Source organism: Candidatus Ozemobacteraceae bacterium, assembly GCA_035373905.1.
Lineage (GTDB): Bacteria > Muiribacteriota > Ozemobacteria > Ozemobacterales > Ozemobacteraceae > MWAR01.
In genome coordinates, this window is the sequence record DAOSOK010000007.1 from 1 (window position 1) to 57671 (window position 57671).

General features: G+C 60.9%; 44 protein-coding genes (1 of these 44 running past the window's edge). 27 read left to right on the forward strand and 17 right to left on the reverse strand.

Translation table 11 applies throughout. From position 1 onward, the window contains the following. Window positions 1-216 precede the first annotated feature (216 nt). Entirely contained in the window at window positions 217-894 is a 678-nt protein-coding gene (locus PLU72_04705; protein HOT27467.1) for a hypothetical protein, read from the forward strand. Continuing rightward, complete coding sequence (locus PLU72_04710; protein ID HOT27468.1) at window positions 891-2738, forward strand: hypothetical protein; 1848 nt, start codon at window positions 891-893, stop codon at window positions 2736-2738. The genes PLU72_04705 and PLU72_04710 overlap by 4 nt, the downstream gene beginning before the upstream one ends. A 181-nt stretch (window positions 2739-2919) precedes the next feature. Here the strand turns inward: PLU72_04710 and PLU72_04715 are convergent, their stop codons facing one another. Then, window positions 2920-5262: a PEP/pyruvate-binding domain-containing protein gene (locus PLU72_04715; protein ID HOT27469.1), complete on the reverse strand. Its 2343-nt coding sequence runs from the start codon at window positions 5260-5262 to the stop codon at window positions 2920-2922. Between the two features lie 32 nt (window positions 5263-5294). Further along, the gene (locus tag PLU72_04720; protein HOT27470.1) at window positions 5295-6269 is read right to left on the reverse strand and encodes a bile acid:sodium symporter family protein; all 975 of its coding nucleotides are present in this window, start codon (window positions 6267-6269) and stop codon (window positions 5295-5297) included. Between the two features lie 262 nt (window positions 6270-6531). Here PLU72_04720 and PLU72_04725 point away from each other — a divergent pair, with 262 nt between their 5' ends. Next, window positions 6532-7131 carry a DedA family protein gene (locus tag PLU72_04725; protein HOT27471.1) on the forward strand — a complete coding sequence of 200 codons (600 nt, stop codon included), beginning with the start codon at window positions 6532-6534 and terminating at the stop codon, window positions 7129-7131. A 15-nt stretch (window positions 7132-7146) separates the two neighbouring features. Here PLU72_04725 and PLU72_04730 read toward each other — a convergent pair whose 3' ends face one another. Both PLU72_04730 and PLU72_04735 read right to left on the reverse strand, forming a co-directional pair. Then, window positions 7147-7713 carry a hypothetical protein gene (locus PLU72_04730; GenBank protein HOT27472.1) on the reverse strand — a complete coding sequence of 189 codons (567 nt, stop codon included), beginning with the start codon at window positions 7711-7713 and terminating at the stop codon, window positions 7147-7149. A 75-nt stretch (window positions 7714-7788) separates the two neighbouring features. Beyond that, a complete protein-coding gene (locus PLU72_04735) occupies window positions 7789-8760 on the reverse strand; it encodes a phosphatidylglycerol lysyltransferase domain-containing protein (GenBank protein HOT27473.1) in 972 nt (323 codons plus the stop codon). A 148-nt stretch (window positions 8761-8908) separates the two neighbouring features. On the opposite strand from PLU72_04735, the gene PLU72_04740 reads away from it, so the two are divergent. Further along, complete coding sequence (locus PLU72_04740; GenBank protein HOT27474.1) at window positions 8909-10009, forward strand: NADH:flavin oxidoreductase; 1101 nt, start codon at window positions 8909-8911, stop codon at window positions 10007-10009. Between the two features lie 34 nt (window positions 10010-10043). Further along, window positions 10044-11048, forward strand: a complete 1005-nt coding sequence (gene sppA, locus PLU72_04745) for a signal peptide peptidase SppA (protein ID HOT27475.1) — start codon at window positions 10044-10046, stop codon at window positions 11046-11048. 37 nt (window positions 11049-11085) lie between these two features. Here the strand turns inward: sppA and PLU72_04750 are convergent, their stop codons facing one another. Both PLU72_04750 and hydE read right to left on the reverse strand, forming a co-directional pair. Next, window positions 11086-11292, reverse strand: a complete 207-nt coding sequence (locus tag PLU72_04750; GenBank protein ID HOT27476.1) for a hypothetical protein — start codon at window positions 11290-11292, stop codon at window positions 11086-11088. Between the two features lie 82 nt (window positions 11293-11374). Next, complete coding sequence (gene hydE / locus PLU72_04755; protein ID HOT27477.1) at window positions 11375-12436, reverse strand: [FeFe] hydrogenase H-cluster radical SAM maturase HydE; 1062 nt, start codon at window positions 12434-12436, stop codon at window positions 11375-11377. Between the two features lie 441 nt (window positions 12437-12877). Here hydE and PLU72_04760 point away from each other — a divergent pair, with 441 nt between their 5' ends. Beyond that, a complete protein-coding gene (locus tag PLU72_04760) occupies window positions 12878-14932 on the forward strand; it encodes a hypothetical protein (GenBank protein ID HOT27478.1) in 2055 nt (684 codons plus the stop codon). An 81-nt stretch (window positions 14933-15013) separates the two neighbouring features. Then, window positions 15014-15553 (forward strand): GNAT family N-acetyltransferase, encoded by a 540-nt coding sequence (locus PLU72_04765; protein ID HOT27479.1) that lies wholly within the window; start codon window positions 15014-15016, stop codon window positions 15551-15553. On the opposite strand, the gene PLU72_04770 is transcribed toward PLU72_04765, so the two are convergent. From PLU72_04770 to PLU72_04785, 4 genes are read right to left on the reverse strand one after another with little or no spacing between them, the layout of a single operon-like run. After that, window positions 15547-16134 (reverse strand): prepilin-type N-terminal cleavage/methylation domain-containing protein, encoded by a 588-nt coding sequence (locus PLU72_04770; GenBank protein HOT27480.1) that lies wholly within the window; start codon window positions 16132-16134, stop codon window positions 15547-15549. The two genes, PLU72_04765 and PLU72_04770, sit on opposite strands and share 7 nt — an antisense overlap. Further along, a complete protein-coding gene (locus PLU72_04775; protein HOT27481.1) occupies window positions 16131-16592 on the reverse strand; it encodes a hypothetical protein in 462 nt (153 codons plus the stop codon). Before PLU72_04775 ends, PLU72_04770 begins: the two co-directional genes overlap by 4 nt. Next, entirely contained in the window at window positions 16576-19062 is a 2487-nt protein-coding gene (locus tag PLU72_04780; protein ID HOT27482.1) for a hypothetical protein, read from the reverse strand. Before PLU72_04780 ends, PLU72_04775 begins: the two co-directional genes overlap by 17 nt. Window position 19063: 1 nt before the next feature. Continuing rightward, window positions 19064-20011, reverse strand: coding sequence for a hypothetical protein (locus tag PLU72_04785; protein ID HOT27483.1), 948 nt, complete (start codon window positions 20009-20011; stop codon window positions 19064-19066). Between the two features lie 205 nt (window positions 20012-20216). On the opposite strand from PLU72_04785, the gene PLU72_04790 reads away from it, so the two are divergent. The 15 genes from PLU72_04790 (at window position 20217) to PLU72_04860 (ending at window position 39635) form a co-directional block, all read left to right on the forward strand. Further along, window positions 20217-20741 (forward strand): ferritin, encoded by a 525-nt coding sequence (locus PLU72_04790; GenBank protein ID HOT27484.1) that lies wholly within the window; start codon window positions 20217-20219, stop codon window positions 20739-20741. A gap of 184 nt (window positions 20742-20925) precedes the next feature. Continuing rightward, entirely contained in the window at window positions 20926-22611 is a 1686-nt protein-coding gene (locus tag PLU72_04795) for an amino acid permease (GenBank protein HOT27485.1), read from the forward strand. A 23-nt stretch (window positions 22612-22634) separates the two neighbouring features. Beyond that, complete coding sequence (locus PLU72_04800; protein HOT27486.1) at window positions 22635-25049, forward strand: GAF domain-containing protein; 2415 nt, start codon at window positions 22635-22637, stop codon at window positions 25047-25049. 269 nt (window positions 25050-25318) lie between these two features. Beyond that, on the forward strand, window positions 25319-25891 hold the full coding sequence (gene infC / locus PLU72_04805) for a translation initiation factor IF-3 (protein HOT27487.1): 573 nt from the start codon (window positions 25319-25321) through the stop codon (window positions 25889-25891). A gap of 23 nt (window positions 25892-25914) precedes the next feature. Then, window positions 25915-26112, forward strand: a complete 198-nt coding sequence (gene rpmI / locus PLU72_04810) for a 50S ribosomal protein L35 (protein ID HOT27488.1) — start codon at window positions 25915-25917, stop codon at window positions 26110-26112. A gap of 42 nt (window positions 26113-26154) precedes the next feature. Beyond that, window positions 26155-26511 (forward strand): 50S ribosomal protein L20, encoded by a 357-nt coding sequence (gene rplT / locus PLU72_04815; GenBank protein ID HOT27489.1) that lies wholly within the window; start codon window positions 26155-26157, stop codon window positions 26509-26511. 129 nt (window positions 26512-26640) lie between these two features. Next, complete coding sequence (locus PLU72_04820) at window positions 26641-27462, forward strand: RNA methyltransferase (protein ID HOT27490.1); 822 nt, start codon at window positions 26641-26643, stop codon at window positions 27460-27462. After that, window positions 27459-28472, forward strand: coding sequence for a phenylalanine--tRNA ligase subunit alpha (gene pheS, locus PLU72_04825; GenBank protein ID HOT27491.1), 1014 nt, complete (start codon window positions 27459-27461; stop codon window positions 28470-28472). The genes PLU72_04820 and pheS overlap by 4 nt, the downstream gene beginning before the upstream one ends. Before the next feature lie 12 nt (window positions 28473-28484). Further along, window positions 28485-30869, forward strand: a complete 2385-nt coding sequence (pheT, locus tag PLU72_04830) for a phenylalanine--tRNA ligase subunit beta (protein ID HOT27492.1) — start codon at window positions 28485-28487, stop codon at window positions 30867-30869. A 34-nt stretch (window positions 30870-30903) separates the two neighbouring features. After that, window positions 30904-31230 carry a hypothetical protein gene (locus PLU72_04835; GenBank protein ID HOT27493.1) on the forward strand — a complete coding sequence of 109 codons (327 nt, stop codon included), beginning with the start codon at window positions 30904-30906 and terminating at the stop codon, window positions 31228-31230. A gap of 94 nt (window positions 31231-31324) precedes the next feature. After that, complete coding sequence (locus tag PLU72_04840) at window positions 31325-33610, forward strand: VWA domain-containing protein (protein ID HOT27494.1); 2286 nt, start codon at window positions 31325-31327, stop codon at window positions 33608-33610. A gap of 137 nt (window positions 33611-33747) precedes the next feature. Beyond that, complete coding sequence (locus tag PLU72_04845) at window positions 33748-35037, forward strand: nucleoside transporter C-terminal domain-containing protein (protein ID HOT27495.1); 1290 nt, start codon at window positions 33748-33750, stop codon at window positions 35035-35037. Window positions 35038-35153: 116 nt separating this feature from the next. Continuing rightward, window positions 35154-36239: a redox-regulated ATPase YchF gene (ychF, locus tag PLU72_04850; GenBank protein ID HOT27496.1), complete on the forward strand. Its 1086-nt coding sequence runs from the start codon at window positions 35154-35156 to the stop codon at window positions 36237-36239. Continuing rightward, window positions 36208-38982, forward strand: coding sequence for a SpoIIE family protein phosphatase (locus PLU72_04855; protein HOT27497.1), 2775 nt, complete (start codon window positions 36208-36210; stop codon window positions 38980-38982). The genes ychF and PLU72_04855 overlap by 32 nt, the downstream gene beginning before the upstream one ends. Beyond that, window positions 38979-39635, forward strand: coding sequence for a class I SAM-dependent methyltransferase (locus PLU72_04860; GenBank protein HOT27498.1), 657 nt, complete (start codon window positions 38979-38981; stop codon window positions 39633-39635). Before PLU72_04855 ends, PLU72_04860 begins: the two co-directional genes overlap by 4 nt. 16 nt (window positions 39636-39651) lie before the next feature. On the opposite strand, the gene PLU72_04865 is transcribed toward PLU72_04860, so the two are convergent. Then, a complete protein-coding gene (locus PLU72_04865) occupies window positions 39652-41301 on the reverse strand; it encodes a diguanylate cyclase (protein HOT27499.1) in 1650 nt (549 codons plus the stop codon). Next, window positions 41261-41614, reverse strand: coding sequence for an STAS domain-containing protein (locus PLU72_04870; protein ID HOT27500.1), 354 nt, complete (start codon window positions 41612-41614; stop codon window positions 41261-41263). Before PLU72_04870 ends, PLU72_04865 begins: the two co-directional genes overlap by 41 nt. 190 nt (window positions 41615-41804) lie before the next feature. Between PLU72_04870 and PLU72_04875 the strand changes: the two genes are divergently transcribed. The 3 genes from PLU72_04875 (at window position 41805) to udk (ending at window position 45516) form a co-directional block, all read left to right on the forward strand. After that, window positions 41805-42629, forward strand: coding sequence for a hypothetical protein (locus PLU72_04875; GenBank protein ID HOT27501.1), 825 nt, complete (start codon window positions 41805-41807; stop codon window positions 42627-42629). Window positions 42630-42704: 75 nt separating this feature from the next. Next, window positions 42705-44570, forward strand: coding sequence for a transketolase (locus PLU72_04880; protein HOT27502.1), 1866 nt, complete (start codon window positions 42705-42707; stop codon window positions 44568-44570). Window positions 44571-44856: 286 nt separating this feature from the next. Beyond that, a complete protein-coding gene (udk, locus tag PLU72_04885) occupies window positions 44857-45516 on the forward strand; it encodes a uridine kinase (GenBank protein HOT27503.1) in 660 nt (219 codons plus the stop codon). 2 nt (window positions 45517-45518) lie between these two features. On the opposite strand, the gene PLU72_04890 is transcribed toward udk, so the two are convergent. From PLU72_04890 to PLU72_04905, 4 genes are all read right to left on the reverse strand, one after another. Continuing rightward, complete coding sequence (locus PLU72_04890) at window positions 45519-46349, reverse strand: hypothetical protein (protein HOT27504.1); 831 nt, start codon at window positions 46347-46349, stop codon at window positions 45519-45521. A gap of 1 nt (window position 46350) precedes the next feature. Continuing rightward, entirely contained in the window at window positions 46351-47487 is a 1137-nt protein-coding gene (locus PLU72_04895) for a SpoIIE family protein phosphatase (protein HOT27505.1), read from the reverse strand. Continuing rightward, entirely contained in the window at window positions 47484-48188 is a 705-nt protein-coding gene (gene radC, locus PLU72_04900) for a DNA repair protein RadC (protein ID HOT27506.1), read from the reverse strand. The genes PLU72_04895 and radC overlap by 4 nt, the downstream gene beginning before the upstream one ends. 68 nt (window positions 48189-48256) lie before the next feature. Then, window positions 48257-49144 carry a metal-dependent phosphohydrolase gene (locus PLU72_04905; protein ID HOT27507.1) on the reverse strand — a complete coding sequence of 296 codons (888 nt, stop codon included), beginning with the start codon at window positions 49142-49144 and terminating at the stop codon, window positions 48257-48259. A gap of 191 nt (window positions 49145-49335) precedes the next feature. On the opposite strand from PLU72_04905, the gene PLU72_04910 reads away from it, so the two are divergent. Next, complete coding sequence (locus PLU72_04910; GenBank protein HOT27508.1) at window positions 49336-54606, forward strand: hypothetical protein; 5271 nt, start codon at window positions 49336-49338, stop codon at window positions 54604-54606. A gap of 159 nt (window positions 54607-54765) precedes the next feature. Beyond that, on the forward strand, window positions 54766-56376 hold the full coding sequence (pckA, locus tag PLU72_04915; protein HOT27509.1) for a phosphoenolpyruvate carboxykinase (ATP): 1611 nt from the start codon (window positions 54766-54768) through the stop codon (window positions 56374-56376). A gap of 82 nt (window positions 56377-56458) precedes the next feature. Here the strand turns inward: pckA and clpX are convergent, their stop codons facing one another. After that, window positions 56459-57671, reverse strand: the 3' portion of a protein-coding gene (gene clpX, locus PLU72_04920) for an ATP-dependent Clp protease ATP-binding subunit ClpX (GenBank protein HOT27510.1). The gene runs 113 nt beyond the window's last position; 1213 of the gene's 1326 nt are visible here — the last part of the coding sequence; the start codon falls outside the window, past its right edge; the stop codon is at window positions 56459-56461.

Genomic DNA, 57671 nt, shown 5'->3' on the forward strand with positions numbered 1-57671 from the left:
TCTTTTTAGGGCTGTATTTCAGAAGCCCTCATACACCACATCCATGGACTCTAACTCAGATTTTGTTCACCCCGGCAACGCCGCCCAGAATGAGATCACATGCATGCATCCCGAAGACTTCTTTTGACAGCGGTTGGGGGTATTGATAAGATGACCGACGGAATCGCCGCGCGAAATTTGCGGCCCAGCGCCCACCAGGATCTGAAAGGAGTCGTCATGAGCCAGTCGCCATCGCCCGCAGGCGGCGAAAAACCCGGTTTCGGGGGATTTTTCCAGGTCTATCTCCTGGCCGCAGTCATTCTCATGATCTATTATACGATCGATTTCCAGGTCACCGTCTCGCCGGCCCTTCCCGCACTGACGGCCCGGCCGTCCGCATCCCGGCCCCATCCTCCCCGCTTCCCCCAAGCCGGGCAAGAGTTACCCGTAGCCTCTTCATCCGTCGCCGGTTCCGTTCCCACGGCAGTATCGACGCCGGCTAGCGTCCTGCCTCAGGACCCTGCGTCGCCCGCGCAGCCGCACGAACCGCCAACGCCGTCACCAGCGCCGGCGTCCTCCCCGGCTCCGGAACCGGAACCCGCTCCCCCGGCCCCTCCTTCCAATTCTGAGCATCAGGCGCCATCCGCCACTTCCGAACCGACGGCTCCCGCCGGGCCGGAACGCACCGATGCCGCTTCCGGCGGTCTTCTGATCATCGACAATACGCTTCCGCTGGCAGAACCGGTGATTCCCGACGGAACGCCGGAACCGTCACCCGCGTCCCCGGAACCACCTTCGACTCCGGATGCACTCCCGGTCGCACATTTGGATGGCGCATCCCCGACACAACTTTCGCCGGCAAAGGACACCGAAGAACCGGCAACCTCGAGCAGCCTTCCGGAGGTCGGACAATGAACATCGTTACGGTTTTTTTCGGCGGCATGCCCGGCCTGATTCTCGCCCTGTCCACCCTCATCATTGCTCTCGCGCGACCGGGTGTCCAGAGTTGTTCCATCGCCCTGATTCTGAACGTTCTCGTGGCAAGGCTCGTTCACAAAAATACGCTGCAGGATGGCCAACCGGCTGGCCCCTTTCGGCCGATGTTCGCCGCAGCCGGATATACCGCCATCGCCGGAGCCCAGTATTTCAAGCTTTTTTCCCTCCCGTTCGGCAGCCCGTTTTTTCCGTTCAACTACCTGACGATCCCATTCATCTTCATCGCCGTGATCGGCGTCCATTGGGTGAATCGCCAGCGGCATGACGCCCAACTCAACGGGTATGCCCTGAAAACGGCGCAATGGCTGAGGGAAGATCTGCACGTCGCCGAAGTCGAACGCGGCTTCATCTGCCTCGGTGTGACCGGAACCATGTGGACCATGATCCTGGCTTCATGGGCGCAGGTATTCAAAAACCCCGCGCAGGGCTGTTCCATGTGCTTTGAAATCTCGTCGCTTCATATCATCGTTTTCATGGCCCTCTATCTCCTGCCCTGGCTCTGTTTTGCCTGGTGGGTCGACGAGAAGGCGGTCAAGCGCGGCATTTACACCGGCGTCGGCATTTCCATCACCGCAGCGCCGCTGGCATATACCTGTTACTTTCATTCGCTGAAAGCCCATGACTGGTGGCGTATTCTGCTTCCTCCGGGAGCCAACATCACCGCCATGACGGTATTCGTCCTGCTCTGCTTCGGCATCTGGTGGATACGCCAATCCGCCGCAACGACGGGCCGCGGCCTGCTCAGCGGCTTCTTCGCATCGGTGATTCCGACGATCCTGCTGGCGACCGGCGCGTTTTTGACGCTGGCCTGGCATCCAGCCCTCCGGAGCATGTCTCCCCAGGCGATCACACCTGAAATCCGCACGATCGCAACGTATCTGCTGTCCACACGGCTCTTCATCTTCAGCGCCGTACCGTTGGTCATCGTTCTCTTCTTCGCCACCCTCGGCGGTCTCCGTGCCGGCGTCTCCTCGCGGGAGATCGAAGACGATCCGAGCCGTGAAAACGATGCCGTGGCCGCCTCCAGTTCGCAGACCCTGACAGTCCTGCTAGGGTCCCTTCTTCTTGCGGCTCTCGTCACACCGGTTCTGGGCCAGTTGACACTGACGGGGCAGGATGGCAGCATTCCGCGCCCCCTCCCAGGTACCCTCCTGTCCTGGCTCGGCTATCTGCCCTTGATGCTCACCAACGTCTTCATCTTCAGCGGTCTCTGGACCAACGGGCGATTCATCGCCCAGGCCGCCCGGCTGCCCCATCCCCGGATGGCAGGCGCCATGCTGTTCATCCTGCAGGCGATCCTGATCTGGGGATTCGACCCGAGCCGGCAGCTGATCGCCATTTTCGTTCTTGCGATGGCAGGTCTCCTCCTGCTGAAGAAGCTGTTCGGCAAACCCCTGCCCGAAGTCAGGCGTTCCGTGCTCGATTACCAGCGCTTCGTCCTCTGGAGCTGCTTCCTTGGCATCCCCGTCGTTTACCTCGCGGGAATCGCCCTCTTCACGATCCCGATCGAACACAATCAACTCGATTTCATCCTGCGAACCCTCTCCTCCGGGCCTCTCGCCACTGCATTCCCGACCTTCTGCGACCAACTCAGACCCGAAATATTCTGGACAGCCCCCATGGCCCTTACCGCAGGAATGGGCCTCATCGGACTTCTCGGCATGCCGTTGCTGACCCTGCCCCTGTATCTCTACCCGATCTTCAAGGATCGCAAGGCCGCCGAAGCGGCCCGGCAGGAGCAAGAGGCCGCGGCGGCAAGCTGATTTCTTCCCCGTTCACGCACGTTCGGCCGGTAACATTCCGGCCGAACGTCGTCTTATCGGGGTCTGAAGAACGCTCCCCCTCCCTTTCGATCTGAACATGCCGGGAGCGAGAGCCTCGCGAGCTTCGACGGGCTCAGCGCGAAGTGGGCTTTTGTCAGCCAGGTCTCAATCTTCCATTGTCTCAGACATGAACGGTGTTCTGCCTGTTGAAATAGGCCATCGCACGGTCATGGTCGCCGTCCATGACGACCGACATCGTAGCCCCGTTCGCCACCGCCGGAACATGAATCACGCGCACGACGGAGTCGAGCACTTTCGTCACGGTCTTGCTCACGAACCGCTTCAAGGCGTTCGGCGAGTTTCGGAAAAACTCCTCGTTGAAGAGATTGCCGCTTTCGTCTGGATATAGCGGGAGATATCGGATATTCGCCTCGACGAGATCCTGGAAGAAATGCGTTCCGAAGGAGAGGTCAGGTGTGTAACCGTGCTTGCGCCGGGCGATTTCGATCATCATGGCGGCGTTGTTGATGTCGCTGTATCCGACCTTGACGCCAAGTTTCACGTCGCCCCTGCTGCCCCAGCGGCCAGGCCCCATCAGGATGAATTTCCGCTCGGGCAGCCGCTGGTTCAGCTCGCTGACCAGGTGCCCGACGTCGAGCATCTCGTCGAGCGTCGCGAGGCCGTCGTAGCCGGTGGGGTCGACGTACACGACATACTCTATGCCGTGCAGAACGGCGGACGTGACATGCCTGGTCGCCGTGAACAGCCTGTCTTCATGCAAGACATCGTTCGGCATCTGGATCGAGACGTTTCCGTCGGCCTGGCACTGAGGTCGGCACTGGAGCAGATACAGGGTGTGCTGATCCTCACCGGCGGCGAATTCGATATCGACCGGCCAGCCGAGAGCCTCCTTCAGGATCCGGAGGATGTCTTTGATCTCCTGGAGGAACGGGGTGTTCCGGAGCAGGTTTTCGAACGTCAGAACCGGCGTGCCGGTCTTGAGATTCGTCAGGTTTCCGATCGGCGGGTACAACTGCCCCTCTTCGTACATCGAGATCAGATACGGCAGCATCGGGACATCCGACCCGAAATCGCGGACGACCTGCTCGAAACTGATGGTCTCGAACCGGCTCGTCTCGAGATTCAGCACATCGATGTTCTTCTGCGCGTAGCGTAACATAGCATCAGGTGTAATATTCACGCGCAACCCCGGCTGGCCCGGACAGATCAGCATCGGGAAATCCTCGCCCATGCGATCGACCGCGCGGGTGCCGAGGCCCGCGACGAGCCGCACGATCCCGTCCTCGCGCCTGATGCGGGGCGACCAGCGGAACTCGTTGTAACTGAACGCGACACCGGCGAAGGCAGGGAACCAGTAGTTGCCGACCCGCCGGCCGACGACCTGCTGGATCATGATCCCCATTTCCTCGTTGAAGTCGAGCAGACCTCGCTCGCGCCGATACTCGATCGGGTCAGGACCGAAGGTGCTGGCGTATACCTCTACGATCGCGTCCATCAGCGCTTCGAGGCGTTCCTTCTTCGTTCCCTGGTTCGCGACGAACAGGCTCTTGTATTTTCCTGCGAATGCGGAGCCCTTGGTGTCCTCGAGCAGACTTGAAGAGCGAACGATCAGCGGTGTTTCCCCGAAATCCTCGAGCGCCATCGTCAACCCAGAAATGATTTCCGGAGGCAGACTTGAGTTTTTGAAAATCTGGCCGACGTAGGCGTATTCCTGCCGAATTTCGGCCGGGTCGCGGTATTTGATCGTCGGCATTTCCTCGAGCGCGTTGTAATGCAGGAAATCGAGCACGCCGTCCGAGGTGATATACCACGTCTTCGGAACGGACAGGTTGCGGAGACCGATATTGTGCGCCTTCGCCGCCATGAGGATCTTCGCCGCCCGGAACAGGCCGGCGGCCTTTCCGCCCAGTTTTCCGTTACCCTGCGAAGGCCCGATCACGCGCGTCATCAGGTGCGCGAAATCGTTGACCGAGACGTAGTGCTTCAGCGTGTTGATGTATTCGAGATCCTCGCTGAAGAAGCGCCTCACGAGCGCAACCCGGATCCCGATGCGCTCCTCTCGCGAGAGATGCTTCTGCGCGCCAGGCTTGAGACAGTACCGGTGAAGCGCCTCGCTGATCTCCGCCAGCGAAACGTCGCGTTTTTCGGCGGCCATCGACAGGAAGCGGAACTGTTCCTGCTTCATCCAGAGGCTCATCATGCGCGAAATGTCCTGCGCGGAGAGCTCCTGCTCGGCGATGATAAACGTCTCGTCGATCAGCTCGTCCAGCAGCGACGAGTTCAGGCGGGGCATGGGCTGGTTGTCGAACGTGCCCGTCGCCGCCTGATAATCGCTCTGAGTTACGTTGAGCCGCTGCAGCAACTGTTCGACCTTCGTAACGTTCCGCTTGAACAGGTAGTTCATCATCTTCCGGCCAAGCCGGTTCAGCAGGGAGGGATTCGTCTCTCGAAGCAGATCCACGATGACCTTCCATTCGGGTTTCTGTTCTTTCACCGTATTCATGTTCGACTCCTGGAAAGATGAATGATGCGCCTTCATTCAGTCGGCCCACCCGTTTTTTCTGCGATATGCGGCCTGACGAGCGCCGCGAGCGGTTGCTGGAACAGCATCGAAACGACGACCGGCACGATCGTCAGCGTCGGGAAATGGCCGAGCGCGATGACGAGGCCGGCGCTGAGATTGCGGATGCCGACCGAGTAGGCGACGGCGGCCGCCGTTTTCCCGTCGTAGCCGAGTTTACGCGGAACGAAGGCACCGGCCCAGTATCCAAACGAGACGACGAGAAGGATCACCACGAGCAGGAAGCCCAGGCTGATGTCCAGGGTCACGATGGTCTGGCGGGTCGTGGCAACGTTGATGGCGACGACCAGGCCCAGGGCGACATTCGCAAACGGGCCCAAGAAGGGTTTGACGCGGGGATACAGGGAACCGCCCGAAAGGTCGTGCATCGTAAGCCCGATGAGGGAGGGAACCACGATCATCTTCAGCAGGTCGACCATGATGGCCGTCAGATTCAGCTCGATACTCTGCCCGAGAAACAGCAGAATGACCGCCGGAACGACGATGGGGCTCAGGAGGGTATCGAACGTGACCGCCGCCAGGGCTAACGCGACATTTCCGCCCGCCAGGCCCGTCCAGATCGCCGATGTCACGCCGATGGGGATGGCACCGCACAGAACGAAGCCGGCAATGACGTCGGCATGGCCGGGATACAGCAGGCGGCCGATTCCCCAGCCGAAAAACGTCACGCCGAGATGAAGCAGGGTGAGAATAACCAGAACCGGTCCCGGATGCGCCGCGATACGCGCCATTTCGCGCCAACTGCATTTCAGGGATGTCAGCCAGGTCATGAAGGCGAACAGCAGGGGCACCATCGTGCGCCCGGCCGCAAGACTGGAATGCGGGGCGAGATACCATCCGGCGATCATGAACAGGAAAACGCAGGCGAACAGCCATTCTTCGAAGAGGCCGTTGAAACCATCTCCCCATCGGCGCAGGGTTTGCAGCATATCTTGAAGGTGTCTCCCCATCCGCGCGTGCGTCTTCATCCGCAACCGTCGGCCGGCCGTTGTGCCGACAATTTGGCGGCGTTCAGACGCATCCGGTGCGGCCATCATCCTACCGCAGTCGGATTCCCGGCGCCAGAGGAGCGGATGATTTTTCCGCCGATTCCCGGCAACCCTTTTCAGAAAGGTGCCGGCCGGGTGGTTGGACGCAGAGATCATTTTGGGGTATAGTCGAATCACTCCAGCACAAGCCGAGGTATGTTCCTTGGACTGGTTCGCCCAGCTTGAACCGTTTTTTGCCGCCTGGTCTTATCTGGCTGTTTTTCTGGTCCTCATTCTCTGCGGGGTCGGTCTCCCCGTCCCGGAAGAGATCACCTTCATTACCGCCGGATACGTCGTCAGCCAAACCGGAGCGGATTTGAATCTGATGATCCTCGTCAGCCTCGTAGGCCTGATGATGGGAGATTCGCTGATCTACTTCTTCGGAAGTCATTTCGGGGTGGCAATCCTGAGTCGATGGCCGTTCAGAATTCTTTTCTCGGAAAAGATGCTGATCAAGTCCCGGACCTTCTTCGACAAATACGGTTCCAGGGCCGTTTTTTTTGCCGGCTTTTTCGCCGGGGTTCGCGCCACGACGTATTTCATGACCGGATCGATGAAGTTCAGTTACTGGAAATTCCTGTTCTGGGACTTCATCCGCGCCATTCTGACCTGCCCGATATCGATCTGGGCGGGATACAAGTTCGGCCCCTACGCCGAGCAGTGGCTCGGATCCAACGTGCGGTATCTGCTGGCCGGACTGCTCGTTGCCGGCATCCTGCTGATCGTCCGAAACAACCTCAACCACGGGAACGACAAAGCCTGAAACGGCCTGTTCGCGTCAGGGATACAGCAGCAGATACCCGCTGATCACGACCGTGCCGGTGGAAAGCACCATGCTGACCGTCGCAAGTCCGGTCTTTCCCGTCATGACCTGGCAGTGGTTGATGCCGCCTTCGTCGACGGGGCCGGTTTTCAGATCGAACTCGCCGGAAGGAGCGCCGTCGACTTCGAACCGGACCTTTCCGGGATTCGAATAAAACTCGTTGTCCCAGAACTCGAACACGGCGCGGGTGCAAGAGGCGGTGATGTCGACCCTCGCACCGGGCGTGCTCGAACGGATGATGTAGTATCCCCCGACGTTGTCGTTCTTGATCATGTGCCAGTCGCCGGTGTATTTCACGGGATAGTTGATCGCATCGATTGCGATGTCCGACCCCGGATGGAATACGCCGTTGATGAACCCGCGGGCGTCAAGATCCATCATGATCCTCTCCTCGGTTGCCGGCGTTCCTCCGAATGTTTCCACGGCAATCGGGTTGTTCTTCTCACCGGAGCAGCCGGAAAACAGAAGCGCAACGACGGCCAGGAAGAAAAGACCGGCCGTCGTTCTCATGTATCTGCGCATGCGAGCCTCCCTTCCGATTCGGAAAAACGATCCCTTACTCGGAATATCGGCACGTTGCTCTCGTTCCCGAAGACCTTACGCGTGTTTTCCGCAGCGGATGGTGAACTTCTCTTCGAAGCCGATCGGATGATAACTCAGCTTCGCCGTGCGCAGTCCCTCGATGCCAAGGTCCGTCTCGCGATTGATCACGGTCACCTCGGCCGGAAGCCTGTTCGCAAGAGCCCAGTTCAGATACTGGTAGAGCCCCTTCACATGCCGGTCCGCCTTCTCAAGCGTGACGACCCAGCAGTTGCGGTGGATGGGAGATGCGACGGTGAACCCGGCCAACCGCCCGCCGACCCTGGCCACGAGAGCGATCGCGCAGATTTTTTCGAGCTGCGGAAGCATTCTTCGGATGGCGGAGGCTTCGATTCTGACGTTTTCGTCATCCACCTGGAACCCTTTGTACCATTCGTCGAGAAACGCCGTCACTTCCGCGGCGCAGGAAGGCGTGAAGATCTCTACCTGCGGCTTTTCCTCTTCCTCGAGCCGGTTCACGAAGTTCTTCTTCTGATGGAACCGGCGCCCCGAGAGTTCGGCCAGTTCCTTCCGGTCGTAGAGGTAATCGAAGTCGTCACGCTGCGCCTCGACGCGGGCGTCGGGAAACTCCGCGGCGATTTCCTTCGCAATGGACTTCGGAACGTATCGCAACTCGCACGGAAGGCCGGCGCCGCTCATATATTCCATGAGCCGGTCGACCGCCGGGCGAAGCGGCCCCTTTCCGACCGGCGCCAGGAAGAGATACCGGTCTCGAGGTCCTTCGACCGCAAGACTGAGGAGACTTCCGATCCGGCTGGCCATCGGCGGCAGGGTTTTATACCAGCCGAGGAGGTTGTAGAGCGCATAATCGGACGACGAGACACCGGCATCCTCGAGAAGGCGCCTGACGAGAAACTTATGGGAAAACGTCAGAGGCGTCTGGTGCGGAAATTCCGGGAGCGCACTCAGGTCGGGAGTCGGAGAATCGCCCGCGCAAGCCGCTTCCGATGGCAGCGATTGAAAGTCCATAGATATTGAAGTATACCACAGAATACGGTGTTTCGAAACACCATCCGACGGTCCGCGTCGTTCCGTCGAGCTCCAGGAATCACACTCGGACGGGGTTCGTTTCGATATCTGTTGTGAGTTCGGTGTTCGGCGGGGTATAGTAGGGATCATGGCATTCGATGCATTTGAACCTGCCCAGTTGCGGCACCTCAAACTCAGCAACCGCTTCCTTGTAGCCCCGATGGCGACGCAATATGCCGACAAGGAAGGCCGCGTCACCGACACGCTTCTCAAATACTACACCCACATCGCCAGAACCGGCGCGGGCGCAGTCATCGTCGAAGCCGCTGCGATTTTCCCCTTCGGGCGTGGCTGGTCGCGCGAACTGGCTGCCTGGCCGTCCGACTGCGTCGCCGGGTTTGCGAAGATCGCCGATGCCATCCGAAGCCGCGGCGCTGCGGCGTTTCTCCAGCTCCATCATGCCGGCCGACAGTCGCTGACGCCCCCGGCGGGCCAATATGTCGTCGGACCGTCGGCCGTCTCATGCCCCGTGCTGAACAACCCGACGCGAGCGCTGTCGGGCGAGGAGATCAAGCGCCTCGTCGTCGCCTTCACCGAAGCCGCCGGCAAGGCGAGCGAGGCGGGGTTCGACGGAATCGAACTCCACGGCGCTCACGGCTATCTCCTTCATCAATTCTGCTCCCCCCTGACGAACCGGCGCCGCGACGAGTATCGTCTCGAAGCCGACGGCCTCAGCAGGTTTCCGCTCGAGGTCGTACGCTCGATCCGCGCGGCGTATCCTGACTTGATCATCTCCTACCGCATGTCGGCCCGCGATTACCTGCCTGGTGGGCTCACGCTGAAACAATCGACCGTCTTCGCCCGCGCCCTTCAAAGCTCCGGCGCCGACCTGATCCATGTTTCCGGCGGCATGTATGCGTCCCTTCACGGTCCCGAAGCCATCGTCGGCCCGTCGACGCCTCCCGGCGTTTTCGTTTCTGATGCCCGCGAGATCAGAGGCGCGGTCGACATTCCCGTCGCGGTCGTCGGCAAGATCGGCGATCCGGCCCTGGCTCTCAAGATTTTCGCGAACGAAGATGCCGACTTCGTCGCCCTCGGGCGTCCCCTCCTTCGCGATCCGAAGTGGCTGTACAAAGCGCAGAAAGTCTCTCTCGATCCGATCCGGCCTTGCCTGCTCTGCATGCGTTGCCGATATCACCACCGCGGTTGCCCCGACGGGAACGGCGAGCCGGATTGGCAGCGCACCTGACTCTTCTCCTAGAAACACACTCCTGGAGGCTACGATGAAACGTTCGTTTTCCGTTTTTCTGATCGTTCTGCTGATGAGCGGCACCGCATCGGCTCAAGGGCTGTTCGACCTTTTCGGAACCATGGCGGGCGGCGGCAAGGAGAAAAAGCCCAAGGTGACCTACGTCGAGGGTGACGAAACGGCAAGCGACGAAGTGCTTCTCATCACGATTAAAGGCGTCATCCGCGACGGTGAAGAAGACGAGAAATTCCCCTTCGAGATCAAACAGAACATGGTTGAAAAGCTGAAAAAGGACGTCAAGGCGGCGGTCGACCGCGACGAGGTCAAGGCCGTCCTTCTCGAGATCGATTCCCCCGGGGGAGAAGTCACGGCGGCGGACGTCATCCATCATCATCTCGGCAAAATCCGGAATGCGAAAAAGCCCGTCGTGGCGCTGATCGGCATGATGGGAGCATCGGGCGGCTACTACGTCGCCTGCGCGGCCGACCAGATCTGGGCGCACCCGACCTCGATCGTCGGGAGTATCGGCGTCATCATGCAGGCAGCCAATCTCGAAAAACTGGCCCAGATGGTCGGATACCGGCATATTCCGCTCAAATCCGACCGGACCCCGAAAAAGGACGTTCTCAGCCCCTTCCGCGAAATGACCGAAGAAGAGCGGGCGATGCTGCTGTCGCTCGTCGACAGTCTCTACGACCGCTTTCTCGATATCGTCTGCGCCGCACGCAAGAAGCCCCGCGAGGAAATTGCGAAACTGGCCGACGGAAGCATTTTCACGGCCCCGCAGGCTCTCAAGAACGGTCTGCTGGACGGCATCGGATACAGGGACGACGCCTATGCGAAGGCGATGGAGCTCGCCGGTTTGAAAACGGCCAAGCTCGTGAAACGCAAAACGAAGAAAAGCTTCCCCGAACTCCTGTCGGAACTCGCCGACGCCGGCTCGGGCGTGCCCGGCCTACTGATGCGTCTCCGCGCGATGATCGACGCCGACTCGACCCCCTCCGTGGAGTACAGGCTGAAACTCCCCGGTGCCAACTGACGCTCCGGAACGGGGCTCTTCGAACCCGCCGATTCTCTCAGGCCCGGACGTCGATACGGCGTCCGAGGTCTGACGGGATGGCGGGTTTTGGCCGTTCGGGCGGCCGCGGCTTGCGCTGACGAACCTCCTGCTGGGCCTGCGTTGCGAGCTTCGCAGCCTGGGCAGGGCGTTGCTTCACGCCGACCGGGCGCGAGGCCGACGGTGCCGGCGTGGGATCATATCCCGGGGAGTTCACTCCAATCATACGAAGGATCCTCCAAGAAAGATATAACCCGGTGCCCGGCCATTGGCAAGGAATCTCTCCGCAAGGCAGGGACGCAGCTCGGTCAATAGATCGTGCGTTTGATATGCCCGAAACCAAGGTTCGGCGTGCGGCCGAGGGCGAGAACAAGATCCTCGATGCATCTCTGGCAGGTTTCCGCATCGTCATGCTGGCCGATCTTGTCAGGGTATATCTGGTATCCCGGCCTGTTCGAGACCGGAGAGACGTTTGGCATGATGACGTTGGCGCCGGCCCGAAGCGCCTTCTGGCGGCCTTCCGGTTCGAGCGTGCCCATGGCGGTCGTCGCCGGCAGGAAGGAGTCGGGGAGATACAGGCGCAGGAGGGCAAGGAACGTGAGACACCGTCTCATCTCGCCCGCGGGGGCAATTCCGAGAGGCGTTTTCGGGTGCGGCAGAAACGGGCCGATTCCGACCATTTCAGGCTGGAGTCGCTCGAGATACGCAAGGTCCCGCGCGAGACCGGGGCCATTCTGCCCGGGGAGGCCGATGAGAACGCCGGAACCAACCTGGTAGCCGAGTTCTTTCAGGTTCATCAGCGCCCTGTGCCGGTCCTCCCATTTCGAATCCTTGTGATACCGTTCGAAGAGGGCCGGATCGCTCGTTTCGATCCGGAGGAGAAACCGGTCGGCGCCGGCGGTCCTGAACGCGGCGTAATCCTCTTTCGGCCACTCGCCGATCGACAGGGTCACGGCCATGCCGAGTTCCGTCTTGATAGATTCTATAATATTACATATATCTTTTGAAGTATATTTCTTGTCTTCGCCGGACTGAAGGACCAGCGAGCGGAAGCCGAGCTGGTGAGCTGCACGGGCCGTCGCGAGAATGTCATCCCGGGTCATGCGGTATCTGAAGATGTCGCGGTTGTGAGCCGATATGCCGCAGTAGTCGCACCGACAGCCGCAGTGGTTGCTGAACTCGATGATTCCGCGGATGTAGACGTCGTCTCCGACGGTTTCGTGCCGTACCCTGTCGGCGGCGGCGAACAGACGCCCGCGCGCCTCGTCGAAGGCCGGCGAAAAGATGAGTTCCGCAGTTTCGTCGGAGATGCGCTCCCGGGCGACGAGACCTTCGATCACCGCATCATGCGTCCGTGTTTCCACTTTCATCTTGGGTTTCCTTTCCCTGTGCGGATCGATCGCCCCGGCATCTCGAGCGCATCGCCTTGAGATTGTGAAATTATACACATACCATGCAGGAAAAGTCCAGCACCCCGAAGCAGAGGCATGCAGGCGGCCTTTTTCGCAGATGCGTTCGGCCAGGGAAACAATTTCAGGGGAAATGGATTCTGGATCGTGGTATGTAGATTTATGAGTACGTTTTCAAGAGTTCTTTCGATGCCGGCAGCGGGAATCCGCGATTTTTTTATCCGGAATCATTGCGGTTTTTCAAATGGCTGTTATAATTAATCGCAAGGGGTGAAGGGTACACCCCGGGTTCTCAAGGTTCTATGGCCTTTCGGGTATGGGTTACACGGTAGTAGTAAGGGTTAAGGGTTTGTTCGGGTAAGTCCTCAAGGGTATCGGGAATCTATTTTCAGGAGTCAGTCTATGAGGAACAGTACTCTCAGATTGCTGAGCAAGGTCATGTGCCTTGTTCTCATCGCCAGCTTCGCCCTTGAAGCGCCTCTCCTCGCGGCCTTCGACGCCATCAAGGTGAACGTCGGCGGTCAGCAGGTCTCCGTCACCCCCGGCCAGTGGGTATCGGTGCGCCAGGGGACCCAGGTCGTCAACTATAACGTCCGCTATGTCAATGGCCAGCCCGTCGCTCTCGACATGAGCCAGTACGTCCGCCTGATCTTCGGCGGTGAAGGCGCTGCCGCCGCCACCTCGGCCGGCCAGTCCGCCACTGCGGGCAGTGCGGCTCAGGCCGCCAAGGCGGGTGCTGCGGCTCAGTCCGCCACCGCAGGTGCCTCGGCCCAGACCGCCGGCTCGGTCGCTCAGAACGCCGGCTCGGCCGCCCAGAACGCCGGTTCGGCCGCCCAGGCTCCCGCTGCCGGAACCGTCCAGGCCGACACGTCCTCCGTCGCCGCGGCCCAGAGCGGAACCAAGACCAGCGGCAGCTGGATCAAGAACGAGCTCAACGACTACGGTTCCAAGATCAAGGACAGCTTCAACTCCGGCAAGACCAGCGGCCAGGAGTTCGGCACCAAGACCGTCGACACCGTCAAGACCGGCGCCGAGAAGGTCGGCACGGGCGTGAAGGGCGTCGGTTCCAAGATCGGCGACCTCCTCAAGGGTGCCAAGGAACGCATCTCCAAGATTTTCCACAAGAATCCCCCGGCCAAGGGCAATGCTGACTCCGCGCAGAGCGGTCAGAGCAGCCAGAGCGGCCAGTCCGGCCAAGCCTCCGAACAGTCCGGTCAGTCCGGTCAGTCTGGTCAGTCCGGTCAGTCTGGTCAGTCCGGTCAGAGCGGCCAGGCTTCTGAGCAGTCCGGCCAGAGCGGTCAGTCCGGTCAGTCCGGCCAGGCTTCTGAGCAGTCCGGTCAGAGCGGCCAGAGCGGTCAGTCCGGCCAGGCTTCCGAGCAGTCCGGTCAGAGTGGCCAGTCCGGTCAGTCCGGTCAGGCTTCCGAACAGTCCGGCCAGAGCGGTCAGTCCGGTCAGTCCGGCCAGTCCGGCCAGTCCGGCCAGTCCGGTCAGGCCGGCCAGAGCCCCAAGGCTGACAAGCCCGGCTTCAAGGAAGTCACCTCCAGCAAGTTCAAGGCCGGCTACGAAACCGGTAAGGCCATGGTCGGTCAGGGCGTCCAGAACGTGAAGGACAGCCTCAAGTCCGGCTTCAGCGCCAAGAACCTCCTCGTCACCGCCGGTATCACCGTCGGCGTCGACCTGGCGACCCAGATCGTGAAGGGTGAAAAGCCCAGCCTGAAGAAGGCCCTCAAGACCGTCGTCTCCGCCGAATTCGCCGGCTCCGTCGTCGGCTCCGTCACTGGTGCCGCGGCCGGCTCCTTCTTCGTGCCCTTCCTCTCCGCCGTTCCGGTTGTCGGCGGCTTCCTCTCGGCTCTCGCCCCGACCTTCGGCTCCGTGGTCGGCAGTTCCGTCGGTTCCTACCTCGCCGGCGATCTGAAGAACGGCCGCTTCTCGCTCAAGCAGGCGTTCAAGCAGATCGACTGGATCGGCGTGGCCGGTCAGTCCGTCGGTTCGACCCTCGGCGCCATGCTGGGCTCCGCGATCTTCCCGCCCTTCGGAACGATCATAGGCGGTATGGTTGGCGGCTTCGTCGGGAACTGGGCCGCCCACAAGATCGCCGGGCTGTTCGGCCACAAGACCGACCAGGGTGGCTCCATCGCCCTGCCCGTCGGCTCCAACCCGATCGGCGACACCGCCGTCACCGGTAGCGTGACTATCGGCAGCGGCGTCACCGGCGGTCCCGAGATCCCGGTCAGCGGCGACCAGAGCACGGCGCAGGTCACGATCTCCGGCGATGCCGAGAGCGTCGGAACCTATGCCTCCGAAGTCCAGCTCGCGTATGCCAAGTATCAGGAACTCTATCGCCTCTATAGCGAGATGCTCGCCCAGGGCCGCCAGGAGGATGCCGCCAAGGTGGCTTCCGAAATGAACAAGGCCAAGGGTGAATACGAAGCTCTCAAGGCCAACGCCAACAAGTAATCCCGTTCTGAAGACCCCCGGGGGCAACCCCGGGGGTTTTTCTTTCCGGTTTCTCCGGGCACCGCATGAAAGGATTCAGCCATGCTTCTCCGGCTTTCGCACGCAACGATCCGCCCATGGCGCCCCCAGGACGCCCCATCGCTCGCCAGATACGCGAATAATCGCCGCATATGGGCCAAGCTTCGTGACAGCTTCCCACATCCGTACACGCACGACCATGCCGTTTCCTATATCGAAATGGCGATGAGCAAAAAGCCCGAAACGCTCTTCGCAATCTGCGTCGAGGACGAGGCCGTCGGCGGCATCGGGGTCATCATTCGTACCGATATCGAGCGCCTGTCGGCCGAACTCGGCTACTGGTTGGGAGAGCCATTCTGGGGAAAGGGCATCGTGACGGAGGCCGTTTCCGCGATCACCGGGTATGCGATGCGGCAGTTCGGACTCGTTCGCATCTATGCCATGCCTTTTGCAACGAATCCCGCTTCCGCACGAGTCCTCGAAAAAGCGGGCTATCTTCTGGAAGGCAGGATGCGAAGAGCCGTCATCAAGGACGGAACGGTCATCGATCAGCTTCTCTACGCGTTCGTCGGAGATGAGCCGCGAGGAAGACCCCGTCAGTAATGGTTCAGAACGTCGTTCGTGTTCCGCCAGCGGGGGTCGAGAGCGGCTTCGACGGCTTCGCGAATGGTGATGAGCAGGCGCTGATGGTGGATGACGGGCACCTTCATGCCATCGGGAATCAACCCGATCTTCAGTTCGACGGCAACCTGGCCTTCGCTCAGATCGGCGATGCGCAGGTCTTCGACCGACTCGCAGAGAAGCCTGGTCGTTCCGCTCGCATCGGCGCGGGAGAGCTTTTTCCCGTCCAGAGCGTAGGTGATCCGTTTCGATGAGGCGCCTTCCGGCACGAGCATCGTCCAGCCACTGCCAGACTGTTTGAATGAACGGACGACCACGGGTTTCTGGGTTCCGCCCGAGCCGGCCATGATCGCCGTCGCGCGGGAGTTTGAAATATCACGCTCGAGCGCTTTGAGGATCACTTCCGCCATGTCCTTGGCCGCCCCCTTGGCTGCAGCGAGACCGGCCGCGTGGCGGGAGGCGAGAAGAACCTTGAACACGCCGAATATCAGCAGTCCCGTGATGAGCGCGGCGATGAGAAGTTCGATGAAGGTGAACCCGCGGGCGCGTCGAAACCTCGTCATGGCTTCACGGCCAGGAAAATGATTTCCTCTTGGCGGGCGATTCCTTCAGAATTCGTCCACTTCACGACCCCGCGGAACTCGAGAATCGTTTTGTTCGGTGTTGTGAAGCGAATTTCGGGTTCGAGCTTGAAATCCTTGTATTTCGTCTGGATTTCCATGACCTTGTCGATCGTTTCCGGGTATCCGCCCTCCATTTTCACGAACGTCTCGCTATTGGAGGGATTCTGTTCTGAGAGTTCCTTGAAAGGCCTGCTCATTACCTCGGACCGGAAGGAATCGAGAATTTTGCGTGCCATCGAGAGTTTCGTCGAGTCGATTTCCTTCGTGGCGCCGATCGTGATCGCGCGGTAGATCGGAATGGCGGCAAGCATGAAGACGAGCGTAGCGATGAGAACCTCGAGCAGAGAAAGCCCGTTCCGGCCTCTTCCTGATGATGTCCCGTCAGTTTCGTTTCGCATATTCGAACCTTGCCCAGCGTTTTCCAAGGCTGACAATATACCGCTCCGGGTCGTATTTGCCAATATCGCGCTGAACGGACAACGGGGAAACGCGGCAGGCGGCGCTGTTGTAGACCACCTCGATACTGTTGAGGTCCTGGCGCTTGAATTCGTTGGTAACGAGATTTCCGTCGATCACGAGAGGATTCCCGGCCGCGTTCTGCGGGGAATAATTCGAATAGCAGGCGGCCTGGATCAGGGTGCAGGGAGCATCGACCAGGAACGCCCCCCGTCTGGCGATCAGGGAGAACACGGCGTTTCCGACCCGTTCGACATTCGCGGAAAGGGAGATGTTATCTCTCGCGACGACGATCCCCTTGCCCGAAACTTTCAGGGGCGACGAGATCGTCAGGTCACCGATGATGTACGTGACGCCGGAGCAGTCGAAGCTTCCGTCGGGAGCCAACCGCCCGCCGTCCGCGACCGGAACGCTCAGATCGGCCCAGAATTGCGCCTCGTTCTCGTAGAAATGCGTTGCCTTTTTCGCATACTGGAGCAGGCTGAACAGGTTGGGGGGCATGCACTCCCACTTTCCCGGATCCCAGTCGGTGACGCTCGTGTATGCCGGCTTCCCCGGAAGGCCGAAATCCGACGTCTTGTTTCTGTAAAAAATCTCGATTTTCGTGATGTCTTTCGGGTTTCCCGCCTGGCCATGGGGTTGGACGTTGATCAGTATGTTCGCGTATTTCGATTCGAGGGGAGCCTCGGCCCGCAGTCCGAGCGGGTATTCAAAGTGCCCTTTCCCGTACAACAGGGTCGGAGCGCTCAGGGCGTCACAGAACGAGAGGATCGTGAGCATGGATTTGACTCCCGACCGGAGGAGGGGCGGATTGTAAAAATCCGTGTTGCGAAGAACCGGGAAATCGATTTCATGGGGCCTGTCGGGATTCGTCGCCCGCGACTTCCATTGAAGCGTCGGGATCAGGTTGAACCTCGGATGCGTCGATGCGTATTTATCCATGGCGAGGGCGTTGAATTCCGTCAGCGTCGGTTCATCGGTGGTTCCCAGGAAGGTATTGGCGTACATCTTCGCATTCGCATTGATACGGATCTGGCCCGGCACCTGGCACAGGGAATCGGCGGCGGGATCGTCGCCCGGCGTGCCCGTCAGTCCGGAGCAGGATTTATACTCGCCATTATACAAATTGTGGATGCAGATCGTCGCCACGCCGCCGCTCCAGTCGATCGGATTCTCGATCCCGCTCCCCTCGCCCGGGTATTTGTCGGACGCCTGCTCGAACAGCAGGTTGGAGTTTGCGACGAAGAAGGAATACTCGGGGGCCGGAGGCTGAACGTCGGATACCTTGAATTCCCTGTCGGCGACAAGCGTTCGCCTGATCACAGGCCCACCCTGGCCTTGCGGCCGGTACTCGACGTCGGCGGTGAATCTGAGAACGCCGCCCTTCTCCACAACTTTCGGGATTTTCGAGGGGCCGAACGCCGTCTTGTCGATCATGCCTTTCAGAACTCCGGGAACGGCATCGTATCCTTTCCGGATGCTTTCCCGCAGGAGCGAGGCCTCCCAGCTGATCGCGTGAAGATCGGCATCCGAGGTTTCCTCCATCATCCGGCGCCGGATGGCCTCCAGGTTGAATTCGGGTTCATCCCCGATATCGATGTACGATTTCATGATCCCGTTGATGTCCACGTAACTCGCCACGTCGTAATCAAGGCCAATGATGGGGATTTTCACCTTGATCCGGTAAGCGATGGTCGAGTCGTTCGATTTGTTGACCCTGACGTAGCGGTCGGTAGCAAGGGATTCCCCGATCGAGGGGCTGAGCTTGATCTCCTCCTCGTCCTGGTTCTGGAAGTTCGGCAGGTTCACCTTCACGCCCAGCGATCCGATGAGATCCTCGATCCGACCAGCGCTGTCCGGTTCGTCATCGAAGTTGTCGAGAAACGCGGCGGTCTCACCGTTCGTCTGCCGCGGCCTGATCGAGATTCCCGGAACCGAATACCCTGCTTTTTTCGAGGTGAACGCGGCCGCGGATAAGACTTCGCACTTCAACCCGAGCGAGACGTGGTCGGGACCTCCCAGTTCGGTGAGCATGCTCCTGATCGGCGCGAGGGCGGGAGTCGTCAGATCGAACGACGGCAGAGGCTTCGCGGCGTACGGTGCGAGACTCAGCGGGGAATTCTGTCCCGACGGGTCGCTCAGCTTCCCGTTGGAGATCTCGGCGGGATAACGGAAATATTGATATATATTCGGATCATTTTTATCATTCATCAGATCCTTCACATATCTGAGAAGCAGTTCGACGGATGATTCGGCCAGAGCCTCGGCCTTCTTCTCGTTGCTCGCGAAGCGGGTGAGATACTGTCTCGAGGTGTTCGACTTGAAGAAGGTGATGACGATGACGAGCAGAACGCTGATCACGCCTATCACGACGAGATAGGCGGAACCGCCCTTCCCGGTCGAGACGCTCATCTCAGTTTCTCCTGTCATCGAAATACCCCTCGAATTCCCTGATCCGCTTTTTCGCATCGGCGACGCACGCATCGCGATCGGCCGGAGTGGCGCCGATTTCCTTCATGTCACGCTCGACGATCCTGTTGAAGGTCGCCTCGTCGTTCGCCGCGACCAGGTGCTCGTTCATGTATTCGGCATACGCATACGCATCGCCGGACTTGTCGAGGCCGAGCACTCCGAGATCGTTGTCCCGCTGGAGCATCGCCTGTTGTTTGAAAAGATTCGCGAATAACAGCTTGTTCTGCAGTTTAGCGGAGGCCTGGAGCATATAATCGTAGATGAGGTGCTTCGAAACGGGCGTGGCATCGGGGTCGTTGAGAGCTTTTTCGAACGATCGCAATGCCCCCTGGTAATCTTTCGATTCGAGGAGGGCGAGGCCTTCCTTCATGTCGGGTAGCAGCCGAAGACGGTAGACTTCCTTGGTCTTCTCGGTCATCGACTCGTCCTCGAGTTTTTCACGAAGCCATTTTTCGGAAGCCTCCGCCATCTTTCTGCGGTGGGAACGGATTCTGCCGGCTTTTTCCTCGAGCTGGGCCATCGTGTCGGGAGTAAGCGTGACCGGCGGAACCGCGGGCTGAGCCGAAGTCGTTTCGAGAGGAGGCAGGCCACCGTTGCCATGCGATGTTCCCGTCGTCGGGCCGCCAAGAGGGACGAGCTCGCGGCCCGGAAGTGCGTCCTGGTCAGGGTCGCGGGGGGAAGCGTCCGGACGAGAGGCCGTTCCGAGGGCCCCGGGCTTTCCAGTTCCGGTGCGGGGGGGACTTTTTCTGCCTGTCTCGCGCGTCAGTTTTTTATCCGTATCGGTACCTCGGTGGGTCCTCGATGGGTGGGATCTGAAAAAGAGGAACAGCAACGTGCAGAGGCAGATCGATACGACCAAAGCCAGGATCGCGACCCGCTGATTATCCAATCTTCATTCCTCGCTGTAACGGATCTGTTGTGAAGGTTGAAGCCACTTTTCAGACGAACGGCAGAGGCCTTTGGTTCATCCCTGTCTTCTCCTCTGATAATACCATGAGTCGAAATTGCGCTCCATTGCCAGTCTGTTTTATCATGACCGCGTGCCCGTACCCGCGGCAGACCTTCCGCGAGATTTCGTTGAAAGGACACCACACATGATCAGCAAAAAAATGGCAAAAATCATGAACGAGCAGATCACCAAGGAGCTGTTTTCCGGGTATCTGTATCTTTCCATGGCCTCGTATTTCGAGGTCGAGAACCTTCCCGGTATCGCCAACTGGATGCGCGTCCAAGCCCAGGAAGAAACATCCCACGCGATGATCTTCTTCAACTACATGGCCGACCAGGGCGAGCGAGCCCTGATGGGAGCGATTGCCGCCCCCGAATCATCCTTCAAATCAGTCCTGGACGTCTTTGAAAAGACGCTCGCCCATGAGAAGACCGTCACCGCCTCAATCTACAAACTGCTCGACCAGGCCGTCGCCGATCACGACTACGCAACCCAGAATTTCCTCCAGTGGTTCGTGAAGGAACAGGTCGAGGAAGAGAAGAATGCCGACACGATCATCGGCAAACTCAAGCGCATCGGGAAAAGCGAAGACGGCCTGTTCATGCTCGACAAGGAACTGGCCGCCCGCGTGTTCGTCCTGCCCGCCCCCCTCGCCGGCGGAGCGGCATGAATCGGACACAGACACTCACCCAAGCTTCTCAACGGGCGGTGCAGCGAACGCTGCACCGTTTTTTCGAGGCCTGTGATTCGTCCTTTCCTGAGGACCCCGGTATTGCATTCTGAAGAGGGTGAATGATATTCTCCCCCATTCCCGTTCGCGTTTTTGCGGATGAACCAGACGAAAGAGGTACGGCATGCGACAGAAAGAGGATGGGCTGAATCTCGCCCCGCCTTCGGCAGGAGAGAAGCCCCGGGGTTTTTTCGATCACATTTTCGCGACCAAGTCCGTCACCGAGATATCGGCGACGCTCGATGAAAATCCCCATGGCACCGGACTTCGCCGCGCCCTCACCTCCTGGGACCTCACGCTCCTCGGGGTCGGGGCCATCATCGGGGCCGGAATTCTTTCAACGCTCGGAACTGGCCTCGCCGGTGGTTTCGACTCGGCCTACGGAATCACCCGGCCAGCCGCCGGCCCGGCCCTCGTCATCAGTTTCATCCTGACGGCCGTCGCCTGTGGTTTCACCGCCCTCTGCTACGCGGAGATGGCGTCGATGATTCCGGTCTCGGGGTCGGCATATACCTATGCCTATGCAACGATGGGCGAGTTGTGCGCCTGGATCATCGGCTGGGACCTCCTGCTGGAGTATGCCGTTTCGAACGTCGCCGTCGCGATCTCATGGGGGGGGTATGCGAACAACCTGCTCCAGGGGTTCGGGTTGCATCTTCCGGCCTGGCTAACAATCGACCTGAGATCCATGCTGTTGCCCACCAAGGAGTGGATAGCGGCCCATCCCGGCTTTTCCTTCACCGACAAACTCTCCCTTCTGCCCCAATGCCTGAGCGGCGCCGTCAACGGCGCGGATGTGTTCGCCAACTGGGCGGTCCTCAAGACCGCCCCGGTCATCGCGGGCATCCCGATCGGCATCAACCTTCTGCCGATGTGCATCACGTTCTTCATCACCCTGCTGTGCGTATGGGGCATCAAGGAATCGGTTCGCCTGAACAACATCATGGTGGCGATCAAGGTCGGTCTTCTGCTCCTCGTCATCGCCGTCGGCGCGTTTTACGTGAATCCGACCAACTACATCCCCTTCGCACCGAACGGCTGGAGCGGGATCCAGGCGGGCGCGGCAATCATCTTCTTCGCATTCATCGGGTTCGACTCGGTCAGCACGACCGCCGAGGAGTGCAAGGATCCGGGGCGAGACCTCCCCCGGGGCATCATAGGGTCGTTAATTATATCAACATTAATATATGTTGGAGTCTGCATCGTCATCAGCGGCATGATGCCCTTCACGGCGTATCACGGCGTCAGCGACCCCGTCGCGCACGCGTTTTCGAACATCGGCATGCACAAGGTCGCCGGCATCGTCTCGATCGGCGCCGTGGCGGCCCTGAGCGGCGCCCTGCTCGTCTATCAGCTCGGACAGCCTCGCATCTTCATGGCCATGAGTCGCGACGGGCTGCTGCCCGAATGGTTCTCGCGCGTCAGCCCCCGGTTCGGCACGCCTGCGAACGCCACCTGGCTCACCGGCCTGCTCGTTCTGCTCCCCGCCGGGCTGTTGAACATCGACGAGGTGGTCGAGCTGACGAACATCGGCACGCTGTTCGCGTTCATCATCGTCGCGGTCGGCGTCATGATCCTCCGCGTCCGGGCCCCCGAGCATCCGCGCAGGTTCAAGGTCCCGATGGTCTGGGTGACCGCCCCCCTCGGCATTCTCTTTTGCACATGGCTCGCCTGGGGCCTCCCCCACGCGACGTGGGTCCGATTCTTCGTCTGGCTCGGCCTCGGCTTCCTCATCTACTATTTCTACGGATACGGCCATGCCCGCCACCGCGCGGCGGAAGCGGCGAAGAAACTGGCCTCGAACGTCTGAGACGACGGCGGAGAGGGCGTCACATGAGCGAAACGAAGTTTCCGGGCCAGGAAGGCATCGCAGGAGGCTCCTATTCCCCCGAAGCCCGGGATCTTCTCGCAAAACTGCAGAGCTGCCGCTTCGAGCCGGCGGAGCTGGCGGCCACGGTCGACAGGCTTCCGACCGGGGAACGCCAGGCGGTTCTGACGGTCCTCTTCGATACCCTCAGGGAGCGGAACACGCTTCTCGAGGTGAACGATGAGCTCGGCAGGCAACTCGAACTCGGGCCGCTGATCCAGGCGATCGTCTTTCACATCACCGACATTCTCGAGGCCGACCGCAGTTCGCTCTTCCTGATCGACTGGAAGACGAACGAGCTGTGGTCGAAAGTCGCGCAGGGCATCGAGTTCTCGGAAATCCGGTTCCCGGTCACGGTCGGGCTTGCAGGGCTGGTTGCGCGAACAGGCGAGACGCTGAACATCGAGGACGTGTATCAGCACCCTCTGTTCAATCAGAGTATCGACAAGCAGACGGGCTATCGCACGCGAACCATGCTCTGCATGCCGATCTTCAATCGCGAGAAGATGATCATCGGCGTCGTGCAGGTGATCAACAAGCGCAACGGGCTGTTCACCGACCGCGACATCGCCAGGCTGGGCGCCCTCGGCCGGATGCTCTCGCTCACGCTCGAAAATGCGATCCTGTATGACAGCGTAAAGACCTCCCAGCGGAAGATCGAAGCCCTGCTCAACGTCGCGAACGCTCTCAGCAGTTCGATCGAACTGCGCGACCTGATCCAGGTCATCATGGCGAAGGCTACGGAGCTTCTCGCGGCAGACCGGTCCACGCTGTTTCTCATCGACAAGGAGACGGACGAACTCTGGTCGTCGGCCTCCTCCGGCGGAGAGATCAAGGAGATCCGGTTCCCCAAGCACTTGGGAATCGCTGGCCACGTCGCGACGACGGGCGACGTGCTGAATATCCCCGACGCCTACGAGTATCCCGGCTTCAACCGGGAAATCGACAAGAAGACGGGCTACCGCACGAAGTCGATTCTCTGCATGCCGATCCGCGGCATCGACAACCAGACGATCGGCGTCACGCAGATCATCAACAAGAAGGCGGGCACCTTCGACCGCACCGACGAGGAGATGCTCGGCGCGTTCTCGGCACAGGCGGCCGTTTCCCTGCAGAACGCCCAGCTGTACGAGCGCACCATGACGATGAAGAAGTATCTCGAGGCGATTCTCAGTTCGCTCTCGAACGGCGTCGTCACGCTCGACCACAAGCGGCGCCTGGTGAAGATCAACCCGACCGCCTGCCGCATCATGGGCATTTCGTGCGAATCCGAGGCGGCAAACCGGACGATCGACGCGGTGCTGGAAACGCGGAACGCCGGACTGCTGGCACAGATCGACAAGGTGTTCGACACCGGAACGGCGCAGGCGCTCTACGACGTCGATTACATCCCCGCCACGGGCGATCACCACTCGATCAATTTCATCACCGTGCCACTCACCGACGACGCCGGAAAATCCCTGGGGGTCGTGCTGGTGCTCGAGGACATCACGAAAGAGAAGCGCGTCAAGTCGAATCTCACCCGCTATATGTCGAAAGACCTCGTGGACAAGCTCACCTCGGGCGCGGGGTCGGTCGAACTGGGCGGGACGAAACGGGAAGTCACGATTCTGTTTTCGGATATCAGGGGATATACGAGTCTCACCGAAAAACTCGGGCCGAACGAGATCGTCGAGATGCTCAACGAGTATTTCTCGCACATGGTCGACGCGATCTTCAAGTTCGACGGCGTGCTCGACAAGTTCATCGGCGATGCGATCATGGCCGTGTTCGGAGCGCCGGTTCCCCTGCCGGATCACGCCCTGCGGTCGGTGAAGGCCGCGCTCGAGATGAAGAATGCGCTGACCGGCTTCAACGAGGCGCGCGTCGCAAACGGGAAGGTTCCGATCCAGATCGGCATCGGCATCTCCACCGGCGAGGTGCTGTGCGGCAACATCGGCTCGAACAAACGCATGGAATACACGGCAATCGGAGACGGGGTGAACCTCTCCTCGCGGCTCGAGTCGGCAACGAAACTGTACCGCGCCATGACTCTGCTTTCCGAGTTCACCTACGACCAGGTGAAGGACCACGTCTTCACCCGCGAACTCGATTTCATCCGGGTCAAAGGAAAGCAGAAGCCGGTCAGAATCTACGAACTGCTGGGCGAGGCCGGTTGCCGGCTCGACGATCCGACGATGTACGCCGTCGATCATTTCGTGAAAGGCCACCGCCTGTTCTTCAAACGCGATTTCCGACTCGCTCAGAACGAGTTCGAGGAAGCCCTCAGAAAACGGCCCGACGATCTGGCTTCGACCCTGTATCTCAACCGATGCCGAGCCTGCATCGAGAACCCGCCGCCCCCGACGTGGGACGGGGTGTACGACCTCAAAGAAAAATAGCATTTTATATATATTTATTTCGCAACCTCGCTCGAATCCGATCGCGAGGGTCCGCCGCGGGGTGGATGTGTTTTCAAACCCGCCCCAACCGAAAAAACATTGGATTTTCCGGCTCCGAGGGCAGGGACATAAAATTGAAAATTTGGCTTGACGAGGAATTCGAGGAGTGGTATTCTTTACGATACGCAAGAAGGACGTCGTCCTCACCTCCAGCCGAAGGCGAAGAGGTCTGAGCCCGGGAGACCGGGAGAAGCCATGAGTTTGTTCGCATGGGACGGCAATGTCTGCGTTGCCGTCCTATTTTATTTTTTTCGGGAGGTTGGGTTATCAAAGAGACCGTTCGTATCAACCGGATGATTCGCGTTCCTCAGGTTCGCCTCATCAACGAGACCGGCGAGATGGTCGGCGTGGTTCCGATTCAGGAAGCCCTCCGCATGACCGAAGAGCGCGGATACGACCTGGTGGAAGTGGCCTCAGGCGCCAATCCGCCGGTGTGCAGAATGATGGACTTCGGCCAGTTCAAATACGAGATGACCAAGAAGGCGAAGGAAGCCAAGAAGAAGCAAAAGGTCATCAAGCTGAAGGAAGTCAAGGTTCGACCGAAAACCGACGAGGGTGATTTGCAGACCAAGTGCAACCAGATCCGCCGTTTCCTGGAAGAGGGCGACAAGGTGAAGGTTTCGGTGTTTTTCAAGGGGCGCGAGCGCGCGCACATGGACGTCGGGTTCAAGGTCGTCGAGCGAATGAAGGAAATATTGTCGGAGGATGTCGGCATCGAGAAAGACGCAGGCATCGAAGGCAATACGATCACTATGATTCTCCAGCAGCCCAAGAAAAAGTAATCCACCCGCAGGAGGGAATCGTCATGCCAAAAATGAAGACCAACAGTGCAGCCAAGAAGCGATTCAAGGTCACCGGTTCAGGCCGCATCCGCCGGTTCGGCGCCTACGGCAGCCACATCCTGACCAAGAAAACCAGCAAGCGAAAGCGCAACTACCGCCAGTCGAAACTTGTCCATCCCGGTGACGAGAAGGCCATCAAGAAGATGCTTCCCTACGGCTGATCCCGGCCGCACAGTACCCGCTGAATAGCAGGAGGAAACCACATGCCACGTTCAAAAAGTTCAAGCAATTCCCGACGCAAGGAAAAAAAGGTATTCCGGCTGGCTAAGGGCTTCTGGGGAGGCCGCCGCAAGGTAAAGAAAACCGCAAAGGAAGCGGTTCTCAACGCCCTCTGGCACGCCTACAACCACCGCCGCGACCGCAAGCAGGACATGCGCTCGCTGTGGATCGTCCGCATCAACGCGGCCTGCCGCACCCATGACATCAGCTACAGCCGCTTCATGGACGGCCTGAAGAAGTCCGGCATCGCCCTGAACCGCAAGGTTCTGGCCGAGATGGCCGTGAACGACCCTGAGGCCTTCAAGAGCGTCGTCTCCGTGGCGAAAGCCAAGACGGCCTGACACGAAAACCGGCGGCGCGATCGTGCGCCCGAGAAAAACCCCCGGGGAAACCCGGGGGTTTTTCGTCAAAATTATGGTATACTCTGGCCGCTTTCATGTCCCCTCTCAGAAAGGATGTTCTCGTCTTCCGTGAAATACCTCACGTCGGCTCATAACCCGGTGTTCACCTGGGCCCGGCGACTCGTCGAACGGCCCGAGGCCGGCGAAGACGGGACCATGACCGTCCTCCTCGAAGGCGAAAAGCTAGTTCTCGAGGCCCTTCGCTCGGGCGCGAGACTGCGCGGGCTGTTCGTCGTCGAAGGGCGTGAAAGCGACTGGCAGGCGTATGAAGCGCTTCTCCACATCCTGACGCCCGAGCTGATGAAGCGATTATCGGGCATCGAGACCCATTCTCCGGTCGCCGCGGCCGTTGCCCTGCAGCCGACCCGCCCGCTTTCCGAGACGCTGTCCCGGGCGAGGACGGTCGTCGTGCTCGACCGGGTCCAGGACCCGGGAAACGTCGGCACGATCATCCGCTCCTGCGAGGCGCTCGGCGCCGACGCCCTCATTCTCTTGCGGGGAAGCTGTTCGCGCGGCAACATGAAAGTTCTGCGGGCGGCGATGGGTTCCGCCTTCCGCCTGCCCCTGCACCTTGTTTCCGACCCGGCGGAGCTGCTCGCCGAGCTCGGCCGTGCATCGTTCACGCCGCTGGCGACGGCCATGGACGGTCGCGCGATCTGGGAAAAGCCGCTTCCCGAGAAAACCGCGCTGTTTTTCGGCGCCGAGGGAACCGGTCTCGATGCGGCTCTCGCGGCCGGATGTCACGAAACCATCCGCATCCCCATGCAGGGAGCGGTCGAATCCCTCAACGTGGCGGCATCCGTCGCCATCTGCCTCTACGAGCGGGCCCGCCCCGCTCGTTCCAACGGCCAGTCCACGTCGCAGACGCGACACACCAAGGAGACATCATGACGGAAACTCACGACACGATCTGGCAGCTGTTCGAGACCGAGAAAGCCGCGGCGAAAGGCGCCAAAGAGATGGAAGCGCTCCGCGTCAAGTTTCTCGGAAAAAAGGGTCTGGTCACCGAGCTGTTGAAGACCCTCGGCAAGCTCCCTCCCGAAGAGCGCAAAGCGGCAGGCGAGCGCATCAACACGCTCAAAAACCGGATCGGCGAAGCGCTGGACAGCGACCTGTCGAAGCTCCAGGCCGCCGAGGAGGCCGCCCGGCTCAAGGCCGAACGCCCCGATCCGACGTTGCCCGGCACGATGCCCCTCCCAGGCACGATCCACCCCGTGACGCAGGTCGCCCTCGAAGTGGCCCGCATTTTCCAGTCGATGGGTTTCTTCATGGCAGACGGCCCGGAGATCGAGGACGAATACTACAACTTCGAGGCGCTGAACGTGCCGAAGCACCACCCGGCCCGCGACATGCAGGACACGTTCTACCTCGAGAACGGCCAGGTTCTTCGCACCCAGACCTCGCCTGTCCAGATCCGCGTCATGGAGACGATGCAGCCGCCGCTGAAGATGATCGCGCTCGGCAAGGTGTTCCGCAAGGACAGCGACATCACCCACTCGCCGATGTTCACGCAGATGGAAGGTCTCGTCGTCGACGAAAACGTATCGCTGGCCGACCTGAAGGGCACGCTGAACATGTTCACCGAGGCGATGTTCGGGAAGCGGCCGACCCGCTTCAGGCCGAGCTTCTTCCCGTTCACCGAGCCGTCTGCCGAGATGGATATCCAGTGCGTCTTCTGCTCGGGCAAGGGGTGTAAGGTCTGCAAGGGAAGCGGCTGGATGGAGGTTCTCGGCTGCGGCATGGTCAACCCGCGCGTGTTTGAGGCCGTGAAATACGATACCGAGAAGTATACGGGTTTCGCGTTCGGGATGGGCATCGAACGCATCGCAATGCAGCGCTACGGCATCAACGACATCCGGCTCCTGTACGGATCCGACATCCGCTTCCTGCGCCAATTCTGAGGAGACACACCCATGAAGATACTGTTGAGCTGGCTTCGTGATTACATCGACATCCAGGTTTCCCCCGAGCAGATCGCGGACGCCCTGCAGATGGCGGGCATCGAGGTCGAGTCGATCCACCAGCCCGGGAAGGGACTTTCCAAGGTCGTCGTCGGGCAGATTCTCACGCGCGGCCCCCACCCCAACGCCGACAAACTCTCGATCTGCATGGTGAACGTCGGCGCGACCGAGCCGCTGAAAATCGTCTGCGGCGCCCCCAACTGCGACGCCGGCAACAAGGTGCCCGTGGCGACGATCGGCGCGTCGCTGCCGACGGGCTTCGAGATCCGCAAGGCGAAGATTCGCGGCGAAGAGTCGTTCGGCATGATGTGCAGCCGGCGCGAACTCGGCATCAGCGACGAGCACGAAGGCCTCTGGATCCTTCCGGCCGACGTTTCTATAGGAGAAGATATCGTAAAGGCGCTCGGCATGGAAGACGTGATTTTCGAGATCAGCGTCACGCCGAACCGGGGCGATGCCCTTTCCCACCTCGGCATCGCGCGCGAGCTCTCGGCGATCTTCAACCTGCCGCTCCACCGAAACGGCCTGGCCGGCGTTGCCGGGGAAGGCGACGTGACTTCCCAAACGAGCGTCACGATCGAGGATTCCGACCTCTGTCCGCGGTACGGCGCGCGCCTTGTTCGCAACGTGAAAGTCGGGCCGAGCCCCCGCTGGCTGCAGGACCGCCTCGAGAAGATCGGCCTGCGGACCATCAACAACGTCGTCGACGTGACGAATTATGTATTGATGGATATAGGTCACCCCATGCACGCGTTCGACTTCGACCGGCTCGAGGAGCAGCGCATCGTCGTTCGCCGCGCGAAGCACGGCGAGATGATCCGCTCGCTCGACGGCGTCGACCGCAAATTGACGACCGAGATGCTCGTCATCGCTGACGCGGCCCAGCCCGTCGCGATCGCCGGCGTCATGGGCGGCTTCAACACCATGGTGACCGAAACAACGTCGAACATCCTGCTCGAAGGCGCCTTCTTCGATCCGATCTCGATCCGAAGGACGTCGAAAGCCCTCGGCCTGATGTCCGACTCGTCGTATCGGTTCGAGCGGGGCACCAACATCGACAACGTGCCGATCGCCCTCAACGAGGCGGCGCGCCTTCTGGCCGAGATCGCCGGCGGAACGGCCGTCGCCGGCATCGTCGACGCGTATCCGGAACCGGCGCCGCTCAAACGCGTGATGCTCCGCACCCGGCGCGCCTGCCGTCTGATCGGCGTCGACCTGAAGCCCCAGCAGCTCGAAACCCTGCTGCTGCGGCTGAAGTTCGAGGTCACCCGCGAAGGCGAAACCCTGTGGGTCGGCGTTCCGCCCTACCGGCACGACATCGAGCAGGAGGCCGACCTGATCGAGGAGTGCGCCCGCCTGTTCGGCTACAACAACATTCCCGCGAAGCTTCCGGCGATCTCGGCGCCGCCCCGCCTGGAGACGCCGATTCAGAGTCTCGTCAAGCGCGTCCGCGACCATCTCACGAGCCTTGGCCTCCATGAAACGATGACCTATAGTTTCATTCCGACCGCCACCCCGCCGGAACTGGCCGAGTGCGAGCCGCTCAAACTCCAGAACCCGCTTTCCGAGGAGCTGGCCGTCATGCGCACGGGCCTGATGGCCGGCATGATCGACGCCGTCAGGCGCAACGTCCTCGCCGACGAGTATGATCTGCAGCTGTTCGAAATGGGGCGCGTCTTTCACCGGGGCGCCGGCGGCATGTCCCAGGAGTCGGACCGGCTGTGCATCGGCCTGTGCGGCGCGGCCAACATGCGCGACTGGCATCGGAGCCGCGAGGCGAACGACATCTTCCGGCTCAAGGGCCTGATCGCCTCGATTGGGAAGCTGGCAGGCCAGACCGTCCAGTTCAAGGCGGGGTCATCACCCGCTCTGCATCCATCGAACCAGTTCCAGGTTCTCGTATCCGGCAAGACCGCCGGGCATCTTGGGCAGGTCAACCCGAAATGGCTCGACAACCGCAAGCTTCCGCGCGAGATGTTCTTTGCCGAGCTCGATATCGGCCTTCTCGCCGACGCGCCGCGCCAGATGCCGAGGTTCAGGGCGATACCCGAGTTCCCCGCCGTCCGACGCGACCTCGCCCTCCTTCTCCCGCTCACCGTCCGTCACGACGACGTCGTCGGCATCGTGAAGTCCGAGGCGGGCCCTCTGCTCGAAGACGTCAGGCTGTTCGACGTGTATCAGGGAAAGGGCCTCGATCCCGACCGCCGGTCGCTCGCATTTTCATTGACTTTCCGCTCGCCGGAGCGCACTCTTACGGAAGAGGATGTTCAGCCCAGAATCGATGCCGTCGTCGCCAAAATAGCCGCGGAGCTCGATGGCCGGCTTCGCGACAAGTGACGTGAGCATCGACAGCGGCATGGGAGGATAACGTATGCATGAGTTGTATACAATATTTCTCGATCAATCCGTGGCTCAGTTCACCACGATGGGCCTGTTATTCTTCATCTCGATCGCCTGGGTATACAGGCTCTGGTCCAACGCTCAGCTTGCACACGTCAAGTTGACGACCGCGGAAAATATTCAGATCTATGGTTTCGGGGTCGTCGCCATGATCACCGCCATGATCATGTTCGGGTATATCGCCTTTCCCAACAATGCGGAAAACCTGCTCGACATGATCGGGTTGAAATACCCGCTGTTCGCCTTGACCAGTTTCGTTCAGCGGGGAATTCTCTGGGTCATACGGCTGTTCATGTAAGTCCGTCGCAACAAGCCGCCGGCTGTCGGGCAATCCGCAGCCGGCGGCTCTCGTTCAGGATATCAGTTCAAAACACGCGAGGATGGAGGATACGATGAAACGACTCTTCATGCTTTGTCTGATGGTTTGCGCTTTCCTTGCCGCCTTGGGGAGGCCTCTCTGGGCCGACGGCATGATCATCCCGATCGATCCCGAGGATCCCCGGCGCGAGCGCGTCATTTTCCGGCCGCCGATGCCCGAACAGAGCTTCACGGTTCCGTTGTCGGTCACGCGACATCGCGTCACCGTCGAGATCAAGGATATTGCGGCGTCGACGAAGGTCGACCAGGCGTTCTACAACCATGAAAACCGCGTCGTGGAAGGTCTGTACATCTTTCCGCTCCCGATCGGCGCCTCGATCAGCGGCTTCGCGATGGACATCGAAGGCAAGATGACGAAGGGCGAGCTGCTCGACGCCGACAAAGCCCGTTCCATCTATGAAAACATCGTCCGGCAGATGCGCGACCCGGGCCTTCTCGAGTTTTTCGGTACCGGCATCTTCAAGACCCGCATTTATCCCATCGAGCCTCTGAAAGAAAAGCAGGTCAAGATCGAATACCAGGAAGCGCTGCGCGCCGAGGGAAATCTCGTCAGATACGTGTATCCCCTCAACATCGAGCGGTTCTCCCAGGAACCGATGAAGGACGTATCGATCGAGATCAGGCTCACCTCGAAAACCCCGATCACGACGATCTACTCCCCCACCCACTCGATTTCGATCAAGAAGAACGGGGACTACGCAGCGACGATCGGCTTCGAAGCCGACTCGATCCGCCCCGACAAGGATTTCGTGCTCTACTACGCCCTGTCGCAGAAGGATCTGTCGATGTCGTTCCTCGCCAATCGCCCCGACCCGAGCGAGGACGGCAGTTTCATGGTCATGCTGGCGCCGCGCAGCGAACTTCAGCAGGCCGCGATGCCGTCGATCGACGTGGCGCTCGTGCTCGACACGTCGGGCAGCATGGCCGGCGCGAAGATGGACCAGGCGCGCAAATCGCTCGAGTTCTGCGTGAACGCGCTCAAGAAGGGCGACCGTTTCAACCTGATCAACTTCTCGACCGACGTCGACGGGTACAAGAACGAGCTGGTCGAGATGGACGACAAGACCCGCGCAGGGGCGCTCGAGTATATCAAACGGCTCGAACCGGTGGGCGGAACGAATATATCTGATGCGTTATTGAAAGCCATTCGCCAGCTCAAGGACAAGAAGGCCAACCGCCCCTCTTTCATCGTCTTCGTGACCGACGGCAAGCCGACGGCCGGCCTTACCGAGCCCGAGGAGATCATCCGAGAGCTCAAGAACGCCAACGACGCGAAGGTGCGCATCTTCTCGTTCGGCGTCGGCGACCAGCTGAACGCCCCGCTCATCGACCGCATCGCCGAGGAGCACGGGGGCGCCTCCGACTACGTCTCGGAGAGCGAAGACATCGAAGCGAAGGTTTCCGGCCTCTTCTCGAAGCTGACCCACCCGGTCATGACCGACGTCAGCCTGACGATCAAAAACGTCGACGTTTCGCAGATCTACCCTCAGCGTCTGCCAGACATCTTCAAGGGAAGCACCGTCACGGTTCTCGGGCGGTATCGCGGGCCCGGCGAGGCTCTCGTCACCCTGACCGGCAACATCGACGGCAAGCCCGTCAAGCTCGACTACGAGGCGTCCTTCCCCGAGCGAGAGACTGAAAACGGCTTCGTCTCGCGCATCTGGGCGACCCGCAAGATCGGCTTCCTGCTCGACCAGATCCGCAAGAACGGCGCCGACGATGAGCTCAAGAACGAGATCGTGACGCTCGCGAAGCGGTACGGCATCCTGACCCCCTACACCTCCTACCTGGTGGTGGAGGACAAGGACCTTCCCGGCCCGAACCTGCGCCGCATCATGGCGCCGTCGCCATCCGCCGGAGCCCCCGGCCCGTTCCTCGAGGAGGCGAAGGGGCGCTTCGACAGCCTCAGTTCCGCCCAGGAAGGCGCGGACGCCGTCTCGGCTGCCCGGGAAATGAACGTGATGAAGCAGGCCGAAGCGCCGATGCAGTCATTTTCGACCGCCAGGCCGTCCTCGGCCCCGACGTCGATGGGCGGCCTCAAGGCACCGACCTCGCGCGAGATCGGCGACCGCACGTTCTACCTGATCGACGAGAAGTGGGTGGACGGCTCCGTCTCGTCCGAAAGGGCGGACGTCACGATCAAAGCCTACTCGGCCGCCTACTTCGAACTCGCGAAGAAATACCCGGCAATCAACAAGTTCCTGGCCCTCGGCGACAAGCTCATCCTGAAAGTCGAAGGCAAAATCGTCGAGATTTCCGCCGACCGCGGAGTGACCGAGGCCGGCGATCTCGGCATCTGACCTGATCTGTTGGCATACCTGCGCCGCGGCCCCGACTGAGGGCCGCGGTTCTTTTTTCCGTCACCATCACGGGCCGGTTGTGATATCATTGCGCGGAAAGACGCCTCACGACACGGAAAGGAGCCACACGCCCCGTCATGGAACATTTCCTGAGCCTGATCGGAATCCCGATCCAGATCGCTATCTGCTACGCCCTTTCGACGAACCGGAAAAAGATCAACTGGGTTCTCGTCGCCGCAGGAATCACTCTCCAGTTCGTCTTCGCTCTGCTGATTCTCAAGACGGCTCCGGGCCGTGCGTTCTTTGATTTCATGAACACGATCGTCAACACGATCCTCAACTTCACCGGAGAAGGCGCCGCGTTCGTATTCGGGCCGCTCGCTTCCGCGGGCACCGAGAAGAGCATCGGGTTCATCTTCGCGTTCCAGGTGCTCCCGACGATCGTTTTCTTTTCCTCCTTCATGACGCTCCTGTATCACCTCGGCATCATGCAACGGCTGGTCTACGCCATCGCGCTCGTCATGCAGAAGACGATGAAAACCTCCGGCGCCGAATCGCTGAGCGCGGCCGCCAACATCTTCGTCGGCCAAACGGAAGCCCCGCTCGTCATCAAGCCGTATGTCGCGAAGATGACCCTGTCGGAGCTCAACTGCATCATGGTTGGCGGCATGGCGACCATCGCCGGCGGCGTCATGGCCGCCTACGTCGGCATGATGCGCGAGCATTTTCCCGACATCGCCGGCCACCTGATGGCCGCCTCTGTCATGTCTGCCCCGGCTGCGATGGTGTTCGCGAAGATCATGGTTCCCGAGGACGGCGAGCCCGAAACCTCGGGCAAGTGCGAACTGAGAATCGAAAAAATCGATCAGAACGTGATCGATGCTGCGGCCCGAGGCGCTTCAGAAGGCATGGGTCTCGCCATCAACGTTCTCGCGATGCTGATCGCCTTCATCGCCCTGATCGCGATGGGGAACCACGTCTGGGGCCTTGTTTGCGCCGCGGCCACGAAAGTTTCCGGCCTCGACCTCACGAAGATGGACACCCTCAACGAGCTGCTCGGCTATCTGAACATGCCGTTCGCCTGGATGATGGGCGTTCCCAGTCAGGACCTCCTGGTCGCCGGCCAGCTGCTCGGCGAAAAGACGGTTCTCAACGAGTTCGTCGCTTACGCTCATCTCGGCGAGATCGTCAACAACGGCACGTATCTCGGCCAGGCCGTGTCGCTCCAGCCGCGCACATGGGTCATCCTGACCTACGCCTGCTGCGGCTTCGCCAACTTCGGCTCGATCGGCATCCAGCTGGGCGGCATCGGCGGCCTCGCGCCGCACCGCCGCGGCGACCTGGCGAACCTCGGCATTCGGGCCCTTATCGCAGGCACCTTCGCCAGCTATCTCACAGCCAACATCGCAGGTCTTCTCGTCTCCTAAGTTCCCGTTTTTCAAACGTCAAACGTCTCACTTCAAACTTCCCGCCGGCTGTTTCCAGCCGGCGGGTCTGTGTTATGATGCGAGCATTCACAGCACCGTTCCAGGAGGTCTTTCTCATGAAAATCGGACTTGCGGGCCTGCCCATGTCGGGCAAGACCACGATCTTCAACATGGCGACCCGCGCCCAGGCGCAGGTTCGCGACTTCCTCGCCCAGAGCGACGAGGTCAACACCGGCGTCATCAAGGTTCCGGATGCCCGCCTGGACTACCTGACCGGCATCTACAAACCGAAGAAAACGATCCATGCGACCGTCGAGTTCACGGATATCCCCGGCGTCAGCAAGGACGAGAAAGGCTTTTCGAGCAAGACCCTCGCGAACATTCGCACCTGCGACGCGCTGATGCTGGTCATCCGGGTGTTCGGCGGCAGCGACGTGCCGCACGTCCACAACCGGGTCGATCCGGCGGCGGACCTCGAGGAACTGTTGCTCGAGTTCGTGTTTTCCGATCTCGAGATCGTCCAGAACAAGATCGAGCGCGCCCAGAAAGAGCTGAAAGCCGGCAAGAAGCCCGAAATCCTGCGCGAAATCGAGTTGATGGAGCGGCTGAAACAAACCCTCGAAGCCAATCGGCTCATCTCGAGCATCGAACTGTCAGCCGAGGACGAGGCGCTGATGCGCGGCTTCAGATTCCTGACCCAGAAACCGGTCATGCTCGTCGGCAACTGCTCCGAAGAGCAGTTCAAAAACCCCGGCGACGAGACCGTGAAGACATTCGGCGCCGCCTGCGCGAAGCACGGCTGGCCCAGCCTTCTCATCGCCGGCAAAACAGAGATGGAGATCTCCGGCCTTTCCCCCGAGGAAGAGGCCACGTTCCTCCAGGAATACGGCATCGCCGAGTCCGGTCGCGACAGGCTGATCAGGGAAGCATACCGTGTACTGAACTATATTTCATTCCTCACGGTCGGCGAGGACGAAGTTCGCGCCTGGCCGATCCAGCGGGCGACGCGCGCGCAGAAAGCGGCCGGCAAGATCCATTCCGACATCGAACGCGGCTTCATCCGCGCCGAGGTTGTCGCCTACAAGGATTTCGTCGAGAAGGGCGGCATGGCGGGCGTCAAACAGGCCGGCCTGATGCGGCTCGAGGGCAAGGAGTATCTGGTCGAGGACGGTGACATCATCAACTTCCGCTTCAACGTCTGATAAAGGGCCGCCGACACCGGCTCCGTCCGTTTCTCCAAAACGGGTTCCCCTCCAGCGGAAGCTCTCCGTCGGCATCATCGTAGCCCTTTCGGTCATCACGTTCTTTTTCGTGATGACCACGGCGTTATTTCGCGATATCGAGAGGTTCGTCGACCTGGTTCTGACTCCCGACATCCGGATCGCGCGGCTGTACGAACGATGCGGCAACCTCTGGAGCCAGATCGACGATCAACTCGCCATCAGCCTGGCCGAAACGTCCCGCGTGGATCCCCTGATCGACGAGGAGTTGATCGCGAAGTTCGAGGGGACACTGGCTGAACTCGACGGCATCGTGACGATACCGGCCCGGCGGGCAGAGTTTCTCAAGCTGACGCGGCTCGCAGCCAGCTATACCAGGCAGCTTGCGGAGCTCGACCGGCACAACCGCCGGCGCGGAGAAATCACACGGCTCGACGCCCAGAGGCGCACGAAGGCGGCACAGGCCATCTCCGCCCGCACGACCGAATTGGCGAAACGCTTCAAACGCATGCTGGAAGACGCGACGTCCACCCTCAACAGCCCGGAATTCCAGCAGTCTCTCGGCAACACGTCCTCGATGGTCACGACCATCTCGAAAATTGAGAAGGACCTCCAGGTCGTGGAGGTGGAAATCGGCCTGTATGTCGCGAAAAAGGCGGATTCCGCAACCGTCCCGGGAGCCGCCCCCGCACGCATCAATCTCCCCGATCGCATCCTGAAGCGTCTGCAGTCGATTCTCGGCCTTCTGAACCGCTCGTTGGAGGAAACGAACAGCCCCCTCCAGAAACGGGTTCTCGGAAAAATACATACAAGTATATATGACTTCAAAACCTCGTTTCTCGATCTTCGCGAGATGCTAGAACGCCCCGACAGCGAAAAAATCGAGATCGACGATCTCCTGTCCGGCTCGCTCGAGCGGATCGACCGCGTTTTCGACGAAGGACAACGGCTGGTGACGTCCGAGGCGGATGCGTTCTGGTTCAGGATTCATGCCACGTCCACGAATCTCGTCAACGAAACGAAGCGTGACTTCTATATCAGCTTCGTCTTTCTGGCGGTCGCCCTCGCAGCCGGCCTGTACATTCTGTTCACCTTCCCTCGCCGCGTTGCCGAGCCGCTTCAGCAGTTGAAAATGCAGGTCAAGCAGTTCAAACTGGGTGATTCATACGAACTTGAGCCGATCGAGAGCGACTCGGAGGAAATCTACTCGCTGGGCGAGTCGTTCCGAAATCTTACTCGAGACCTGAGCGAGCAGGCGAAAATCAACAAGGATTATCTGAAGACGATCCCGGAACTGACCGATATCTTCCGCGAATTCGAGGTCACCAGAAACGATCATGGGAAAGGGGAACAGGAGTTCGGCAACGATGCCGATCGGAAGATCCGCTTCGAAACCGCCGTCGGGAAGGTGCTTTCCCTGTTGCGGGAACGGCTTCCGAGCATCGGCCTGCTGAAGGTCATGGTCCGCGGCAACGGTCCCGCGAACCAGCCCGGCTACTGGCGTCTCGGCGAGCCCGTCATGTCGGACGAGTTCAAACGCTCGGCCGAGTTCGAACCGTATATGGCCTCGTTGGGCGCCCCCGACAGTCAGAGACTGTCCCCGTCGCAGGAGTTCATCCCCGAGTCGGAAGGCCTGACGGGCGGGTATTTCGAGGACATGAAAGACGCCAAGATATCGACGGATGACGGCAGCTTCTTCCGGAAGACCTACAACATCAACTCCATCCAGGATAACCCGCTGCTTCGCAAGCGGACGTACGAACAGGGTCTCGAGGGAAGCCTGCACCTCGAGCCGCTCAAGCCGCCCGAGTCGGACACCGACGAATACAGCCGCCTGAAGCAGCCGGAGTATCTCGGCGTGCTGTTCGTGTATTTCCCCGAACCAGACACGCTGCTTTCCCTTCAGGATATGTCCTTCATCAAGATCATCGCCGATCAGATATCGGCGCTCATCGAAACCGACAGCCTGTTGAAGGAAAAGGATTCGAAGGAGCGCATCGAGTACCAACTGTCGATGGCCAAGGAGATTCAGGGCAACCTGCTTCCCCGGGCCACGCCGACCGTGCCGGGCGTGAGGATCAGCAGCGTCAGCAAATCCGCCGGTGAAGTCGGCGGCGATTACTACGACTTTTTCGAACTCGGGCCGCATCGTCTCGGTATCGTCATCGCCGATGTCTCCGGCAAGAATATTCCGGCGGCGATCATCATGACCGTCTTCAAAATGACGCTCTCGATGATGGATCTCGCCAAACTCTCCGCCGCCGGGGTCCTCGAGAAAGCGAACGAGATCATCCAGAAGCACATCACTCCCGACCGGTTCATCACGGCGATGTACGTTATCATTGATACCGAAACCGGCGACATCGAACTCGCGTGCGCGGGTCATAATCCGGCGATTCTCGCCCGGCCGAAGGGGGAGCCCAAGCTCGGCATTCACACGGCAAAAGGAATCCCGCTCGGAATCATGGACATGCCGTACGAATCGAAGACGTTCACGATGCAGCCGGGAGATATGCTGGTCATGTATACGGACGGCGTCACCGAGGCGCGCAATCCCGCAGGGGAGGAATACGAGGAGAGCAGACTGAAGCGATTCCTGTCGGATCGGCGGGCCGCGAACCCGGCAGCGGCGCTGCTGGACAACGTGATTCAATTCATCGGCGATGCCGAGCAGCACGACGACATCACGGCCGTCACGGTTGAGTTCCTTGGGAGAAAAACATGAATTCTGATCCGGAACTTCTTTCCCGAACATTCTGGGACAAAGCCTGGTCGCGGTTTCTCAGGCACCAGGGAATCATCGCCCCGTCGGCGAAGCTGATCCAGCATATGGCCCGGCTGGTTCCGCGCAACGGGTTGGTCCTCGATCTCGGATGCGGCGAGGGGCGCAACACGATCTATCTCGCTCGGATCGGCTTCCGCGGGGTCGGGCTCGACCTGTCGAAGAAAGCCGTTCAGGTCGTCGACAACAATATTTTCGAGGAGGAAGTGAAGGCGTCGTGCCTCGTGGGCGACGCGCGCGCGCTTCCCTTCGGCAACGCTTCGCTGGATGGCATTCTCGCCCATCACCTGTTCGACCATCTCGACAGGAACGGTCTGTATGCGGCGTTTTCAGAGTGTTTCCGGGTATTGAAGCCCCAGGCTCCGCTGCTGATGACGGTCGATACGTTCGAAGCGCTTCGCGGCAGCCGTCACGCGATCGTCCGCGACGACGGTTCGATCTCGCACGTCAGCGGCCCGCAGAAAGGGCTCCTGGTGCGGCCGCTGGCCGACGAGGATCTCGCGTATCTTCCCGAGCACGGCTGGGAGCAGCTGAAGAACGAAAAGACGCCGGGCGGCAGCAGGATCGCGATGTTCCGGAAACGCCCGGGGTGCTGAAAAAGCGGACTCGGCTTCAGGATTCGGCGGGTGGCGTCGTGTGGGGGGGTTTCGACGGGTCGAGCTGCGGAGCCTGCGTAACGCGGTTCCGGCCGCTCTCCTTCGATTTATAGAGGGCCATATCCGCGGCCTTGATGAGATCGTCCATTTCGAGTGCCGAGTCGGGAAACACGGCAACGCCGAGGCTGGCCGTGAACTTGATCGTCTTGCCGCCGGCCTCGAGGGAATCCATCTCGATGGCGCGGCGCACGCGCTCGGCGACGGCCATGGCGCCTTGCATGTCGGTTTCCGGCAAAACCAGGGCGAACTCCTCGCCGCCGTACCGCACCGGCAGGTCGTGCGTTCTCACGGCCTTGCGCATGATCGTGGCGACGCGCTTGAGCACTTCGTCGCCGGTCTGGTGGCCGTAGGTGTCGTTGAACTTCTTGAAATGATCGACATCGATCATGATCAGGGCGAGAGCCCTGTTGAAGCGGGCGGCGCGCTTGACCTCGTCGAAGAGGCGCTGTTTGAAATACTTGTGCAGATATAACCGCGTCATGCCGTCGGTGATGGCCTGCTCGTACAGTTTCGCGTTCTTGACGGCGGCCCCGAGCTGGACGGCGAAGACGGTGACGAGACGCTGATCGCGCTCCGAGAACTCGCTCCCAGAGGTCTTTTCACACATGTGCATCGCGCCGAGGAACTCGCCCTGGTGAACGATCGGCACGATCACGAAGGATTTGCCGAAGACGATCTCGTCGATCTCGGGCATTTTCTGCGTCTCGGCCACTTCCCGCATCATCTTGATCGGCTCTTTGTTGGTGAAAAGCTTCTGGCAGACGCCGCTTCGGGCAAGAGGAATCGTATCGGGAATGTCCGTCGTGTCGCCGAGGTGGCTGCGGAGGGTGAACGCCTCGTGCTCCTCGTCGTACAGCCAGATCGAGCCGCGCTTGACCTCGGAGATCTCGGAGGTCGCGCTCATGGCCATGTCGAGCAGCGTCTGCAACTGAAGCTCGGAGGCGATCATCTGAGTCGCCTGGTACAGGATGCTGACTTCCTGGATCTTGTCGTCGAGGCGCTTATTGGTGTCGCGCAGATCGGCCATCAGGAGGAAGTTATTTATTGCGACAGATATATTTCTCGAAAGAGTCGTGAGAAAACTGATTTCCTTCTCGGAGAACGTCTCGCGCTTGAGCTTGCGCCCGACGACCAGGAAGCCGATCAGCTTTTCGCGAACCTTGAGGATCGAGATCGAGTTGAGATCGTCTTCACGAAAGTCGGCGACCAGCCCCTTCATGAACGGGAACTCTTCGATCGCAAAAGTGATCGGATCGTTCTGCTTCTCGATTTCCTGCGCTTCGGCGGAAGAAAGCGTATGAACGGCTGACTTTTTCGAAAGCTTCCAGGAGCAGCGGAGAGAGACGCTTTCCGACATGGCATCGAAAATGAAGATACCGCCCTTGCTCACGCCGAGGGTGCCGAGAAGCAGATGCAGGAGAGATTTCAGCTGGGCGTCGAAACTCGTGACGCGGCAGAGCTCGTCGCCGATGTCGCTAAGCGCCTTGAGTACATATTCGTAACGAAGAACCTGTTGTTGGGCGTCCGTCTCGATTCCCGTCACGATGACTTCCGGTTCCTGGGCTTCAGGAGCTCTTGAAGGAGGCGACAGCCTGCTCTTCGGCATCGAAAGCTTGCGCGAACTGGAGCAGGCCCATCATCTCGAACGTCTTGCGGTTCGTCGACGTCAGATTCGTGAAAGCGAGCGCTCCGCCAGCCTCTTCGATTGCCTCGATGACGCCGATCAGGATCGAGATGCCGATGCTGTTGATGAGCGGCGATTGATCGAGGTTGATGACGATTTTCTTGATGTCCTTGCCCAGATGCTCGGAACACACGGTATCGACCTGCTCGGCACCGAGGTCGTTCAGATACCCTTTTGTGCGGATGATCAGAACGGGTCCGTCCACCTGATGAACCAAGGAAAATTCGTCTGCCATATCGACTCCGGTTGGGCTCGGTCACTCTCTTCACGACGATGCCCCGGGTATTGCAGCTGATCCTGTCGATACCAAGGCGGCATCACGCACTCGGGGTCACAATAACACAAAACAGGATACCACACAACAACCCTTCCCAAAAAAGTTTCACTTGCACAACCTGAAATTCTGAATACACTTTTACCCCCAAATGTGGAATGTACGTTTCCAACGCACGATCCGCGGACTCGCGCTTTTCCTCGCAGCCCTCGGCATCATTGTCGCGCTCGTCTGGATATTCGCAGACGCACCGAATCGTGTACATCCCGCCAATGCGAAAATCTTCTACACAACCCATCAGCTCAGGTCGGAATTCTGGCCGGGAAGCACCTGGCTTGCACTGCTCGGCGGCATCATCGCCGCTTCTCTGATCGGGGTTCCGTCGGGCCTTCAGTTCGCATGCCTGTTTCCGTTCGTTCCTCCCTTGAAAGCATGGGCGTTCATCGTCATCTCGCAGGTTTTTTCGACCTGGCTGATTCTGCGCATCCATTCCGGAAGAGGACTATCCGGGGCAGCAGCCGAACTCGGGGAAGCGGCCGCCGGCGCGGGAGATCCGCTGAGACTTGCGTGGTTCCTGCGCCTCCTCCTCGGTCTCCCGAACCGAAGCATCGATCTCGCCCTGGCGGCCAGGACAGATGCGGTACACCCGCCCCGCAGGCTCGCACTCTGGTCTCTTCCCGGCCATTCCCTGCGCGCGGCCGGTGTCGGCCTCTGGATCCATGCGATTTCCTTGTTGATCATCGATTTCAGGCCGTTTCCCGAATACGATTTCGCCCTGGCGGGCACCATGACCGTGGTTCTTTCGTTTTTCTGGCTCCTCCCCTGGATCCCCGAACTCATTCCTGGCGGCGCGCCGGTTCAAAAACTCGTTTCCCTCTGTGCGGGCGGCGTTCCGGCCCTGCCTGAACCCGAAACCGTTCCTCAAGGGGCAGAAGCGCCGCAGACCGGCGCCCCGGCCGCTCCCGCGAAAGGATAAATGCATTCCCGGGTGGAAAAACGATCCGCGGCATGGTATAAGGGTTCTCGCACATTCATCCCGCCAGGAGGACCCATGAGCCGCAATACAGGGCCACTCATCAAGGAATTGAAGCACAGGGCAGCAAGAATCCGCTTGCTGTCGCTCCAGACGACTGCCAAGGCAGGCTCCGGCCACCCGACGTCCTGCTGTTCGGCCGCCGATCTGCTATCGGTCCTTTTCTTTCACACGATGCGCTACGATCCGGCGCATCCCGAGTCGCACGCCAACGATCGCCTGGTCATGTCGAAGGGTCACGCGGCCCCGGCGTTGTATGCAGCCTGGTGCGAAGCCGGCTTTCTCAAGGAAGCGGACCTGTTCACGCTCCGCCAGATGAACTCCCCGATCGAAGGGCATCCGATGCCCTGCCTGCCGTTCGTCGATGTCGCCACCGGCTCCCTCGGCCAGGGGCTGTCGGTTGGTCTCGGCATCGCCCTCCAGCAGTCACGCGTGCTCAAGAGCGACGCGCGCACCTACGTTCTGCTTGGCGACGGCGAAATGGCCGAAGGCTCTGTCTGGGAAGCCTTCGCCCTCGCCGCCCACCTCAAGATGGATAACATCACCGCGATCGTCGACGTGAACCGCCTCGGCCAGAGCCAGGCGACGATGCACGGACACGACATGAACGCCTACGCCCGCAAGATCGAGTCCTTCGGCTGGGAAGCGCTGGAAGTCGACGGTCACGATTTCGAGGAGCTCCTCACCGCATTCGACCGCGCCGTGAAGGTCTCGGGGAAACCCGTCTGCATTCTCGCCCGCACCTTCAAGGGCCACGGCGTCGCCGCGATGGAGAACAAAGACGGCTGGCACGGCAAGCCCATGAAACCGGGCGCCGAGCTTGACGCCGCCTGCGCGGACGTCTCGAACGACATCATGAAAAGCCCGCCAGCCCCGGTCATCCACAAGCCGTCCCCGGCGAAGGGCACCATCCCGGGCGGCCCGGTCGCCCCGCATATCCCGCCGGCCCCCTACCAGGCCGGTGCGAAGGTCGCCACACGCCAGGCCGTCGGCGATGCGCTCGTCGCGCTCGGCGACGCCGATTCCCGGATCTGGGTCATCGACGGCGACACGCAGAACTCGACGTTCGCGGAAAAGTTCACCCAGAAGTTCCCCGACCGCTCGGTCGAGTGCTTCATCGCCGAGCAGAACATGGCAGGCATCTCGGCCGGCCTCGCAGCTCGCGGCCTGATCCCGTTCGCCTGCACGTTCGGGGCATTCCTGGCCCGCGCCTTCGACCAGATCCGCATGGCGGCCCTTTCCGGTCTGAAGGTGAAATTCCTCGGAACCCACGCGGGCATCTCGATCGGCGAAGACGGCCCGTCGCAGATGGCGCTCGAAGACATCGCCTCGTTCCGCACGCTTCCGAACGGTGCGGTGCTCTATCCCTCCGACGCGGTTTCGGCCTACCACTGCATCGCCGAGCTCGCCCGCCACAACGGCCCTGGCTACGTGCGCCTCTCCCGCCCCGCCACGGCCCTGCTTTACAAGGCCGACGAAAGCTTCCCCCTGGGCGAACTGAAGATCGTGCGACCGTCCAAAGCGCCGAAACTGACCGTCGTTTCCGCCGGCGTCATTCTGCACGAAGTCCTCAAGGCCCTCGACACACTCCCGAACGGGAACCAGGTGCAGGTGGTCGACCTGTACTGCGTGAAACCCTTCCCGACCGAGAAGATGATCGAAGCGCTCAACGCTTCGGGCGGCCGCATCGCGGTGTTCGAGGAACACGCTCGCGAAGGCGGCATCGGCGAAGCGATCGCGAGCGGCCTCGCAGGCCGGATTCGCGACTGGAAGCACGTCGCCGTGACCAGCGTGCCCCGCTCGGGACCGCCGGAAGCGCTTCTCGACTCGTTCGGCCTCTCTTCCGCGAAGATCGCCGCAACGATTTCCGGACTTCTCTCCTGAGATCCGCAATGCGCGCAAACAGGCGTCCCTTCCGGGGGGCGCCTGTTTTTTTTGCATTTCTTTTTCGTCTTCGGAATCCCATCGGGGACTTCCAGCGTATGCGCTTGTTTGCGTTTGTCCGTTCCTGTCTTTCGGCGACGGCCGATTCGGCGTTAAGGAATCTTCAGTTCCAGCCGAAACAGGGTATGGTTTTGTTTGCCTCCTTATGTTTCGGACCGGGTTTCTGAACCCGGTCTTTTTTTTGGCCCGCATCCCGTGACACGGGGCGCAGAAGGGAGAACATCACGTGACGGAAATCTATGTCATCGGCATTTCAGGCCTCTCGGGATCCGGCAAGAGCAGCGTATCGAAAGCGATCGCGAAGCGGTTTCCCGGCAAGGTGTCGATTCTCGAGCATGACATGTATTACCGCGCGAAATCGCAGCAGACGATCAAGAATTACGATCATCCGGACGCGCTCGAAACGGATCTGCTGATCAAACACATCTACCAACTCAAGGACGGCAAATCGATCGAACGACCCATCTACGATTTCAAGACCTCGGACCGCCTGAAGGAAACCGTCACGATCAAGCCGCATCCGATCCTGGTCGTCGAGGGGCTGCTCCTTTTCTGCATCGCTGAGCTGATGCCGCTCTGCGATTTGCGGATTTTCGTCGACGTGCCGCTCGACGTCGCCATCATCCGGCGCCTCAAGCGGGACCATATCGAACGAGGCCGGACGGTGCAGAGCATCATCGCCCAGTATGAGAGCACGGTACGCGATGCGGCAATCAGCCTCGTCCAGCCGTCGCGCTACGTCGCCGACCTCATCATCCCGCACGGCTCGAACAACCAGGTCGGCCTCGAGGTGCTGTACGGCAAGATCAACGACCTGCTCCACAACGCGAAACCGCCCGCGCACGACATGGCGCGGACGGTCGGCAACAAGGATTTCGAGGTCTGAATTCAGCGCATCGGCCAGGGCAGGTCGGTCGGAAGCTGGAATAGATTCGGCGGCGGAATCGGGATCGCATCGACATCGACGGGGAGCGTGCTTCCCGATGCGGGGGCCGGGGCGAACGTCTCGACCAGCAGACGGTTGATGGCGTCACGCTCGTCGGCCGCCACCTCCTGCCATCCCCGGACCGTCAGAGCCCGGTGGATGTCGGCGTTCGCGAGCCAGTTCCGGCCGGCCGGCGGCAGGGCGGCAAGCCGGCTCAGTACGGCGGCTTCGACGGCTTTTCGGGTGGAGTCGTCCCATGCGACGATGCGCCGGTCGCGCAGCTTGAGCGCCATCTGGACCAGTTCGATGAAGGCCGCGAGCGACCGCCGCGTTACCGGAGGCGTGCCGGCGCCGAGTACGTCGAGTTCCTGGGCATTGATGCGGGAGATCGCCCGCGAGAGGTCGAGCCGGGGCTCCTTTTTCGACTCGCCGAGGAACACGTCTTTCAATATCACTCGATATTGTCCGCGACGTTCCGGCGGCGACGCGCAGACGTCCTTCCACAGGCTCGCCACCTCCTTCAGATCGTCGAGGAGATCGCCCTTGAACTGGAGATATTCCTGCATCAGTGCCGTCCGGACCGATTCCTGCTCGGCCTGGGTCATGGCGATGCCGAACGCGAACTCGATGCAGTTGAAAAAGACGTTCGCCTGCCCCATCGAAAGAGGCCGTTCTCCCGGCACGAGGATTCTCGCCGCTTCGGGGCCCTCGAGCGGGTACCACCCGGGCGTTTCGCCAAACGCCGGCGAGGCCAGCACGACGAAGATCATGACATATCGAATAATATATTTCACGTCACACCTCCAGAATCATCAGGCTTTGGTCGTCATGCGGCACGTTCGCTTCGGCCGCACGTTTGAGATGCCCGACAAGCTCCCCGAAGGGGTCTCTGCCGGCAGAAGTCCAGTCGGCGATCATTTTCCCCAGCCAGTCGCCGTCGAGAGACGGATCGTTCTTGTGAACCTCGGTCACGCCGTCGCTGCAGCACAGGATACGGCATCCCGGCGGCAGGGACAACTCCCTGGACTGGTATCCGTCGCCACCTCCAAGACCCAACGGAGGGTTTTGAAGTTCGATCCTGGATACGGCGCCGTCGGCACCGACGAGGTAGGGATTCTCGTTCCCCGCACAGGCGACCTGGACAGAGCGCGCGTCCCGTTTCCATCGAAGGCAAACCATCGTGACGAACAGGGGAAACCGGTCGGCGATGAAACCGACCAGACGATCGTTCAGTTTCTGCAGGAGGGCTGCCGGCATCGTGGCCGACGGCAGTTCGTCGCGGACGAAGCCGTGAAGCAGCGGCACGAACTGGGAGGCGAACAGTCCTTTCCCCATGATATCGCCCAGCATCAGCCAGCCGCCATCCGCCTCCTCGCGCACGAACATCACGTCGCCCCCGACGATCTGGGACTGGGCGTTCCAGAGCCGGACGCGGGCCCCGGGAAACGTCGTAACGTCCGACGGCATCAGGGCCTTCTGGATGGTCCTCGCAAGTTCTATTTGCAGGTCAATTTTTTCCTGGCGCTCGCGGAGTTCGAACACGCTCTTTTTCAGGGCCGTCTCGAGCATGTGGCGGTCCGTCGTGTCGCGGGCGGTCATTACATATCCGACGCAGTCTCCGTTCTCGCCCCTGAGAGACGTGGCCGTGATCGACAACCACCGGTCGCCAACGGGCACCTCGGCCCGATAGGGTTTCTCAGCCCCGGACTCGCCGACGATCTTCCGTATTTTCCAGGGGCATCGGTGACAGGCATCCATCGGTTTTCCGCGTATTTCATCCAGGGCGACCGACAGGATCTCCTCGGCCTGCCGGTTGAGGAACACGACGTTTCCGTCGCGGTCGGCGATGACGATGCCATCGCCCAGCGAGTGGAACAGCGAACGCCCCAACCCTGTCTGGAACGGGGCTTCGGAAGACGTTTTGTCGGTCATGACAGGAATCCGTTCTCTCTGAAGCTGAAATAGCCTTCGTGTTCGCGGCCCAGGATGAGATGGTCGAGGAAGCGGATGTCGAGCGTGCCGGCCGCGGCCGCGAGGGCGCGCGTGATCGCATGGTCGGCGGTCGAGGGTTTCAGGTGGCCGCTCGGGTGGTTGTGCGCGACGAGAATGGCCGTCGCATGCAACGCCAGGGCTCTTCTCATCACCAGCCGCGGATAGACGGCCGTCTGGTCCTCGACGCCCTTCGAGAGGGCTTCTTCGGCGATCACCGTGTTGGCGTTGTCCAGGAACACGACGCGGAATTCCTCGACCGGAAGGTTCGCCATGATGCCGCTGAGATAGGTGATAGCCGTGCTCGCGTTGGTGATGGTGGGGGTATTCCCGAACGTTTTGAGCTTGAGGACGTGATGGGAGATATCTCGCACCAGGTGCAGCATGCGGGCGGCGGAATCGGGGATTCCGCCCTCCTCCATCAGCCTGTGCCGCGGGGCCGCGAAAACGCCGGGCAAATCCTTGAATCCGGCGAGCAGACGTTTCGCCTGCGGCTTCGTATCTATATATGGTATGCAATAGAACAGCAGGAATTCCAGGATCTCGTGCTCGGCGAAGCCCTGGAGCCCGGCCCGGTCGTAACGCTCACGAACGCGTTGCCGGTGGCCGTGCGGGCTGGTTGCGTCCTTTTTTGGGGCCGGCACGGGGCGCTCCGGCCTCCGGAACTGAGAACCGGATGCCGGACCGGGCGGGTGCTTCGGGCCGTTCCCGTTCAGAATCGGCCCCCCTTCAGGTTGCAGGCCATTCCCGGCTCGATCTGGAGATTGTCGTACCAGTCGTCGTGCTCGACCTCGAAAATGTTCGCGTGCAGGTTCGCGAGAATCTGTTTTCCCTGTTGGGTCAGCCGGAGGTAGGGAATGACCTCCTTCACGTAGGGATACACGGTCTTCCAGTAGAAGCGGGGGAAGTGGCGCTTCAGATCGCCCGGGTCGGCATAGCCGAACTCTTTGGCGGCGCCGGTCTCGGTGAACTCGTAGTAAAGGGCGCTGATCTTCTTGAGGTAGCGCGGATCGCTGAGTTGGCCGATCAGATCGGCGGCGCGCACGATGTTCGGATAGCTCATTCCCTCGTTTCTCGCCTGGGACTGAGGCACGGGAAACCGCGTCAACTCGATGTTCGCGACGATGAGATCGGCCTTGAGGATCTGGTGGGCCCCGAACCGCTCCCAGATGAACAGCTTGCCGCGATCGACGTGATACGGCGTCAGGGCCGCATCGGTATTGCCGAAGCCCACCTTCACCATCTCGCTTCCGTTCCCCGTCGCGTATTCGCCGGGGCGGTCGGCGCGGCAGACGCCTCTGACGTAGCCGATGTCGTGGCAGGTCAACGAAATGATGCAGTGCATCCAGTCGTAGGGGGTGACGCCGCTCTGGCGCAGCTGCCGGCCACGCAACATTTCCTGGCCGACCAGCGTCACGAGGATCGAGTGTTCGACGTTGTGGTAGAGCGCATCGCTGTTCGCGATGTTCTCCATCGCCATCAACCCGGCCCACGCGATGATGTCGGCATATTCGGGATTCTGGCCGCCGAAACTCCTTCGGTAGCCGTCCCGGAGGCGTTTGATGAAATCATCGATCATGAGCTCAACGGCATTGAACATGACTTTCCTCTCTCCAGCAGCAGTTTTTTTCAGGAATGTACCGATCCCGTCAAAGCATAACAAAGAGCCTCTCTGCGGGCAACCATCATCGCCGAATGCAGAGCCGTTCGAGCCGTTCCGTTGACATTCGCCGCCCGGGGCATTTAGCATGACAGGAGAAAACACCAGACCCGAACAGGGAGGATCGACGCATGTCCGTCAGGCTGTTTCGCGCTGTACCCATTCTTCTGGCCGCCGTTCTGGGACTTCTCGCAACATGGACCGGGGGCCTGTCGGCCGAGCCTCAGGCACCGGTGTTTGCGAACACCGCTTCCGCGCCTGCCGGTCTGATCTCCGAGCGCATCCGCTATATTCCGTTCACAGATTTCCAGCAACTCATGGAACGGAATCCGCGGTTCATGCTCCTTCCCCGGGAAGCCTACGACAGGCTGAAAGATGCCAAGGATGCCTTCCTAGCACGCCATCCCGCGAGCCCCCTCCCCCTGCTCGATCTCGACTTCATCTTCGGGGGCGCCGAGTATCGCGTCACGGTCCGCAACCGCGTCGCCGCAGTCGAGGGCCGCCTCTGGTTCGAGATGCCCAATCCGAGATGGGCACTCCTGTCGCTCACCGGCGGCGATCTCGGATTCGAGTGGGTCAGGCTCGACGGCCGCCCGGTCGGGATCGTCCCGACCTCCTTCGGCGGTATCCAGGACGGCGCGGCGCCGCGCGGTCAGGTCGAGTTGCTTCAGAAGCGATACAACGATGCCGCGCGCGGTGTCAGAACGCAGACAGCGCGCCAGGCGAACCGGAGATCGCCGCAGAACAGCGACTTCATGCTCGCCGTGAAAGGCCCGGACAGGCATGAGGTCAGCTTCCGGTTCCTGTGTCCCCAGGTCGACGACCCCGAGCGGAATGAAGTCACGTTCCGCATCCCGCGAGTTCCCACCAACCGGATCGAGGTCTTCCTCGACCAGACCGACCAGTTCGGCGAGATCGACCGCGCCGAAGGAATCGACCAGCGGAACGTCGGTGAGGGAACCTGGTTTTCCGGCATTCTCGGCCCCACCGACCGCTGCACCATCCGCTGGGCGCCGCGCACATCCCCCGCTCCCGGCCAGGAACCGGAAGAAGCCGCACAGACGGCATCCGCGCCGTCTCCCGCGCCGCAGCGGCCGGAGGAACCGGCCAGGCTCCTCGCCGAAACGCTGGTCCTCCACTCGATCGGCGAAGGGTTCGTTCGCTCGGAAACCCGACTGAACCTGAACATCACCCGTTCTGCCGCCGAGCAGGCCGTGATCCTGATTCCATCCGGCACCGAGATCCTCGACGTCCGGAGCGAACGCCTGGCCGGGCACGAAATCGAGACAGGCAGCGAGACCAGACTGATCTGTCGCTTCACATCGCGCATCAAGGGGCCGGTTTCCATCGAACTCACATCGGAAACGCGGATGACGGACGTCGCCCAGCTCCTCTCGCTCCCCGTCATGAAGGTGCTCGGCGCCGAACGCGACCAGGGCCATATCGGTATCGAAGCCCGCACCTCGATCGAAATTCGCAAGACCGACTCGCTTGCCGACCTGCCCAAAGTGACGTCCGTCGACGTCACCGATCTGCCGGCCGAGCTGTCCGGGCTGGCCAACCGGCCGATCCTGCTCGCGTTTCGGTATCTCGAACCACCGCTGGATCCGCCGCTGCAACTCGACGTCGTCCGTCACGCCGACGTGCCGGTCCTGAACGCCGTCATCGACACGCTTGATGGCACGACGGTGTTCACGAGCGACGGCTCATCGGTTACCTGCCTCGACATGCGTCTCAAGAACAACGGCGAGCAGTATCTCTCGGCCCGCATCACGAGCGGCTCGGAAATTTTATCCACGGCTCTGGACGGCGCTCCGGTCACCGCGTCGACCCGCGGCTCGGACACGTGCCTGATTCCAATCGGAACTGCTCGCACGGCGACGTCGGGCAAAAACGGGTTCACGGTCAGGCTGGTCTACAAATCGCCCGCGCCCGTCAGCGGCCTGATCTACAAGCAGGTCTCGGCGCTGCCGACCCTGGATCTCGACGTCATGAGCCTTTCCTGGCGCGTGTATGCACCGGACCGGTATGACCTGATCGCCAGGCCGTCGAATCTGTCGTTCGCCGACCGCCCGATCCGGATCGCCCCGTTCGAAGCCGTCTCGGTTTTCTTCTCGGGCATCGCGTCATCCGAGGGGCTGATCTTCATCGTCGTCGTCCTGGTCCTCATCCTGATCTGGACGCGCATCAAACAAAGCGATGGCTTTTCCTGGAGAGGCGCCTTCGAAATATTCGTTGTCGTATGCATCATATTCCTCCTCGCCAGCGTTTCCGGCCCGATGATCGGCAGCATCACCGATCAGGGCTACTCCTCGATGCAGAGAGCCAAAATGTTTTCGCAGATCAATGAGATCAGCCCATCCGCCGTTTCCCCCGGCGACGAGGAAGTGCAGGAAGACACCGAATACGCTCCCTCCCGCAAGGATATGAAATCGGAGATGACCGACAAGCGCCTCGAACGAAAGACCGATTCGATGGAGGCACTCGGCCTGAAAGGCCCCATGATGAAAGGCGGCGCGAGACCCGGCCAGGCGCGCCGCGCGCCGGGGCGCGACGTCGGCGCTCTTCCCGTGGACATGAAGATCCCGACGGGCGGAAAGTCCGTGGTCGTCTTCCGGAACCATCTGCCGGCCGGCCAGGCTGCGAAGTTCAAGGGCATCATCTTCTGGGAGCCGATTCGCACCGGCCTCAAGGCGATCATGGGTATCGCCGGCCTGCTGTTCGCCCTTCCCATCTGGCTGTCGGCGCAGCGGCGTAGCCCCGCCATCGCCGGACTGTTCGCCGTCACGCTCATCATCGCGGTCGCCGTCGTGGAACACCTGATGCCGAAGCTCCAGATCGCGGCATGGATCGCGTTTTTCCTCGTCCTCGCCCTCCTGATGATCGCGCGAAAATTGTTTGCCGTGCGTTCCGGTGATTCGCAGGGGAACGTCGTCGTCACGGGCGTTGCGCTCCTTTTCCTCCTGTCCGGCATCTCGCCGGCGATGTCGGCCGAACCGCCCGCCGCGGATCCCCGCGTCGAACGAATCCTCGATCTGTATGTTCCCTACTCCCAGCTTGGCGACCGTCTGCCCCGTGACAGCGGCTTCGTCGCGCTCTCCCTCGACGAATACAACTATCTGCGCGACATCGGCATTCCCGACCCCGACCCGTCCCGATGGTATCCGCCGCTGGGGGTGACATTCGTCAACGCGTCGTATACGGCGCGGGTGACGAAGGACCGCGTCGATATCTCGCTGAAATTCGAAGTCGTGCTGTCCGGAAAAGGCTTCAAGCAACTCGAGTTCCCGACGGAGGGGGTGGGCGTCAAATCCGTCACGATCGACGGCGTTCCGGCGCTTCTGGCGCCCGAAACACAGCAGTCCGGCCCCCAGCACACGGATCTCGTGCCCCGCCAGCAGTTGCAAAACGACATCGCGATGGTGCAAACCGCGATCCAGCAGGCGACGGTGCAACAAGTTCAGAACGTTTCCCCGCTCGCGTTCCGCGAGAAGCGGCCGGTTATCCTGACGGACCGGGAAGGCCCGGTCCTTATCGAAGCCGAACTGGTCAAGGATCTGACCTCCAAAACGCAGACGAATGCCCCTGTCGACGGCTTCCAGCTGCCGGTTCCCGTTTACGGCCCGGCCGTTCTGAACCTCGTCATCGACCGCCCGAACCAGGCCGTCGAAATCAAGCCCGGCGTGATTACCCGAACCGCCGACGCCGTCGGTACGACCATGGTGACGGCCGTTCTGCAACCCGCTCCCGCGATCTCCGTCGAGTGGCGTGACAAGGCGGTTGCGTCCGACCAGCAGCAGAAACCTCCGTCGGAACCGGTTCCCGCCGCTCCCGGGATCGCCCGGGTCGCCGTCGATCACGAAGTTCTTTTCACGGTTTCGGAAGGCGTCATCGCGGCGAATGACGTGGTTCGCCTCCAGATCGACCAGCACCCTGCCGGGGAATTTCTGTTCGAGATTCCTGCCGGAGCCGACGTGATCGAGGTGAACGGGGCCGATATCGCGAGCTGGAGCTGCGTTCCAACGTCCGACGGCAAGCAGGAGCTACGCGTTCAGCTCAACGCGCGGCGGATGAACCAGGTCGAACTGAGAATCTCGATGGAGCGCCAGACGCCGGCAATCAACGGCTCGTTTCCGCTCGATCTTCCACGGCTTCGAAGCGCGGGCGCCCGTTCCCGGATCGACCGCCAGAACGGATATTTCGGCGTCGAAGTCCGCGAGGGTCTCGAAGTGCGCGTCGAGCACTCTGCTGAAGCAACGGGAATCGACGCATCCGAACTTCCCGCATCGATGACCGGAAGCGCCCGCGGCTTCATGGCCCAGGCGTTCAAATACCAGAAGGACGCGACCGCCTCGATGACAGTGACGAAACATCGCAACCTCGAGGTCAGCACGGCCCAGATCGACGCCGCCGTCGCGAAAACGGTCATGAACGACGATGGCGAGGCCCTGACGCGGCTCGACCTGGTCGTGCGCAACAACAACAACCAGTTCCTCGTCCTCCGCTCGATGCCAGAACGGCTCAAAATCCTGGCTCTGGAGGTGAACGGCGAGGCAATGAAGCCCGGCCGTAGCAAGGACGGCGAGATCTACGTGCCCCTGATCCGTTCGCCGCGGACCGGCAAGACCTATACCCCGTTCGGCGTGACGATCTTCTTCTCGGAGAAACTCGGAAGACTGCACTGGAAAGGGCGTTTCGAACTGCATCTGCCGATGATGTCGCTCGACGTCAGCCAGATGAACTGGAAGCTCGACCTTCCGGCAGGACATTTCATGGCCCGCCTCGGCGGCGAGTTCCAGCACGGCTGGGAATCGATGCCCGAGCTCCCCGGGCAAGTGTATTCCGGCGCGATCGGCGGGAAGATGGCCTCGAACGTGATGTCCCAGATGATGCCGCGGAGCATGCCGGCCGTGAGCCCCGGAGCTCCGCGAAGTTCCGCCGGTCTGCTTCCGGTCATTCCGACGCTTCCCGAGGGGTCGGAGTGCCTTCTGTTCCACCGGAAGCTGATCACGACGGGAAGCCGCGCGCCTCGGCTCGTGATCTTCCATGCCCGCAAACCGATGGTCGATGGCGTTCTGCTGGCGATCGTGCTGTTCATCGGGCTCATCGCCAGTTCCGCCATTTTCGGCTTCGCCGGCGGACGTGCCGCTGCGGCCGTCTTCAAAACCGCGATCCTGGTACTGTGCGGGGCGGCCGCGCTGACCGGCGAGAGCATGTTCGCCCAAGACCTGCCCTGGTTCGATCGCATTCTCGATGCGTACATCCTCGGTGTCGAGGTCGGCTGCGCCTTCGCGTTCGCCTGGTGGCTTCTGATCCCGCCGAGACCGGCTGAAGAACAGCCGAAACCGAAGGCTGCCCCGACACCTCAGCCCGTCCAGCCGCCCCAGATACCGCAGGCGTGACCGCCCGCATCCACGCGGCCATCATTCCGGCTCCGGCATTCGCCGCGGGCCGGTTTCATTATTTGCCTTCATATACACCGAAGAGTTGCCCCCCGTCGCCCGGTGAGGTAGAATTGCCGAAAATGGGCGTCCCGCGCGGATGCCCGCGAGGAAAGGAGCATGAAGACGATGCCTGCGTCAGAATGCGTTACGTATCTCGGCCTGAACGGCCTCAAGCACGTGTATCGGAATCTTCCCCCGGCGGCCCTGATCGAAGAGGCCCTCGACCGCGGCGAAGGCGAGCTTGCCTCGAATGGGGCCCTCGTCGTCCGCACCGGAAACCCCTCCGGCCGGTCCCCGAACAACCGGTTCGTCGTGGAGACGCCCGAGCACAAGGATATCTGGTGGGGGGCCGTCAACAAACAGCTGTCGACGGACAACTGGAACCGCCTCATCACTCTCGCCCGCGGCTATCTTCAGAACCGCGACGCGTTCGTGTTCGACGGTTTCGCCGGCGCCGACCCGCGATATCGTCTCCAGGTGCGCGTCGTCACCGAACGCGCCTGGCACAACCTCTTTGCCCGCACCCTGTTCATCAGGCCCAAGGCCCAGGACAAGATCAACGACGTGCCTGATTTCACCGTCCTGAACGTCTGCGGCATGCACGCCCCGGATTTCAAGACGATGGGCCTGAACTCGGGCATCTTCATCGTCCTCAACTTCGCCGAGCGCATCATCCTGATCGGCGGCACCAACTACGCCGGCGAGATCAAGAAAAGTATATTTTCCGTTATGAATTACCTCCTGCCGAAACGCGGCGTCTTCCCGATGCACTGTTCGGCCAACGTCGGCCGCGAAGGCGACACGGCTCTGTTCTTCGGCCTCTCCGGAACCGGGAAGACCACCCTCTCCGCCGACCCTGCCCGCCAGCTCATCGGCGACGACGAGCACGGCTGGAGCGACAACGGCATTTTCAACTTCGAGGGCGGCTGTTACGCCAAGTGCATCAAGCTCTCGAAAGAGAACGAGCCCCAGATCTACGACGCCATACGGTTCGGATCGGTGCTCGAGAACGTGGTCATCGACGAGCAGCGCCGCCCCGATTACGACAACGGCTCGCTGACGGAAAACACCCGCGCGACCTATCCCGTCACCCACATCGACAACTGCGTCCTCGAGGGCGTGGGCGGCCATCCCCGCAACGTGTTCTTCCTCGCGGCCGATGCGTTCGGCGTCCTCCCCCCCATCGCGCGTCTCTCGCCCGAACAGGCGATGTATCATTTCCTGTCCGGCTACACGTCGAAGCTGGCCGGAACCGAAGCCGGCATCACCGAGCCCACGACCACCTTCTCGGCCTGTTTCGGGGCCCCGTTCCTCGTCCATCATCCGTTCACTTACGCCCAGATGCTCGGAGAGGCGATGAAGAAGCACGGCACCCGCATCTGGCTCGTGAACACCGGCTGGTCCGGCGGCGCCTACGGCGTCGGGAAGCGGATGAAGATCGCCTACACCCGCGCCCTGCTCACTGCCGCTCTCGACGGCTCGCTCGACAAGGTCGCGTTCGCGGCCGATCCGATCTTCGGCATCCAGGTCCCGCAGGAATGCCCCGGCGTCCCGACCGAGATCCTCACGCCGAAGAATGCCTGGGCCGACAAGGCGGCCTACGACCGCACCGCAGACGATCTCGCCCGCCGCTTCGCCGAAAATTTCCGCTCCTTCGAAGACCGCGCCTCTCCCGAAGTCGTCAAGGCCGGCCCGGCCGTCAAAAAGACCGCCGAGGCAACCAGGTAACGAGTATTCGCATAATTATTGAACCCCCCGGATCATCGTCCGGGGGGTTCTCGTATCGTTCCGGTCGTGCGCCGTTTTTCGGTCAGGCCGGGACGGCTTCGGCCCCTTCCGGCCTGACGGCCTGCTGTCGGGCGGCTTCAGGCTCGGGGGCCTGGTCGGAAAGTCTCTTCTGCTCCTCGATCAACATGCCGATCTGGCGCTCAACGTAGGCCTTGTCAATGACCAGCTTCGACCTGCCGTTCTCTCGGAGAGCGAACATGTCGTTCCGAAGGACTTTTTCGAAGACGGCTCGCAGCCCGCGGGCGCCGGTCTTGCGCGCCAGGGCCTCATCGACGATGCGTTCGAGGCCGTCGTCGGTGAACTCGAGTCTGCACCCATCCATCTCGCACAGCTTGGTGAACTGCCGTACGATGGCGTTCTTCGGCTCGCGAAGAATGCGCATGAAGTCGGCTCTTCCGAGACCGTCCAAGGCAACCCGCACGGGCAGGCGGCCGATGAACTCGGGAATGAACCCGAACTGGAGCAGGTCTTCCGTGTCGACCGCGTGAAACAGTTTGTGATCGGCGAGGTCTTTCGGACGCGGGTCGGCGTTGAAGCCGATCGCCGAATCATGGTGCAGGCGCTTGCCGATGATCTTTTCGAGACCGTTGAAAGCGCCGCCGCAGATGAAGAGGATGTGGCGGGTATCCATCTTCACGACCTGCTGGGACATAGGGTTCTTGCGGCCGGCCGTCAGCGGCACGTTCGCGACGGTCCCCTCGATGAGTTTCAGAAACGCCTGCTGAACGCCCTCCCCGGAGACGTCGCGAGAGATCGAGACGTTGTTCGAGGTCTTCGCCTTCTTGTCGATCTCGTCGAGATACACGATGCCGCGCTGAGCGTCGTCGACTTCGTAGTTCGCGTCGATAAGCAGCGAGAGCAGGACGTTCTCGACGTCGTCACCGACGTATCCCGCCTCGGTGTAGCTCGTGCAGTCGCCGATCGCGAAGGGCACTTTCAGGAGCTTGGAAAGCGTTCTCGCGAGGAGCGTCTTTCCGCTTCCGGTGGGTCCGACGAGGAGGATGTTCGATTTCTCAAACTCGACATCGGTCGAGTCGATCATCGAGAGGATCTTGTAGTGGTTGTAGACGGCCAGCGACAGCACCTTCTTCGCCGCATCCTGGCCGATGACGTATTCCGACAGGCCGTCGTAAATCTTCCGGGGGGTGTATTCCTTGAGGATCGCTTTCAGATCGACCTTGCCGGCCGTCGCGCCCTTTTTGACGGGGTCGCGGTCACTGGCGTTTTTCCGCTTG

Bases quoted from the DNA above. Each gene is read 5' to 3' on its own strand.
- PLU72_04705 (HOT27467.1), top strand. From the start codon at position 217: ATGAGCCAGTCGCCATCGCCCGCAGGCGGCGAAAAACCCGGTTTCGGG.
- PLU72_04710 (HOT27468.1), top strand. From the start codon at position 891: ATGAACATCGTTACGGTTTTTTTCGGCGGCATGCCCGGCCTGATTCTC.
- PLU72_04715 (HOT27469.1), bottom strand. From the start codon at position 5,262: ATGAATACGGTGAAAGAACAGAAACCCGAATGGAAGGTCATCGTGGAT.
- PLU72_04720 (HOT27470.1), bottom strand. From the start codon at position 6,269: ATGCTGCAAACCCTGCGCCGATGGGGAGATGGTTTCAACGGCCTCTTC.
- PLU72_04730 (HOT27472.1), bottom strand. From the start codon at position 7,713: ATGCGCAGATACATGAGAACGACGGCCGGTCTTTTCTTCCTGGCCGTC.
- PLU72_04735 (HOT27473.1), bottom strand. From the start codon at position 8,760: ATGGACTTTCAATCGCTGCCATCGGAAGCGGCTTGCGCGGGCGATTCT.
- PLU72_04740 (HOT27474.1), top strand. From the start codon at position 8,909: ATGGCATTCGATGCATTTGAACCTGCCCAGTTGCGGCACCTCAAACTC.
- sppA (HOT27475.1), top strand. From the start codon at position 10,044: ATGAAACGTTCGTTTTCCGTTTTTCTGATCGTTCTGCTGATGAGCGGC.
- PLU72_04750 (HOT27476.1), bottom strand. From the start codon at position 11,292: ATGATTGGAGTGAACTCCCCGGGATATGATCCCACGCCGGCACCGTCG.
- hydE (HOT27477.1), bottom strand. From the start codon at position 12,436: ATGAAAGTGGAAACACGGACGCATGATGCGGTGATCGAAGGTCTCGTC.
- PLU72_04760 (HOT27478.1), top strand. From the start codon at position 12,878: ATGAGGAACAGTACTCTCAGATTGCTGAGCAAGGTCATGTGCCTTGTT.
- PLU72_04765 (HOT27479.1), top strand. From the start codon at position 15,014: ATGCTTCTCCGGCTTTCGCACGCAACGATCCGCCCATGGCGCCCCCAG.
- PLU72_04770 (HOT27480.1), bottom strand. From the start codon at position 16,134: ATGACGAGGTTTCGACGCGCCCGCGGGTTCACCTTCATCGAACTTCTC.
- PLU72_04775 (HOT27481.1), bottom strand. From the start codon at position 16,592: ATGCGAAACGAAACTGACGGGACATCATCAGGAAGAGGCCGGAACGGG.
- PLU72_04780 (HOT27482.1), bottom strand. From the start codon at position 19,062: ATGAGCGTCTCGACCGGGAAGGGCGGTTCCGCCTATCTCGTCGTGATA.
- PLU72_04790 (HOT27484.1), top strand. From the start codon at position 20,217: ATGATCAGCAAAAAAATGGCAAAAATCATGAACGAGCAGATCACCAAG.
- PLU72_04795 (HOT27485.1), top strand. From the start codon at position 20,926: ATGCGACAGAAAGAGGATGGGCTGAATCTCGCCCCGCCTTCGGCAGGA.
- PLU72_04800 (HOT27486.1), top strand. From the start codon at position 22,635: ATGAGCGAAACGAAGTTTCCGGGCCAGGAAGGCATCGCAGGAGGCTCC.
- infC (HOT27487.1), top strand. From the start codon at position 25,319: ATGGGACGGCAATGTCTGCGTTGCCGTCCTATTTTATTTTTTTCGGGA.
- rpmI (HOT27488.1), top strand. From the start codon at position 25,915: ATGCCAAAAATGAAGACCAACAGTGCAGCCAAGAAGCGATTCAAGGTC.
- rplT (HOT27489.1), top strand. From the start codon at position 26,155: ATGCCACGTTCAAAAAGTTCAAGCAATTCCCGACGCAAGGAAAAAAAG.
- pheS (HOT27491.1), top strand. From the start codon at position 27,459: ATGACGGAAACTCACGACACGATCTGGCAGCTGTTCGAGACCGAGAAA.
- pheT (HOT27492.1), top strand. From the start codon at position 28,485: ATGAAGATACTGTTGAGCTGGCTTCGTGATTACATCGACATCCAGGTT.
- PLU72_04835 (HOT27493.1), top strand. From the start codon at position 30,904: ATGCATGAGTTGTATACAATATTTCTCGATCAATCCGTGGCTCAGTTC.
- PLU72_04840 (HOT27494.1), top strand. From the start codon at position 31,325: ATGAAACGACTCTTCATGCTTTGTCTGATGGTTTGCGCTTTCCTTGCC.
- PLU72_04845 (HOT27495.1), top strand. From the start codon at position 33,748: ATGGAACATTTCCTGAGCCTGATCGGAATCCCGATCCAGATCGCTATC.
- ychF (HOT27496.1), top strand. From the start codon at position 35,154: ATGAAAATCGGACTTGCGGGCCTGCCCATGTCGGGCAAGACCACGATC.
- PLU72_04860 (HOT27498.1), top strand. From the start codon at position 38,979: ATGAATTCTGATCCGGAACTTCTTTCCCGAACATTCTGGGACAAAGCC.
- PLU72_04865 (HOT27499.1), bottom strand. From the start codon at position 41,301: ATGCCGAAGAGCAGGCTGTCGCCTCCTTCAAGAGCTCCTGAAGCCCAG.
- PLU72_04870 (HOT27500.1), bottom strand. From the start codon at position 41,614: ATGGCAGACGAATTTTCCTTGGTTCATCAGGTGGACGGACCCGTTCTG.
- PLU72_04875 (HOT27501.1), top strand. From the start codon at position 41,805: ATGTGGAATGTACGTTTCCAACGCACGATCCGCGGACTCGCGCTTTTC.
- PLU72_04880 (HOT27502.1), top strand. From the start codon at position 42,705: ATGAGCCGCAATACAGGGCCACTCATCAAGGAATTGAAGCACAGGGCA.
- PLU72_04895 (HOT27505.1), bottom strand. From the start codon at position 47,487: ATGACCGACAAAACGTCTTCCGAAGCCCCGTTCCAGACAGGGTTGGGG.
- PLU72_04905 (HOT27507.1), bottom strand. From the start codon at position 49,144: ATGTTCAATGCCGTTGAGCTCATGATCGATGATTTCATCAAACGCCTC.
- PLU72_04910 (HOT27508.1), top strand. From the start codon at position 49,336: ATGTCCGTCAGGCTGTTTCGCGCTGTACCCATTCTTCTGGCCGCCGTT.
- pckA (HOT27509.1), top strand. From the start codon at position 54,766: ATGAAGACGATGCCTGCGTCAGAATGCGTTACGTATCTCGGCCTGAAC.